Raw genomic sequence first — 56,549 nt, 5'->3', positions numbered from 1 at the left:
GAACGATGTGGCCGGCGAGGACTGCGCCGAGGTGGTCGTTGACCAGGGCGCCGGGCTGGTGACCTCCGGCGTGCCCCTGCCCGTCCAGCCCAAGCCTGCGAGCTTCCAGGACGAGGTGCTGCGCGCCTCGCGCATCGTGGCCCAGTCGCGCACGGCCATGCAGTCCATGTTCCAGGACGTGCGCCTGGGCAAGGCCGTCGATGCCGAGCACTGCCTGCCCCTGGTGGACGACATCACGCAGTCGGTCAGCCGCAACCCGGGCGCCATCGTCAGCCTGGCGCGCCTGAAAACCAGCGACGACTACACCTACATGCACTCGGTGGCCGTGTGCGCGCTGATGGTCAGCCTGGCACGCCAGCTCAAGCTCGACGACGCCGACACCCGCGAAGCCGGCCTGGCAGGCCTGGTGCACGACCTGGGCAAGGCCTTGATGCCGCCCGAGGTGCTCAACAAGCCGGGCGCCCTGACGCGCGAAGAGTTCGCCATCATGAAAAGCCACCCCGAAGCCGGCCACCGCATGCTGGTGGAAGGCCGGGGCGTGGGCCCCGTGCCGCTGGACGTCTGCCTGCACCACCACGAGAAGGTCAATGGCAAGGGCTACCCGCACGGCCTGGCAGGCGATGAGATCAGCCTGTTCGCCAAGATGGGCGCCGTCTGCGACGTCTATGACGCCATCACGTCCAACCGCCCGTACAAGGCGGGGTGGGACCCGTCCGAGTCGGTGCAGAAGATGGCGCAGTGGGCCAAGGACGGCCACTTCGACGAGCGCATCTTCCAGGCGTTTGTGAAAAGCGTGGGCATCTACCCGACGGGCTCGCTGGTCAAGCTCAAGTCGGGCCGGCTGGCCATCGTGGTGGAGCAGGGCGAAACCTCGCTGCTGCGGCCCGTGGTCAAGGTGTTTTACTCGACCAAGGCCAGCGAACCCCTGGTGCCCCAGCTGCTGGATTTGAGCCAGTCCAGCGACGACATCGTCAGCCGCGAACAGCCCGCCGCCTGGGGCTTCAAGAACCTCGACGAACTCTGGATGCCGCCTGAAGCCAAGTGAAGCCCGGGTGTGAGCATCTGCCTCACTGCGTGGAGAGGCTCAAGCCCGCGTGCTCCCGCAGCGGGTGGAAGTGCACCAGCGGGTGGCGCTCGGCGGTCAGGCGCAGGTCGTAGGCCGAGGTCATCATGTAGGCCAGGGTGTCGGCCGCGTCGAGCGCGAGCTTGGAGGCGTTCTCATCGGTGAACTTCTTCAAGGCCTCGGGCGTGTCGGCCGTGATCCAGCGCGCGCCCGTGAAGCGGCAGGGCATCAGGCGGATGTCCACGCTGTACTCGGCCATCAGGCGGTGCTGCACGACCTCGAACTGCAGTTGGCCGACGGCGCCCAGCAGCATCGCGCCCCCGGCCTCGGGTCGGAAGACCTGGATGGCGCCTTCTTCGCCCAATTGCAGCAAACCCGCCTGCAATTGCTTGCTTTTCATCGGGTTTTTCAGCTCGACCGCCTGGAACAGCTCGGGCGCGAAGAAGGGCAGGCCGGTGTACTGCAGGGTCACGCCATCGGTGATGGTGTCGCCCAGCTGCACGCCGCCGTGCGTGGTGAAGCCGATGATGTCGCCGGCGAAGGCCTCGTCCACCGCCTCGCGGCGCTGCGACAGGAAGGTCACCACGGACGTGGGGCGCAGCTCCTTGCCCGAACGCTGGACTTTCAGCTTCATGCCCGGCGTGTACTTGCCGGAACACACGCGCACGAAGGCGATGCGGTCGCGGTGAGACGGGTCCATGTTGGCCTGCACCTTGAAGACCACGCCGGAGAAGTTCTCCAGTTCGGGCGTGATTTCCTTCTTGCTGCCGTCTTTTTCGGTGCTGAAACGCGGGCGGGGCGAGGGCGCCAGGTCCACCAGCGCGTCGAGCACCTCCTGCACGCCGAAGTTGTTGACGGCCGAGCCGAAGAACACGGGCGTCTGCTTGGCGGCCAGGAAGGCGTCGATGTCGAAGGCCGGTGCGGCCTCGGCCATCAGCGCCATGTTCTGCTCGGCCAGCTCCCACTCGTGGCCAAAGCGCGCGGCCAGCTTGTCGCGCTCAGCCAGCGACACCACCTCGTCGTTGTCGCCGCGCTTGTCGGCACCCGCATCGAACAGGCGCATCGACTGCGTGCGCAGGTTGACGATGCCGCCGAACTGCTTGCCCTGGCCCACCGGCCACGTCATCGGCACGCATGGCATGCCGAGTTCCTGCTCGACTTCATCGAGCAACTCCAGCGGGTCGCGGCCCTCGCGGTCCATCTTGTTGACGAAGGTGATGATGGGCGTGTCGCGCTGGCGGCAGACCTCGATCAGGCGCTTGGTCTGCGCTTCCACGCCGTTGGCCGCGTCGATCACCATCAGGGCCGAGTCCACCGCGGTCAGCACGCGGTAGGTGTCTTCCGAGAAGTCCTTGTGGCCGGGCGTGTCGAGCAGGTTGACCACGTGCTCGCGGTAAAGCATCTGCATGACCGATGACGCCACCGAGATGCCGCGCTGCTTTTCGATCTCCATCCAGTCCGAGGTGGCGTGGCGCGAGGCCTTGCGGCCCTTGACCGCCCCGGCGATGTGGATGGCGCCCGAGAACAGCAGCAGCTTTTCCGTCAACGTCGTTTTACCGGCGTCGGGGTGGGAAATGATGGCGAAGGTGCGGCGGCGGCGCGTTTCGGCGCCAAAGGTCGAGTCGGTCACGGCGGGCTTGCCTTGCGGCGGAGTTCTTGCGGCGGGGTTCTGACGGCAGCGTGTCGCCAGAGGCAACGCCGTCCATCGCGCATTGTCTCAGGCTTGCTGCCCCCAAACGAACATGGCGCCCGAAGGCGCCATGGCGGCAACCCAGCCACTGGGGCCGGGGTTCAGGCGCTGCGCCAGGCTCAGGCGGCCTTGCGGCGGCGGGCCACCAGGCCAGCCACGGCCAGACCGGCCAGGGCGATGGCGCCGCTGGTGGGTTCGGGCACGGCGGTGATGGCCAGCGTGCCGGTGGGCAGCGCCGAAGCGGTGGACCAGTTGCCGGCCGTGCCGATGATGCTCAGCCATTCCGCACGGGTGTGCGTCTCACCCAGGAAGGATGCCCTCAGGGCGTGCGTACCAGCCACATTGCCACTGATCGACACGGCCGTGGTGCCATTGACCAAGCCGGGGGTGATGCCGCCGTCGCCCGTGCCGGTGGCGTTTTCAAAGCCGTTGGTGTCGTCGAAGGCGAACAGGTGGGTGCTGACGTTGATCAGCGGCAGGTTGGTGCCATTGGACTGGAAGGCGTAAATCTGGTCACCACCGGTGGCCAGTGCCAGCAAGGCGAAGCTGCCGCCACCGCCGACGTTGTTGGGAACGGCGCCAGAGGTCGTGAAGCCGCTGCTGGTGGCGGTGTTGATGATGGTGCCTGCGGCGATGGTGCTGCCAGCCGTCCACTTCAGCAGGTTCTCGTTGCCATCGCCGTCGTTGACGGTGTTGCGGAAAGCCGAGCCCGTCCAGCCGTTGTCGGTGAAGTAGATCACTTCGCCGGCGCTGATGGCGCTCAGGGCCACGAAGGAGAACGCATCGGGCGTGGTGTTGTTGGTGCGGCCAATGACGGCGATGTCACCAGCGGTCAAGGCAGCCTGGGCGGCGCCAGCGGTGCTCAAAGCCAGCACCAGGGCAGAAATCTTGTTGAACTTCATGGAAACTCCGGACGGGTTGTTCATTCAAATACGAAAAGGCCGGCTCTCCACGAACCGCATGCTTGCAATTTAGAAACAAGCCATGAAGTCCGCATGAACCCTGCTGGCAACATTCCCGCCGCTCGGACCATGCTCTGAAGACATTTTTGGCGACAAGGTGTCCAATGGGTGGGCTGTTGGGGCGTTCAAGTGGAGGCGCTTGCGTCCGATACCGACAAAGCCACATCAGGAGAGAGGCAGGCAGTGGCGTGAATTCGATGCTGCATTCCCGTGGGTCCGTGTCACCTCTGTCGCGCGCGTCGGAGGTGTTCCCGCGCCTGATGATGGCCATCTCGGTCATCGCCGGGCTGGCGCACCTGAGCTTCATCTTCCTGTTCGACGCCATCGGCGTGGGGGCGATGGCGCGGGCCAACATCGCCAGCGTGCTGGTCTATGCCCTGACCGCCCTGTTGACGCAGCAGGGGCGCACGCGCCTGGCGCTGCAGATCATGGCCGTCGAAATCCTCCTGCACGGCAGCGTGGCCACGGCCCTCATCGGCTGGGCCAGCGGTTTCCACTGCTACCTCATCCTCATCATCCCGGTGGCCATCGTCAGCACCTCCTACCAGCCGCGCACCAAGGCGGTGGTGGCGGTGCTCGTGGGCTTGTTCTACATGCTGATGGACATGAGCTTCCGCCAGGCGCAACCGGCCATCGAGGTGCCGCCACACCTGCTCGCCGGCCTGCACCACTTCAACCAGGCGGCCACCCTGCTCATCCTGGGCTTGCTGGCCACCCTGTACTACCGCATGGTGCACAGCGCCGAGGACAGCCTGCGCGAACTCGCCTGCACCGACCCGCTCACCCAGTTGCGCAACCGGCGCTTCGCGATGGAGGTCGCCCAGCACGAGGCGGCGGTGTTCCAGCGCGGGGGGCGGCCGTTGGCCGTCGTCATCGGTGACGTCGATCACTTCAAGCGCATCAACGACCACCACGGCCATGCCGTGGGCGACACGGCCTTGCGCGCCATCGCCCGCGTGCTGCGCGAGGGGGTGAGAGAGGTGGACCACGTGGCGCGCTGGGGCGGCGAGGAGTTCCTGCTGCTGCTGCCGGCCACCGAGGAGGAGGAGGCCATCCAGGTGTGCGAACGGCTGCGCCAGGGCGTGCAGGCGCTGGCGGCGCAGAACCTGGCCGGCGAGGCGCTGAGCGTGTCCATCACCCTGGGCGTGGCTTTGCTGCAGCGCGACGAATCCATCGAGCAGGCCCTGGTGCGCGCCGACCGTGCCTTGTACGAGGGCAAGCAAGCTGGCCGCAACCGTGTGGTTTTGGCAGGACAAGACGGCGCGCCCGTCCTATAATCCGCACTCTTCCGAGGAGCGTTGCAAGGCTCGGGCTGCCCCTGAATGCGTTCAGACAGCACCGTCCCCAGGCTCGGGAGCTTGTTTTTTGCAACGGCGCTCACCCGCATGTGTCCCGCTGGGTGAGTCATTCCCGCTTCACGTTCGCGCATCTTTTCATGGGCGCGTGAAGCCCCCTGCAGCACACGGCGGCGTTCGAACCCCACTTCGGAGCTGAGTCCATGAACGCTGTGTTGAAATCCCTCGAAACCTCCTACAAGAACGTCGACTGCGTGGTCGCCGACATGTCCCTGGCCGATTGGGGCCGCAAGGAGTTGACCATCGCCGAGCACGAAATGCCCGCGCTGATGGCCATCCGCAAGGAATACGCCGCCTCGCAACCGCTCAAGGGCGCGCGCGTGACCGGCTCCCTGCACATGACCATCCAGACCGGCGTGCTGGTGGAAACACTGCAGGCCCTGGGCGCAGAAGTCCGTTGGGCTTCGTGCAACATCTACTCCACGCAAGACCACGCCGCCGCCGCCCTGGTGGCCGCCGGCACGCCCGTGTTCGCCTACAAGGGCGAGTCGCTGGAAGATTACTGGGACTACACCCACCGCATCTTCGAATTCGGTGCCAAGGACACGAAGGGCGAAGGCCCCAACATGATCCTGGACGACGGCGGTGACGCCACCATGCTGATGCACCTGGGCAAGGCCGCCGAGAAGGACCTCTCCGTGCTGGCCAACCCCAGCAGCGAAGAAGAGCGCATCCTGTTCGCCGCCATCAAGGCCAAGCTGGCCGTCGATGCCACCTGGTACAGCCGCAAGGGCGCCGAGATCATCGGCGTGACCGAAGAGACCACGACCGGCGTGCACCGCCTCAACGAGATGTCCGCCAAGGGCACCTTGATGTTCCGCGCCATCAACGTCAACGACTCGGTCACCAAGTCCAAGTTCGACAACCTGTACGGCTGCCGCGAATCGCTGGTGGACGGCATCAAGCGCGCCACCGACGTCATGATCGCCGGCAAGATCGCCGTGGTCGCCGGCTACGGTGACGTGGGCAAGGGCTCGGCTCAGGCCCTGCGCGCCCTGTCGGCCCAGGTGTGGGTCACGGAAATCGACCCCATCAACGCACTGCAGGCCGCGATGGAAGGCTACCGCGTCGTCACCATGGACTACGCCGCCGACAAGGCCGACATCTTCGTGACCGCCACCGGCAACAAGAGCGTCATCACCTTCAAGCACATGGAAGCGATGAAGGAAAACGCCATCGTCTGCAACATCGGTCACTTCGACAACGAGATCGATGTCGCCGAAGCGGAAACCAAGTGCACCTGGGAAGAGATCAAGCCCCAGGTGGACCACGTGATCTTCCCGAGCGTGGATGGCAAGCCGGGCAAGCGCATCATCATGCTGGCCAAGGGCCGCCTGGTGAACCTGGGCTGCGGCACGGGTCACCCCAGCTACGTGATGTCGTCGAGCTTCGCGAACCAGACCATCGCTCAGATCGAGCTGTTCACGCGTCCTGACGCTTATGACAACGGCAAGGTCTATGTGCTGCCCAAGCACCTCGATGAGAAGGTGGCCCGCCTGCAACTGGTGACCCTCAACGCCCAGCTGACCGAGCTGAGCGACGAGCAAGCCGCTTACATCGGCGTGTCCAAGCAGGGCCCTTACAAGCCCGACGCTTATCGCTATTGACCCCCCCTACGGCCTTTGGCCGCCCCCCAGGGGGCTTCCTCCAGCGGCCCGGCGAAGCCGGTTCCGCGGAGGAAGCTTGATCGCATCGCGCGGCGGCTGGATGACGTCGCGCACACAAGGAATTGAATGCCAAGAGCCGATCAACTGCTCGTCGCCGGGGGCCACGCGCCCACCCGCTCCGCCGCCCACCGCCTGGTGGAAGCTGGCGCTGCCCAATGGCTCGGCCCCAAGGGCTGGACCACGCTGCGCAAGGCCGGTGAGGACCTGCCCGACGATGCGCAGCTGCGCGTCACGAACGACGACGAGTTGCGCTGGGTGTCCCGCGCGGGGTTGAAGCTCGAAGGCGCCCTGGCCCATGTGGGTCTGGACGTCGCCGGCATGGCCTGCCTCGATGTGGGCCAGAGCACCGGTGGCTTCACCGACGTGCTGCTCACGCAAGGCGCCAGCCGCGTGGTCGGTGTGGAAGTGGGCCATGGCCAGCTGCACGACAAGCTCAAGACCGACGAGCGCGTCGTCTGCCTGGAAAACGTCAACGCCCGCGAGCTCGAGGGCAGCCCGCTGCGCGAGCACGCGCCGGCCGAGGGCTTCGACCTGATCGTGGCCGACCTGTCCTTCATCGCCTTGTCGAAGATCGTGCCGCACCTGGGGCCCTGGCTCAAGCCGGGCGGCCAGGCCGTGCTGCTGATCAAGCCGCAGTTCGAGGTCGGCAAGGAGCACGTCGGCAAGGGCGGTGTGGTGAAAGACCCGGCCCAGCACGCCCGTGCCCGCGACATGGTGCGCCGCGCCTGCACCGACCTGGGTTGGAAGGTGCACAAAGGCTTTGCCAGCCCGATCGCCGGTGGCGACGGCAACCTCGAGTTCTTCATCTGGGCGCAGTCGCCCGTGGCCGCCTGAATTTCAGCCGACATCCCCATGACCACCCAGCATCGCTTGCCCATCAGCCTGGAGTTCTTCCCGCCCAAGACCCCCGAAGGCGCGGACAAGCTGGCCGCCGTGCGCCAGCAGCTCTACCCGCTCCAGCCCGAGTACTGCTCCGTGACCTACGGCGCGGGCGGCTCGACGCAGGACGGCACCATCCAGACCGTGCGGGCCATCCTGGCCGAAGGCTTCGATGCCGCGCCGCACTTCTCCTGCATCGGCGCCAGCAAGGCCAGCGTGCGCGAGCAGCTGGCGCAATTCCAGGCCGATGGCGTCAAGCGCATCGTCGCCTTGCGCGGTGACCTGCCCAGCGGCTATGGCGGTTTCGGCGAGTTCAAGTACGCCAGCGAGCTGGTGGCCTTCATCCGCGAGGAAACCGGCAGCCACTTCCACATCGAGGTGGGCGCCTACCCGGAAATGCACCCCCAGGCGCGCAACCCGCAGGCCGACCTGCAGGCCTACGTCACCAAGGTCAAGGCCGGTGCCGACGTGGCCATCACGCAGTACTTCTTCAATTCCGACGCCTACTTCCGCTTCGTCGATGAGGCCGAGAAGGCCGGTGCGACCATCCCCGTGGTGCCCGGCATCATGCCCATCACCAACGCCAGCCAGCTCATCCGTTTCTCGGACGCCTGCGGTGCCGAGGTGCCGCGCTGGATCCGCACCCGCCTGGAAGGCTTTGGCGACGACAAGGCCTCCATCCAGGCCTTTGGCCTCGACGTGGTCACCGACCTGTGCGACCAGCTGCGCTGCGCCGGCGTGCCCGGCCTGCACTTCTACACGATGAACCAGGCCACCACGGTCAAGGCCATCTGCGAGCGTTTGGGGTGGTGACAGCGTTGCCCAAACGCATCGGAATCGCGCCGCTCCGGGTGCCGAAACTGATGTGCGTCAAAAAGTAACCTCAATGTCCCTCTTCGCAGCAGGGCCGGCTTGAGCGACTTGCGCTGAGTCAAGCAGACCGCGGGTTCTCACTGATGCAATGGGTTCATGGCGAAACGCAGTCCGCGTCGCCGCGAACCCTCGCACAAGAAGGACCTCACCATGACCAAGACATCTGCTCTGACCCGCGTTGCCGCTGCCGCCCTGGCCCTGTCTGCCCTGAGCGCCCCCCTGATGGCCCAGACCGCCGAAGGCCCCTGGCTGGTGCGCGCCCGTGCGGTGCACCTGGGCCCCGAAAACGGTGGCAACGTCAACGGCCTGGCGATCAACGACAAGTCGCTGCCCGAAGTGGACATCACCTACTTCATCACGCGCAACATCGCGGCCGAGTTGATCCTGACCTACCCGCAAAAGCAGGACGTCACGCTGAACGGCGCTGACATCGGCAGCCTCAAGCACCTGCCGCCCACGCTGACCGTGCAGTACCACTTCAACCCCGAAGGCACGGTGCGTCCGTACGCCGGCGCCGGCATCAACTACACCCGCTTTTCCAGCGTGAAGATCCTGGACGGCGCCGGCAAGCTCGACAAGAGCAGCTTCGGCTTCGCCTACGGCCTGGGCATGGACATCAAGCTGGCCGACCGCTGGTTCCTGAACGTGGACGTCAAGAAGGTCAAAATCAGCACCGACGTGACCGCAGCCGGCAACAAGCTGGGCACCTTCAAGGTGGACCCGGTGCTGTTCGGCGTGGGCATCGGCTACCGCTTCTGAGCGCCACCGCGCACCCATGAAAAAAGCTCCCCGCGGGGAGCTTTTTTTGTGCCGAGGCGCAAGCTGTGATCAGCTGTTGGCGGCTTGGCGGCGGCGCGAGATGGCAGCGATGCCGACCAGGCCCAGGGCCATCAGGGCGTAGGTGCTGGGTTCGGGGATGGCCGCGGTGGGCTTGGTGTACACCACCACGTTCGTCACGGCTGAAGGCAGCCAGGCGAAGCGGGAGGCGAGGGTGCCGAGCTTGGTGTTCAGGTCGGACGCCATGGTGAAGTTGCTGAGCGTGTAGTTCAGGTCACGTGCCGTGGCCGACGAGGTCACGCTGTCCAGGCTGTTGCTGCCCAGGGTGCCCACTTCGTTGCCAGCCACCAGGATGGCCTGGTTCGCGTACGTGGCGTTGCCCAGCAGGGTGTTGACCACCAGGTTGCCGAACAGCGTGTTGCTGGCAGCGTCGTAGGAGAAACCCGTCATGTTGACGGTGACGCCCAGGCCCGACAGCGAACCGCTCAGGGCCACGCCCGAGGTGCTGTTGTAAGCGACGGTCAGCGCGCCAGGGCTGGTGGTGGTCGAGGCGGACGTCACCGCGTCGGTCAGCTTGCCGGTGCTGCTGTTGTAGGTCGAGCCGCCCAGCGCGGAGGCCGTGAACGAGTTCGCCGACAGGACGCTGGTGTTGAGCGTGACGTACGAGTCGGTGATGGTGTTCAGGGGCTGGATGGCGGCCGAGGCGACGCTGGCGACAGCGGCCAGAGACAACACGGCGAAATGCTTGATGAGTGTCATGTTCACGTCCTTGGTGTGTGGAATGTCGGGCGTTCTGCGTCGCCCTGGCGAGTCATGGGTGTCATCTTCCGTGCTGCCTGCCGGATAACGCTCAGGGTTCACACCCATCACCCCGCGTCTGAGGGGCATCAAACGCGCCACATCCAGCTCAGCTGTCGCCTTCCGTGATCACCCCGACCAAGGGTTGGTCATGGGCTTGGGGCTTCAGCTCGGCCTCGGTGAGCCGGCCGAGCGCCCAGCCCAGGCCCACCGCCGTGACCTCGGGGTGGGCCGCCAGGTAGCGGTCGAAGTAGCCGCCGCCGTATCCCAGCCGGAAGCCCTCGTCGGTGAAGCCCACGCAAGGCACCAGCACGACGTCGGGCACGATGGGTTCGCCCTGGGCGGTGAGGATGCCGCATTCGTCCTGGCGCGAAGGCGCCTCGCCATCCCAGGCCAGGAACTGCATCTCTCGGGGCGATTTGCGGGCAAAAGGCAAGGCCAGGCGGCATCCCCACAGGGCTTTGGCCTGGAGGGCGGCATCCCTTGGGTTAAATTCACCCGCAAGGGGCCAATACACGCCCAGGCAGTGGGGCTCCAGCTTCTCCAGCGCACGCATGAGCTGGGCCTGCACCTGCTGCTGCGCTGGCGCGAAGTGCGGGGTCTCGGCCCAGGCGCTGCGGGCCTGCAGCAGGCGCTGGCGCAAGGCGGCGCGGTCGTCACCCGCTGCTGGCGCGGCCGGTGCGGGGGAGGGGAGCGTTGCCGACGGCGGGGAAGATGGCTCAGACATCGAGAATGGAAGAACAGATTTTGAGAGACACGCACAAGTATGCGTCCCGCCGCGCCCGCGGCAGGGCGAGCGCATGGGTCGCCATGGGCGCTGCGCTGGTGGCCCTGGCCGCGCCGCTGGCGCCAGCCCAGGCCCAGTCACCTTTCCACGTGACCGCGACCGACGACCGTCTGGTGGGCGATGCCCGCGAGGCCCTGCGCCTGCGCGACCGGGCGCGCTTGCTGGCCGACCGCGACGCCCTCATCGCCGCCCAGCACCCGCTGGCCCCCTGGGCCGATTACTGGTATTTCCAGCTGCGCCTGGTGGACATCGGCCCGGCGGAGGTCGATGAGTTCCTTGCGCGCTGGTCCGACAGCTACGTGGCCGACCGCGCCCGCAACGACTGGTTGCTGGAGCTCGGCCGGCGCCAGAACTGGGCGACCTTCCTGCGCATCCAGCCCAGCTTTCGCATGAACGACGACCGCGAGGTCAGCTGCCTGGGCGTGCTGGCGCGTCACCAGACCCGCACGCCCATGGAGGGCCCGGGTGACTGGCGCGAGCAGGCCCGCCAAGCCTGGTGGAACCAGAAAGACGCCGACTTTGGTTGTGACGCCATGGCCAAGGTCTTGCTGGACGCTGGCGTGCTGAGCCAGGCCGACGTTTGGCGCAAACTGCGCCTGGCCATCGAGGCCGACAAGCCCCGCGCCGTGCAGCAAAGCGCCCGCTTGTTGGGTGACACCGTGGTGCAGGCCGTCAACCGCCTGATGGGCCAGCCGCAGGCCTTCCTGATGCCGCCGGCGTCCGCAGCGCGCCTGCCCTCGGGCGACAACGGGGCGCATGCGCCAGGCGCCAGCATCGGTCCGGACAGCGCCAGCCCCGGCAAGGGCAAGGCCGCCCACGCCAAGGGTGGCAAGAGCGCCAAAGCCGCGAAGAAGGCCAAGGTCAAGCCGACGCTGGCACCCGTCCCCGTCGGACTGCCGCCCGAGCTGGAAGGGCCGTTGAACTTGCTGGCGCTCATCCGCTGGGCGGGCATCGACCCCGCGGCCGCGGCGCAGGCCCTCGAAGGGCAGCCCCTGCGCGAGCGCTGGCACTGGCGCGCCGAAGAGGCCGCCTGGGCCTGGTCGCAGGTGGGGCGCTCGGCCGCCTGGCGGCTGCAGCCCGAGGCCCCGGCCTATTTCGAACGCGCCCTGGCCGACCGCGCCGTGGCCGCCAGCACCGGCGAGTGGCGTGGCGAGGCCTCGCGCCTGGCGGCGGCCTGGTCGCCCGAAACCTTGGCGTGGATGGTCCGCGCCGGTCTGCGCTCGGCCACCGGCGGCACCCCTGCGCGCTGGAACTTGGTGGAAGCCGGCATCGAGGCCATGGCGCCCGAACAGCAGCAAGACGCCGCCTGGCAGTACTGGAAGGCGCAAGCGCTGCTGGCCCGCGCCCGACCTGCCGTGGGCAACGCCTCGACGACGGCCAGCGCCCATGCCCACGAGCTGCTCGGCCGGGTGGCCAACCCGCTCACCTTCTACGGTCAGTTGGCCGCCGAAGCCCTGCACCGCAGCCCGGCGCGCGAACCCGCCCGCCCTGCGCCCTTGACCGAGGCCGAGATGGCCCAGGCCCGCGCCCTGCCCGGGGTGGACCGCGCCCTGCGCATGCTCGCCCTGGGCTGGCGCAGCGAGGCTGTGCGCGAGTGGAACTTCACCCTCACCTGGGGCAAGCCCGGCGGCCTCAGCGACCGCGAACTGCTGGCCGTGGCCGAGGAGGCCTGCCGCCGCGAGATCTGGGACCGCTGCATCAACTCCAGCGAACGCACCCGCCAGGAGATCGACCTGCGCCAGCGCTACCCCACGCCCTTCCGCGATGACGTCCTGGCCGCGGCCAGCGAAGTCGGCCTGGACCCGGCCTACATGTACGGCCTCATCCGCCAGGAATCGCGCTTCATCGTCGCGGCCAAATCCACCGTCGGCGCGGCCGGTCTGATGCAGGTGATGCCCGCCACCGCCGCCTGGACGGCGCGCAAGCTCAACATCGACTTCAAGCCGGAGCAGATCACCGACCGGCAGACCAACCTGCGCATCGGCGCCGGCTACCTCAAGCTGGTCCTGGACGACTTCCAGGGCGCCCAGGCCCTGGCCGCTGCGGCCTACAACGCCGGCCCATCGCGGCCACGCCGCTGGCGCGAGGGCAACCGCCTGGACGCCGCCGCCTGGGTCGAGAACATCCCGTTCAACGAAACGCGCGACTATGTCAAGAAAGTGTTGTCGAACGCGACCGTGTATGCGCATATCCTGCACGGCCGGGCGCTGTCGGTGAAAGCCCGGCTGGGCGCCACGGTGGGGCCGCGCGCTGGCAGCGCACCGCCGCCCGAGGGCGACCTGCCCTGAACGCCTGAACGTCTGAGCACCGGAGCACACGCACATGAAACGCATCTTGATCCTGGGCGGCACCGGCTTTGTGGGCCGCGCCCTGTGCGAGCAACTCAGCGCCCACCCCGCTTTCGGCGGCGCGCGCCTCGCCGTGCCCAGCCGCAAGCGCGAGCGCGGCAAGCACCTCTTTCCCCTGCCGCAGGTGGACGTGCTGCAAGCCGATGTGCACGACAACGCCACCCTGGCGCGCCTGCTCGATGGCGCCGACGCGGTGGTCAACCTGGTCGCCATCCTGCACGGCACGCCGCAAGCCTTCGAGGCCGCGCACGTGGGCCTGTGCCAGCGCCTGGGCGAGGCCTGCGCCAAGGCCGGCGTGAGCCGCGTGGTGCACGTCAGCGCCCTGGGCGTGCCCGACGATGCGGGGGCCGCGCCTTCGCACTACCTGCGCACCAAGGCCGAGGCCGAGCAGGCCCTGCGCATGCCGGGGCTGGCGCTCACCCTCCTGCGCCCCAGCGTGATCTTCGGCGCCCACGACAGCTTCCTCAACCTGTTCGCCAGCCTGCAGCGCCTGTTCCCGGTGATGCCGCTGGCCGGTGGCGACGCCCGCTTCCAGCCCGTGTGGGTGGAAGATGTGGCCACGGCCATCGTGCGCTGTTTGCTGGACGCCAGCACCGCGGGGCGCACCTACGAGCTGGGTGGCCCGGAGGTCTGCACCCTGGCCGATCTGGTGCGCCTGTCGGGCCGCTGGAGCGGGCATGTGCGCCCGGTGCTGCCTTTGCCGATGGCGGCCGGGCGCCTGCAAGCCAGACTGATGGCCTGTTTGCCGGGCGAGCCGCTGATGTCCACCGACAACCTGGACTCGATGCGCGTGCCCAATGTGCTGGGCGGGCAGTTGCCAGGGTTCGCCGAGCTGGGCATCACCCCCACGGCCATGGCCGCGGTGGTGCCGGGCTACCTCGGTCGCCAGCCGGGCTGGGCCGAGCAGCTCGATGCCTGGCGCTCGCGGGCTGGGCGCTGAAAACGAAGCGGCCCGCACGAAGCGGGCCTTGCCTTGTGGTGTGACCGTGTGGCGATGCCGCCTGTGTGATCAGGCCGCAACCAGCAGCGCCGAGGTGTCGAACACGCTGCTCATGGGCGGCAGGTTCATGACCATCGGGGCCGGGGTGTTCTTGGAGACCTTCGGGGGCTTCACGTTGGGGTCGTTTTGCGCCACTTCGGCCTTGTCCCAATTGCCTGCCGATTCCTTGCCCGACACCGAGATGGAATAAAACACGCGGAAGGGGATCTTGCGCTCGCCCCAGTAGTCGGCGGCGTCGCGGAAGGCGTCCAGCAACTGTTCGCGGGTTTCGCGGTCCACGTTGCCGCCGGGGATCAGCTCCAGCACGACGACGAAGCCCGGCTGCTGCCCGGACTTGTGCACCAGGTCGGTGATGCAGTCGTACAGGGCATCGAGGTTCTTGCCGAAGTGGTCCGGGAAGAGGAAGTCGCGCGCAATGATGTCCAGCACGTCCTGCTTGCCCTGAGCGCCGCTCAGATTGGTGTACAGGAAGTGGTGGCCCACCGCGTTGGCGGCCTGTTGCAAGTCTTCCGGACGGAAGGCCCGGATGGATTGAACGATGTTGGGTCGAACGGATTGCAACAACATGATTGCTTGGGGCCCAAGGTGCGTTGACGGGTGTCAGCGCCCTGGCGGGCAAGGTTAGGGGTCAGAAGAAAAAGAGCAACGGCGCTTTGGCACCGGACATCAAAGAGCGAAATCAGTGTCGGGGGTCGATGGTCTGGAAGCTGGCGTAGTGATCCCTGGTGTAGAAACAAGTTTCAGGTTGTCGAACTTCTTTACCTCCGCAGACGATGCGCCGCGCGCCGCGGTCACGTTCGCCCGGGGTGGGCACGGTGTACTCCCGATAAAAGCCGCGTGGCTGGCGAGGCAGCAGACGCTCTCGGTTGCCAAACACCGTACCGTCCTTCTCGTAGCGGAATGGCCCCCCAGCCAAAATGCGCTGGTGGACATCCTGCGCTTGGCGCGGCAGCGCGGTCAAGGCCACCACGGCCTGCGTGTGCTGGTGGCTTTGCCGTGCCCACGCACCCGACGACATCGCCGTCAGCAGCCCGAGGCAGAACAGCCCTGTCACTCCCCATACCGGCCATGTCGGGCGCATGCTTGTGGCGTGCGCACCGGTGGGCACCGTGATGCTGATGGGGTGACCAAGGCCGACCGTGCCATGGTTCGAGGCGCAGGCGCCGCGCCCCGGAAGCGGTCGTGCCAGCAGTCTGGTGAGGTCAGCCATGCAGCTCTTCATCAAAGCCGTTATGGTATAGAAACAGTCCCAAAAGCTCAAGGCCCCGACACCCCAGGACGGAGCGGGCGGGGCCTTCTGGCCGGCTTCAGCCCGGCTGTGCTATAAGCTGCACGGCCTCAGCGCACCGCGTTGGCGTCGGCCACCGTCATCGCCGTCATGTTGACGATGCGGCGCACCGTGGCCGACGGCGTCAGGATGCACACCGGCTTGGCCGCGCCCAGCAGCACCGGCCCCAGGGCGATGTTGTTGCCCGCTGCCACCTTCAGCAGGTTGTAGGCGATGTTGGCCGCGTCGATGTTCGGGCAGACCAGCAGGTTGGCCTCGCCCGTCAGCGTGCTGCGCGGCATCAGCTGGGCGCGGTAGCCGGCGTCCAGGGCGGTGTCGCCGTGCATCTCGCCGTCGATTTCCAGCCAGGGCGCGCGCTCCTGGATCAACGCCAGCGCATCGCGCATCTTCACGGCAGACGGCTGGTTGCTCGAGCCGAAGTTCGAGTGCGACAGCAGCGCGGCTTTGGGGCGCTGGCCGAAGCGCATCATTTCCTCGGCCGCCATCACCGTGATCTCGGCGAGCTGCTCGGCCGTGGGGTCGTAGTTGATGTGCGTGTCCAGCAGGTTGACCGTGCGGCCCGGCAGGATCAGGCCCGTCATGGCCGCGTAGGTCTGCACGCCCGGACGCTTGCCGATGACCTGGTCGATGTAATGCAGGTGCAGGGGCGTGTTGCCCCAGGTGCCGCAGATCAGGCCGTCCACCTCGCCCATGTGCAGCAGCATCGAGCCGATCAGCGTCAGGCGGCGGCGCATCTCGATCTTGGCCATCTGCTCGGTCACGCCCTTGCGCTCGGCCAGGCGGTGGTAGGCCTGCCAGTAGTCGCGGTGGCGCGGGTCGTTTTCGGTGCTGACCACGTCGTAGTCCACGCCGGGCTTGAGGCGCAGGCCGAAGCGCTCGATGCGCTCCTGGATGACGCCGGGGCGCCCGATCAGGGTCGGTCGGGCGATGTTCTCGTCCACCACGATCTGGGCGGCGCGCAGCACGCCTTCGTTCTCACCTTCGGCGTAGGCGATGCGCTTGTTCTTGGCGCGCTTGGCCACGCTGAAGATGGGCTTCATCGTGTGGCCGGAGGCATAGACGAAGCTCTGCAGCTTCTCGGCGTAGGCGGCGAAGTCGCTCACCGGGCGCTGGGCCACGCCAGACTCTTCGGCGGCTTTGGCCACGGCCGGCGCGATCTTCATCATCAGGCGCGGGTCGAAGGGCTTGGGGATCAGGTACTCGGGGCCGAAGCTCAGGCTTTCACCCGAGTAGGCCGCGGCCACCACGTCGCTTTGCTCGGCCTGGGCCAGCTCGGCGATCGCGTGAACGGCGGCAATCTCCATCTCATCGGTGATGGTGGTCGCGCCCGAATCCAGGGCCCCGCGGAAGATGTAGGGGAAACACAGGACGTTGTTGACCTGGTTGGGGAAGTCGCTGCGGCCGGTGGCCATGATGGCGTCGTCGCGCACGGCCTTGACCTCGTCGGGCAGGATCTCGGGCGTGGGGTTGGCCAGGGCGAAGATGATGGGCTTGGCCGCCATTTTCGCGACCATCTCGGGCTTGAGCACGCCACCGGCGGACAGGCCCAGGAAGATGTCGGCGCCTTCGATGACCTCGGCCAGCTTGCGCTGCTCGGTCTTCTGGGCGAACTGGTCTTTGTCCGGGTCCATCAGCTCGACGCGGCCTTCATAGACCACGCCGGCCAGGTCGGTCACCCAGATGTTTTCGCGCGGCACGCCCAGCTTGACCAGCAAGCCCAGGCAGGCCAGGGCGGCCGCACCGGCGCCCGAGGTGACCAGCTTGGCCGTCTTGATGTCCTTGCCGACCACCTTGAGCGCGTTGAGGATGGCCGCGCCCACGACGATGGCGGTGCCGTGCTGGTCGTCGTGGAACACGGGGATCTTCATGCGCTCGCGCAGCTTGCGCTCCACGTAGAAGCAGTCCGGGGCCTTGATGTCTTCGAGGTTGATGCCGCCGAACGTCGGCTCCAGGCTGGCGATGATCTCGACGAGCTTGTCGGGGTCTTTCTCGTTGATCTCGATGTCGAACACGTCGATGTCGGAGAACTTCTTGAACAGGACGGCCTTGCCTTCCATCACCGGCTTGGCAGCCAGCGGGCCGATGTCGCCCAGGCCCAGCACGGCCGTGCCGTTGGTGATGACGGCCACGAGGTTGCCGCGGCTGGTGTACTTGAAGGCCGCCGCGGGGTTCTCGACGATTTCTTCGCAGGGCGCGGCCACGCCGGGCGAGTAGGCCAGGGCCAGGTCGCGTTGGTTGGTCAGCTGCTTGGTGGCGCTGATGGCGAGCTTGCCCGGTTTGGGATGCTCGTGGTACTCCAGCGCCGCCTTTTTGAGTTCGGCGCGTTGTTGTTCGGGCGTGGTCATGCGGTGATTGCCTTTGATTGCCTGTGTGTGCTTGGAGGCTGGCGGGCCGGGGTGGCCGGCTGTGCCAGACCCCCGATTCTAGGAACTTCGCGGCACCTGGGTGTGTGGATGGCCACATCTCGTGCGCAAACCGCCGCGCAGGCGACAATCCAGCCCATGAGCCTGGGTGAATTTGACCTCATCGCCAAGTATTTCGTGCGCCCTGCCGGCCAGGGGCCGCGCCGCGCCGTGGTCGGCAATGGCGACGATTGCGCCGTGCTGGCCCCGGCGGCGGGCATGCAGCTGGCGGTTTCCACCGACGCGCTGGTGGAGGGGCGGCATTTCCTGTCCACGGTGGACCCGGCTCGGCTGGGACACAAGGCCCTGGCCGTGAATTTGTCCGACCTGGCCGCGTGCGGCGCCCGGCCCCTGGGCTTCACCCTGGCCCTGACCCTGCCCCGGGTGGACGAGGCCTGGTTGGCCGGCTTTGCGCGGGGCTTGCTGGATTTGGCCGACGAACACGACTGCGAACTGGTGGGCGGCGACACCACGGCCGGGCCGCTGGCCATCGGCGTCACGGTGCTCGGCGAGGTGCCGGTGGGCGGCGTCCTGCTGCGCAGCGGGGCCCGACCCGGCGACGAGCTCTGGGTGAGCGGCCACCCTGGCGAGGCCCGCCTGGCGCTGGAGGCCTTCCGCGGCACCCTGCACCCCAGCCTGCCCGCCGAGGCCTTCGACGCCACCCGCCTGGCCATGGAGTGCCCCCAGCCCCGCGTGGCCTTGGGCCTGGGCCTGCGCGGCCTGGCCACGGCGGCCATCGATGTCTCGGACGGCCTCCTGGGCGACCTGGGGCACATCCTGCGGCGCAGCGGCGTCTCGGCCGATGTGTTCGCCGACGCGCTGCCACTGAGCCGCTGGCTGGCCGCGCGCCCCCGCCACGAACAGCTGGATTGCATCCTGGCCGGTGGCGACGACTACGAGCTGGTCTTCACCGCTCCCCCCGAGCGCCACGCGGAGGTGCTGGCTTTGGGCGCCCAGTTGGGCCTGGTGCTCAGCCGCATCGGCAGCGTGGGCCACCGCGATGGCTCAGCACCGCGCCTGCGCTTGTGGGAAGGCGCCGCCCCGCTGGCCAACCGCTGGGTGTCTTTCGATCACTTCCGCCAACCCTCACCCTCAACCCCCGCCCCCAACCCCGGTGAGGCCCCATGACCGTGCCCGACCCGCAGCCACAGAGCTTGCCCCGCCGCGCCACCGCCGCCCTGATGTGGCGCCACCCGGCCCACCTCCTGGCCTTTGGCCTGGGCAGCGGCCTCAGCCCCGTGGCGCCTGGCACGGTGGGCACGCTGTGGGCTTGGGCCAGCTTCCTGGCGCTGCAGCAAGGCATTGGCACCGGCCCGCAGGCCGATGGGGTCTGGGCGGTCGTGTTGCTGGTGGGCTGGTTCGTGGGCTGCTGGGCCTGCACCCGCACGGCGCGCAGCCTGGGGGTGGCCGACCCGGGCTCGGTGGTCTGGGATGAAATCTGGGCCTTCTGGCTGATTTTGTGGATGATGTCGCCGGTGGACTGGCGCGGCCAGTTGCTCGCCTTCGTGGCCTTCCGCTATTTCGACGCGGCCAAGCCGGGCCCGGTGGCCTGGGCCGATGGCCTGTTCAAGCTGCGTGCGGGCGGCCGCATCGGCTGGCGCCAGGGTTTGGGCATCATGCTCGACGACCTGGTCGCGGCACTGTGCACCCTCCTCGTGCTGGCGCTGGCCGTGGCCTTGCGCCAGGGCGGCGTGGGCGCCGGTTTGTTGAGCTGACCCCACTTCTGCCAGCACCCCTGAGCACACACGAGGACACCATGGCCGACACCCCCACCCGCGCTGACACAGGCGCCAACACTGGCGCCAACACCGACCCCGGCGTGACCGCCCTGGCCGAGCTGTTGCTGGCGCGCGGCTGGCGCCTGGCCACGGCCGAATCCTGCACGGGGGGCTTGATCGCGGCGAACTGCACCGCCCTGGCGGGCTCCAGCGCCTGGTTCGAGCGGGGCTTCGTCACCTACAGCAACGAGGCCAAGACCGAGCTGCTGGGGGTGCCGGCCGAGCTGATCGCCCGGCATGGCGCGGTCAGCGAGCCGGTGGCCCTGGCCATGGCCGAGGGCGCTTTGCGCCATGCGCGCGCCGAGGTGGCCGTCGCCGTCACGGGCATCGCCGGCCCCACGGGGGGCTCGCCCGACAAGCCGGTGGGCACGGTGTGGATCGCCTGGGCGGTGCAGGGCGCGCCAGCCCATGCGGCCTGCCACCATTTTGGTGGCGACCGTGCCCAGGTGCGCGCGGCCACCGTGCGCGATGCCCTGGCGGGCGTGCGCCGGCGCCTGACGCCTTTGTGAGGGCGGGGCGCTCGGGCTGGCTCCGGGCGTTGGCTCAGATGAGTGGCAAACCGCCGCGCGGGCCGAAGGAACGTTCCAGCGCGGCGTCGATGACGATGCTGCACAGGCTGTAGAGCACCGATCCGAGCAGCGCTTGCCAGAAGCCGTGCACCTGGAAGCCCGCCAGCAGGCTGGACGCCATCTGGAAGGTCAGGGCGTTGATGACGAACAGGAACAGGCCCAGGGTGAGCACCGTCACCGGCAGCGTCAGCAGGATCAGCAAAGGCCGCACGAAGGCGTTGAGCAGCCCGATGACCGCCGCGGCCAGCATGGCCGAGCCATAGTTGCGCACCTCGATGCCGCTGTCCCACTGGGTCAGCAGCATCAGGGCGGCAGAGAGCAACAGCCAGCGTGCAATCATCTTCATGCAACAAGCATAGCCCAGCGCGGTGGCAGCTTCGTGTGCGCCCCTGGCGTGCGTTCAACTTTGTGGACGGCGGGCCGATAACGGGCCAAGATGGTTCCATCGTGGAACGGTGTGGTGCCGCCTGGTCGGCACCGTTGTCGAGGTTCGCAACAGGTTGTGCATGCGTGGTTTGACGGAGCGCGTTTTTGATCAGCTGACACCCGCCACGCGGGTGCTGGTGGCCATCGCGTCATCGACGCCCTTCTTCGTCCTCATCCTGCTCGGCCACGGCTGGGTGATCGCCGAACCGAGCACCCGCGGCGCCGTGCACACCGAGGTGATGCTGGCGCTGCAAGGCCTGCTGGTGGTGGCCACGCTGCTGAGCATCGGCATCGGCGTGCACGTGTGGCCGCTGCGCCGCGAGCCCGAACCGGTGGAGGGCACCACCTTGCTGGCCTGCCTGACCATCGGCGTGACCTACACCGTGATCGCCGTGCTGGCGGGCACCTTCACCGCGCCCACGGGCCTGGTGCTGCTGGGCGTGCTGGCCATCGGCCTGCTCTTGTTCACCTTGCGGCCCATGGTCATCGCCTATGTGGTGTGCACGGTCGTGCTGGTCGGGCACGACATCGGGGTGCAGCTGGGCTGGTGGTCGTACGCACCGGCCGTGACCGAGCGCATTTTCGAGGGCCGCAAGCCGCTGTGGGGCTACGCGGTCTGGCGCAACACGGTGCTGCTGTCGGCGGCGGCCGTGCTGTTGCCGCTGATCATGCTGCTGTTCGGTCGGCTCGACCGCATGCACGCCCGCCTGATGCGCCTGTCGCAGACCGACGGCCTGACGGGTCTGGCCAACCGCCGCCGCTTCATGGAGGTGCTGCAGGCCGAGGTGGCCCGGCGGCACCGCACGGGCCGGCCGCTGTGCGTGGTGCTGATCGACATCGACCATTTCAAGCGCGTCAACGATGCGCATGGCCACCTCGCTGGCGACGCGGTCTTGCGCGAGCTGGCCGCGCTGCTGATCGCTTCGGTGCGTGCGCCCTCTGACTTGCCGGCGCGACTGGGCGGCGAGGAGTTCGCCCTGATCCTGCCCGACACCCCCGAGGACGAGGCCCTGCGCGTGTGCGAACGCCTGCGCGAGCGCGTGGCCGCGCAGACCTTCCAGGGCGACGGCACACCGCTGCGCATCGGCATCAGCCTGGGCCTGGGCGCAGTGCACGACGACGATGTCGCCAGCATCCTGAGCGATGCCGATCGGGCTTTGTACTGCGCCAAGGCGGCGGGCCGCAACCGCGTGTGCCTGGCCTCGTGTTGCGAACGGGGGACGGCATGAGCGGGTTCGCTGTTCGCTTCGAGGCCTGGCTGCCGCGCTGGCTGGGTTGGTTGGAAGGGCGCATCGTCGAGCGGCGCGATGCCACCAGTTGCGCGGGTTTCGTGGTGGGCGTCTGGCCCTTGCTGCTGGTGCTGTGGTGCCTGCAATGCGCCCCCTTGCTGGACGACGCCGTGGCTGTGCATTACCGCCCTGGCTGGGCCGGGCGCGCGCTGTGGGCCCTGTCCCTGCTGCTGGTGTGGCTGGCCGGCATGGGCCTGCTGGGCTGGCGCCGCCGCCATGATGCCAGCCCCCAGCCCTGGTTGGTGCAACTGACCGTGGTGCCTGGCACGCTGGGCCTGCTGTGGCTGGTCATGGGCCATGGCTTCAAGGACAACCCCAGCCCCATGCTGCTGCTTTACGTGGTGGTGGTTTCGCGCGCCTTGTTCGTGCCGCGCGCCTTGCGCTGGGCCTGGGGGCTGTCGGTGGTCAGCATCGTGGCCGCCGAAGCTTTGGCCCAGTGGGAGGTCTGGACCGATGCCCCGCTGCTGGTCCAGCCCATGTTCACCGGCCAGGCCTTGGCGACGTGGTGGGCCGTGTGGGTGCGGGTGGTCTTCCTGACGGGCGTGTTGCCCTTGTCGGGCGTGTTGTTCGTGCTGGCGATCGCCCTGGGGCGCCGGCGCCGCGAGCTGGAGGCGCTGGCGCGCACCGACGCCCTCACGGGGCTGGCCAACCGGCGCGAGTTCATGGCGCAGCTGGAGCGCGAATCGCGCCGCCACGTGCGCAGCGGCCAGGCCTTGTCGCTGGTGCTCTTTGACGTGGACCACTTCAAGCACATCAACGACAGCTGGGGCCATCCGGTGGGCGACCAGGTGCTGGCGCGCATCGGCACTTTGCTGCGCCAGCACACGCGCGAGCAGGTGGACACCGCGGCGCGGTATGGCGGCGAGGAGTTCGTGCTGCTGCTGCCCGACACCGACCTGGCCGGGGCGCAGCGGGTGGCCGAGAAGATCTCGCAGCGGCTGCGCGCCGAGCCCTTCGAGGCCCAAGGCCAGTGTTTTTCGGTCACGCAAAGTGTGGGCGTGGCCGAGGTGGTCCAGGGCGATGGCGGCTGGGCCTTGCGCGTGGCCGACCGCAACCTCTACCAGGCCAAGCAGGCAGGGCGAGACCGGATGGTGGCCAGCGTGGCTTTCGCGGAAGATGCGGCATCTGGCTCAAACACGGAAAGGCGCCTGCGGCCATGAAGCTCAGGACGGTGTCGCGGTGGTTCTTCGTGCTGGTGATGGCGGCCTTGCTGGCGAACTTCGCCTTCCTGCTGCTCATCCGCACGGCCTACCTGTCGGCCGAGCAGGCGGCGCAGCGGCGCTCTGACACGCTGCGCCTGGTGTCCGAATTGCAGAACGAAGCCGTGATGCTGCGCCGCCTGGTCAGCGCCTACACGAGCTCGGGCGCGCCGCGCTACCTGCTGTATTACTACGACATGCTGGCCATCCGCGAGGGCCGCAAGGCACCGCCGCCGGGCACCGACCCGGTCCTGTACTGGAACGAGGTCATCGCCGGCCTGCGGGTGCATGCCTTGCCGCTGGGCGCGCCGAAGCTGTCGCTGCAGGCGCGCATGAAAGAGCTCGACTTCCGCGGCGAGGAGCGCGATGCCGTGACCGTGGTGCTGCAGGCCACCGAGCAGCTCAAGAAAACCGAGCAAGTCGCCTTCGCCGCCACCCAGGGCCTCTACGACCCCAAGCGCAAGGCCTATGTGTCCGACGGCCAGCCCGACCTGGCCTACGCCACCCAGCTGGTGCACTCGGCGGCCTACGAGGCGCAATCGGCCCAGCTGGCGCGGGCCTTGTCCACGCTCAGCCGCATCACCGACGCGCGCACCGCGGCCGAACGCGGCCACGCCTCGGCGCAGCTGGACCGCTACATCGTCATCACCATCTGCCTGGACCTGGCCGCGCTGCCTGGCCTGCTGCTGGCGCTGTACATCGTGCGCACCCGCGTGCTCAGCCCCATCGACCGGCTGGGCCATGTGGCACGGCGGCTGGCCCGCGGCGATTACGCCACCCGCTCGGGCGGGCGCCACAAGTGGGTCGAGGAGCTCGACACCCTGGGCGTGACGCTCAACGTGATGGCGCACGCGGTGCAAGACGACGTCAACCAGCGCGCCCGCGCCCAGCAGGAGCTGCGCGAGGCCCGCGACCAGGCCGAGGCGGCCACCCGTGCCAAGTCCATGTTCCTGGCCAACATGAGCCACGAAATCCGCACGCCCATGAACGCCATCGTGGGCATGACCCACCTGGCCCTGCAAACGCCCCTGACCGAGCAGCAGCGCGACTACCTGGGCAAGGTGCAGTCGGCCTCGGCCATGCTGCTGGGCGTCATCAACGACATCCTGGACTTCTCCAAGATCGAGGCCGGCAAGCTCACGCTGGAGTCGGCACCCATGCGCATCGACAGCGTGGTGAACGACGCGATGATGATGGTGCGCCAGCGCGCGCAGGACAAGGGCATCGCGCTGCGCTGCGAGTTCGTCTCGCCCGAGCTGCTCGGCGAGCGCGGCCTGATCCACGGCGATGCGCTGCGCCTGGGCCAGGTGCTGGCCAATTTGCTGTCCAACGCGGTGAAGTTCACCGAGCACGGCCACGTCACGCTGCGCGTGCGCCTGAGCGACTGGACGCCCACCGAGGCCAAGCTGCACGTCGAGGTCGAAGACACCGGCATCGGCATGAACGAGGACCAGCTGCAGAACCTCTTCAGCGAGTTCACCCAGGCCGATGGCTCCACCACCCGGCGCTACGGCGGCACGGGCCTGGGCCTGAGCATCACCCGGCGCCTGGTGGGGCTGATGGGCGGTCACATCGCCGTGCACAGCGAGCCGGCGCAGGGCAGCGCCTTCCGCATCCAGATGCCGGTGGTGCCGGCGCGCATCCTGGGCACCTCGCCCGGTGCCTCGGCCACGCACCCGGCGGTGCGGGACGAGCGCCTGCGCCTGGACGGCCTGCGCGTGCTGCTGGTCGAAGACAACGCGCTCAACCAGCAGCTCGCCAACGAGCTGCTGACGCGCCGCGGTGCGCAGGTCACGGTGGCCCAGCACGGACAGGAGGCGCTGGACCTGCTGCGCCAGCCTGGCGCCCACCACGACGTCGTCCTGATGGACCTGCAGATGCCGGTGATGGACGGCTACCAGGCCACCCAGGCCATCCGCCAGGACCCGGCTTTGCGCGACACCCCGGTGCTGGCCATGACCGCCCACGCCATGGTCGAGGAGCGCGAGCGCTGCCTCGCCCTGGGCATGCAAGGCCACCTGTCCAAGCCGCTGGACCCGCTCACGCTGTACGCCACCCTGAGCCCCTACGTGCCCGCGGCGGGCGCATCGGCCGCAGGGCCAGTGCGGGCCGCAGCCGGATCCGCGGTCGAGCCAGGTGCCGTGCCGGGCGTGCCCCGTTCGGGTGGGCTGCGCCAAGCCGATGCGCAGGACTGGCCCGAGGTGCCCGGCCTGGACCGCCCCGCCTCCGAGGCCTATTTCGCGGGCGACGTCAGCCTCTACCGCCAGACCTTGCACGCCTTCGTCAACCACGTGCGCGAGCTGCTGCCGCGCCTGCCGCAGGCCCTGCAGGTGCTCGACCGGCCCACGCTGGTGCGCGAGGGCCACACCCTCAAAGGCCTGGCCCGCACGGTGGGCCACGGCACCCTGGCCGAGCGCGCCCAGGCCCTGGAACGCCTCGGCGACAGCGGCAGCCAGGCCGAGGTCGAGCGCACCGTGGCCTTGCTCGTCGATGCGGTCGTGCCCCTGGTCGATGCCCTGGAGCGCGTGCTGGTGCCTGCCGCGTTGCCGCAACCTGCGCTGGTGCCCGCCGCACCCGACGCCGCCCTGGTGCAGCGGCTCTCCCGCCTCGCAGCCGATTCGGACGGTGAGGCCTTGTCTTTGTGGCAACGCCACCGCATTGCCTTCGCAGGGTGGCTGCCGCCGTCCACTTTTGCGCGACTTGACGACGCTTTGGCACGCTGCGATTTCGACGCCGCCACCCGACACCTGCAAGAATTGCAGCCCATGACGCCTGCCGCACAGACCGCCAGCACCAGCGCCCCGGTGCAGACAGAGCCCACCCCCTCATGAGCCTTGCCGACAAACCCCTGCCGACCGTGCTCGTCGTGGACGACGCCCCGGCCAACCTCAGCCTGCTGGCCGGTCTGCTGCAGGCCGACCACCGCGTCAAACTGGCCGCCTCGGGTGCCAAGGCCCTGGAGCTGGTGCGGCGCGCCCGCCCCGACCTCGTCCTGCTCGACATCATGATGCCGGAGATGGACGGCTACGAGGTCTGCCAGCGCCTGAAAGCCGACCCGGCCACCCGCGCCATCCCCGTGCTCTTTCTGACGGCCATGACGCAGACCGAGGACGAGGCCCGCGGCTTCCAGGTCGGTGCCGCCGACTTCATCCAAAAGCCCATCAACCCCATCGTGCTGCAGGCCCGCGTGCGCACCCACCTGCAGGTCAAGGCCTACGAAGACGAGCTGCGCGACCGCAACGCCTGGCTGCAAACCGAACTGGCGCAGCGCCTGGAACAGGTGGACCTGCTGCGCGAAGCCACCCTGCACGTCATGATCTCGTTCGCCGAGTTCCGCGACGAGGCCACCGGCCACCACGTGCGCCGCACCCAGGAGTACGTGCGCACCCTGGCGCAGTGGTTGTTCGACCAGGGCCGCCACCTCGACGTGCTCAACCCCGAGGCCATCGACCACATCGCGCGCTCGGCACCGCTGCACGACATCGGCAAGGTCGCCACGCCCGACCACATCCTGCTCAAGCCGGGACGCCACACCCCCGAGGAACAGGCCATCATGCGCCAGCACGCCATGCAGGGCTGGGAGATGCTGCGCCGCGCGTCCGACCGCATGGCCGGCGACGCCCACTACCTGCGCCACGCCATGGACATCGCCCGCTGGCACCACGAGAAATGGGACGGCAGCGGCTACCCCGAAGGCCTGGCGGGCGAGCAGATTCCCCTGTCGGCGCGGCTCATGGCCGTGGCCGATGTCTATGACGCGCTCATCAGCGCGCGGCCCTACAAGCCGCCGATGCCGCACGACCAGGCCCTCAAAATCCTCCGGGATGGCGCCGGTGCCCACTTCGACCCGGGCGTGGTCGAAGCCCTGGAAGCCTGCCTGCCGCAGTTCGTGCAGATCGCCCAGACCTGGCGCGACCATTGAGAAAGCCCGGAGGATGACCCAGCCGTACCGCGTCGCCCTGAGCGCCTTGACCGCCTTGACCGCCCTGACTTTCTGGGCGGGCCATGTGGCCGCCCAGGCACAAACGTCCCAGCCCCAGCCCCAGCCCCAAGCCGTGCAGCCCGCCGTGCGCGCGGCGGGTTTGGACGTGCGGGTCTCCGGCTTCGCCACGCTCGGCTACGCCATCTCCGACCAACCATGGCGCTGGCAGCGCTTCACCGACAAGCATGGCACCCTCTGGCGCGACAGCATCGTGGGCGGGCAGCTGGACGCGCGCTTCTCGCCCAACTGGTCGGCCACGGCACAGCTGACGCTGGCGCCGTCCACCCGCCACGAGCGCCAATGGGCCGTCGAGGCGGCCTGGGCCTTCGTGTCCTGGCGGCCCGACAACGACTGGTTGCTGCGCGCTGGCAAGCAGCGCGTGCCCATCTTCCTGAACGCCGAGAACCGCGATGTGGGCCAGACCTACGCCTTCGCGCGCCTGCCCGCCGAGGCCTATGCGGTCTCGCCCACCACCGACTACACCGGCCTGTCGGTCTCGCGCACCTGGCAGCGCGACAGCGGCGAGCTCAGCGCCGATGCCTACGGGGGCCGCGCCCAGATCTCCGACCGCATCCACAGCCGCGAGCTCGGACCCCAGTACGTGCCCGTGCACACCGACATCTTTGGCGCGGCGCTGACCTGGCGCAGCGAGGCCCTGAACTGGCGCGTGGGCCTGATCCGCGCCGTGACGCAGCGCAGCGATGGCCAGCTCCTGCCGCGCAGCTACCCCTTCGTCAGCCCCTTCCCCGGTTTTGGCTATTTCCAGGTGTCCAACGACATCCCGGGGGGGCCAGGCATCCGCAGCACCGACGCGATCACCAACCACATCGTCAACCTGAGCCTGGACGCCCGCGTCGCCCCGAACTGGCGCGTGGTGACCGAAGTCGCCCGCAACATCCAGAGCCGCACCGACCTCGGCGCCAACACCGTGGGTGGCTATGTGGCCGTGCTGCACACGCTGGGCCACCTCACGCCCTACGTCAGCCTGGCGCGGTTGCAGACCCTGGGCGCACCGCGCAAGGTGTCCGAGGCGCTGATGGCCTCGGCCGGGCAGGGCAGCGATGCCCTGTCGGTGGCGCAGCGGGCGGCTGCCGATGGCATCCCGGTGTACGACCAGACCTCGGCGGGCGTGGGCGCGGCCTACGCCCTCAGCCCGCGCAGTCAGATCAAGGGCGAGTGGATGCACACCCGCATCGGCCGGCGCTCGGCCATGGCCGACGACCCGCCCGAAGGCACCCTCAGCCAGACCGGCGTCAACGTGCTGTCGCTGAGCTACAGCGTCGTCTTCTGAGCAGGCCCGGACGATGCGCTCCCCCCCTTCTTTCCTGCGCACCTGGCTGATGCTGGGTTGCTGCCTCATCGCGCCTGGCCTGGCCTCGGCCGCGGTGGTCATCGTGGCCCACGGCAACGTGCGCAAGCTCGACGCCACCCAGGTGCAACGCATCTACACCGGCCGCCTGGTCGAGCTGGCGGGGCAGGCGCTGCTGCCCGTCAACCAGGCGCCTGGCAGCCTGATGCGGCAACGCTTCCTCAACGACTACCTCCAGCAGGACGAAGACCGCTACACCGCCTACTGGACGGTGCGCCGCTACGTGGGCAAGGGCGTGCCCCCGCGCGAGCTGGCCTCGGTGGCGGAGGTCATCGCCTACATCGCCAACACGCCAGGGGCCATCGCCTACCTGGACGACAGCGAGGTGCCCGCGGGCATGAACGTGGTGGCCACGAGGCCCACTGCCGCGTCAGGGCCCCGATGAGTGGGGGTGCGGCCTCGCGCCGCATTGGTTACGATGTGCCGGTGCCGGCCCGGATGTTCCGGGGGCCCCTGGTGTTTGGCCGAGTGCTGCGATGTTCCTGAGTCCGAATCGGTGGTTTGCCGCCCTGGTGGTGCTGGTCTGCGTGGCCTTGCTGGTGCGCATGTGCCTGCCCGTGCGCCACCGTGCCGCGCTGGACGCCGCCTTGCGGCGCATGGCCGGATGGTTGCGCGTGCGTGCCACGGCCGTGTGGCACTGGCGGCAATGGCGCAGTCGCCGTGACGATGCCGCCCGCCTGGCCGAAGAAGCCATCCAGCGCGCCCGCCGCACCCGTGCCGACAAAGATGGCAACGTCATCCGCCCCGAGGCCTTCAAAGGCCCGCGCAAGCCGCACTGACGCCAACCGGCGGCTGGGCCTGATTACACTGGCGCCTCATGCGCATCGAACACATCCGCCAGCGCCTGCGCGCCCTCGGCGCCAAGCCCCTCCACGAGCAGCGTGTGCTCCGTCTGTGGGCCCAGGCCTTGCCGCAAGGCAGCGGCAAGCGCCGCCCCGAAGATTTCCTGCCCCAGCCTGTGCGCGAGGGCCTGGACGCGCTGATGGCCGAGGTCATGGGCTTGGCCACGCTGCGCTCGGCCCACCCCGGCAGCGACGGTTCCGAGCGCCTGCTGGTGGGCCTGCACGATGGCCAGACCGCCGAGAGCGTGCTGCTGCCGCGCGATGGCCTGTGCGTGTCCTCCCAGGTGGGGTGCGCCGTGGGCTGCGTGTTCTGCATGACCGGGCGTGACGGCCTGCTGCGCCAGCTGGGCAGCGCCGAAATCGTCGCGCAGGTGGCCCTGGCGCGCACGCGGCGGGCGGTCAAGAAGGTCGTCTTCATGGGCATGGGCGAGCCCTCGCACAACATGGACAACGTGCTCGAAGCCATCGACTTGCTGGGCACGCTGGGCAACATCGGCCACAAGAACCTGGTGTTCTCCACCGTGGGCGACCCGCGCGTGTTCGAGCGCCTGGTGCGGGAGCGCGTCAAGCCGGCGCTGGCCCTGTCCCTGCATTCGACGAAGCCGGCGCTGCGCGCGCAACTGCTGCCCCGCGCCACGCCCATGTCGCCCGAGGAACTGGTGGACGCCGGCGAGCGCTACGCCCGTGCCACCGGCTACCCCATCCAGTACCAGTGGACGCTGCTGGCCGGCATCAACGACGGCGAGGACGAGCTCGAAGGCATCGTGCGCCTGCTGCACGGCAAGTACGCCCTGATGAACCTGATCCCCTACAACGAGGTCGAGTCCCTCGACTTCCAGCGGCCCAGCTGGGAGCGCGCCGCCGAGATGGCCCGCTGGCTGCACCGCCGCGGCGTGCTGACCAAGCTGCGCCACTCCGCCGGGCAGGACGTCGATGGGGGTTGCGGCCAGCTGCGCGCCCGCGACAGCGTGCTGCCCGCGCACCGCCAACCCGTGGCCGTGCCGGTGCGGCTGGTCTTGCCGGGCGCCTGAGGCGCGGGCCCTCAGTCCGGTGACTGGGCCAGGGCGTTGGCAAAGGCCTGCGCGAAGGCCTCGCCGAAGGCCGGCGTGCCGCTGAGCGACAGGCTCACGGTGTGCCACTGTCCGTGCGGGCTGTCGGCGCCGTCGGAACTGCCGGGGCCGTCGCGCTGGTCCTGCACGTCATGGCACCAGCTGCAGCCCTCGTCGAGCGGGCCAGGGCCGTCGGGGAAATGCGCCGAGGCCCAGGCCAGCACCTGCTGGACTTCGGCCCGGATCTGGGCCAGCATGGCATCAGAGCCCACGGCGGCCACTGCGCCGACCGCGGCCGCGGCTTGGGCGTCGAAGGTGTGGACGCCGTCGGTGTCCAGGCTGAGGTCGAAGCTCAGGCAGTGCAGGGTGGGCATGCCGCGAGTGTGCCGCAAGCGTGCAGCAAGGCAAGCGCGGCGCCGGCCTCAATTTCAGGCCGCTGCGGCCGAAAACCTCCGCATGGTCCCCACACGCAGGGACGCTCAGGACTCGCCGAATGGCCACTGGTCACCCCACCCCCATGCCCGCCGCCTCTCCCACCGCAAAAGACGCCGCAGAGGACGTCGCAGCCGCGCCGAAAGCGGCCTGGTTCACGCCCGGACGCGTCACCCTGGTGGCCATGCTGGTGCTGTGTGGGTTGGTGCTCACTTCGCGTCTGAATGAGGCCATCAGCCAGGCGGAGGCCCACGGCGCCATGGCCATGGCGCTCATCGAGCAGGGCCCCGCCGACGCCTTCAAGGCGCTTGCCGAGACCGGGATGCCGCCGTCTTTGCCGGCCTCTGCGCAGCCCACCACCCTGTCCGCGGCCCCTGCCAACGCAGCCGCCTCCGCCCCATGGGCCAAGAAGCCGGGGCGCCGCAAGGCCACCCAGGCTGCCTCAGCCGCTGCCTCAACCTCAACCTCAACCGCCGTTGCCACCACCGGCGCTGACGCGCGGCAAGCCACCGCGGACGCCGTCCCCGCCACGCCCGGCGAGGCGCCGCCGTCCGACGCGGCCTACCCAGCCACCTCGCCCCTGGTGCGGGCCATGGCGCAGGCCCTGGACCCCCAGACCGAGGTGCTCGCCGTGGCGCATTGCCGCGAGCAGCGTTGCCGCGCGGTCTATGCCCGTGCGGCCCAGCCTGCCATGGCCGATGCCAGCGCGTTGCTCGCCGCAGGCCGCTGCACGGCGACCCTGGGCTGGCCCGCCGGCTGCGCGACCGTGTCCTCGCAGCGCGTGCGCGATGACCTCGTGAGCGTGCGCTTCGACCTGCGCCCGGCGCTGGTCTCGGCCGCGTGCGACCTGGGCGCCGGCCTGCTGCTGCTGGGCGGCGTGGCCTGGGTCTGGCGCCGTGCGCGCGGTGCGCAGGCGGCGCTGAACATGGTGCCCGAGCCCCAGTTGCGCCAGGTCGCCCAGAACGACGCGCTCACCGGCTTGCTCAACCGCGTGGCCTTCGAGTCCGCGCTCAAGCGCCACAACGAGGCGGAGTCCATCGGCCGCATGGAGACCGATGGCTGCCTGATGTACTTCGACCTCGACCGCTTCAAGTTCATCAACGACACCCACGGCCACATCGCCGGTGACCTGGTCCTCAAGACCGTGGCCCAGCGCCTGCGCTACACCCTGGGCGGTGGCGTGATGATCGGCCGCCTCGGCGGGGACGAGTTCGCCGCGCTGCTGACCGACGTGTCCTCGCGCGCCACCATCGAAACCATCTGCCGCGTGCTCATCGAGCAGGTCTCCAAGCCCATCATGATCGGCGAGGTCAAGGAGTGGGTGGGCCTGAGCATCGGCGCCTACATGCTCAAGCGCGGCGAGCTCAACCTCGGCGAAATGCTGCACCGCGCCGACCTGGCCATGTACGAAGCCAAGCGCACCGGTCGCGGCCGCCTGGTGTTCTACGACGGCTCGATGGACGCCGCTGCGCGCGGTCGCGCCCAGGTCCAGGCCGACCTGCGCAACGCCATCGACGAGCGCCAGTTCTTCATGGTCTATCAGCCCCAGTTCGACGCCTTCGACCGCGTGCGCGGCGTGGAGGCCATGGTGCGCTGGCGCCACCCGGCGCGTGGCATGGTGCCGCCCGAAGAATTCATCCCGGTCGCGGAGCAAAGCGGCCTCATCGTGCCGCTGGGCAAGATCGTCATCGACATGGTCTGTGCCGACCTCGTGGCCCTGCGCGAACAGCAGCTGGCCTTGCCCTACGTGAGCATGGACGTGTCGCTGCGCCAGCTGACCGACGCGGCCATGGTCGAGGACGTGCAGGAAGCGCTGCAACGCCACGGCCTGAGCACCTCCGACATCGAATTCGAGGTCAGCGAGAGCACCGCCATGGTCGGTCAGGCCGGCAAGGAAACCGCCACGCTCAAGAAGCTGTCGGCGCTGGCCTTCCGCATCGCCATCGACGATTTCGGCTCGGGCACCTCGTCCATGGGCCGCTTGCTCGACCTCAAGGTGGACAAGCTCAAGATCGATGGCATGTTCGTGCAGGCCATCGGTCAACCGAACTTCAACCCGGCCCTGCTGGAGCTGATGATCGACCTGGCCAACCGCCTGGGCGTCAAGAGCGTGGCCGAGGGCGTGGACACGCTGGAGCAGGTGGCCTGGCTGCGCAAAGCCGGCTGCCAGATGCTGCAGGGCAACTTCTTCGCCAAGCCGATGACACACGGGCAGTTGCTCAACTGGCTGCTCATGCAGTCCAGTGACACCTCGTTCGCGTCGGGCATCTGGAAGGCCACACAACCCAGTGACGCGCTGGCCTGAGCTGCCCCGCCCTCAGGCCTGCAGCTGGATGGGCAAGGCGCTCGGCTGAGCGCTGGGTTGGGTGCTGGCTTGGGTGCTCGGTTGCGCGAACTGGTAGCGGTTCTTGCCCGAGGCCTTGACCGCGTACATCGCCCGGTCGGCGACCCGCTTGAGCGCATCCAGGTCCTCGGCATGGTCCGGGAAAATCGCGATGCCGATGCTGGCGCCCACGCTGAGCGCATGCCCGTCGTAAGCGATGGGCGCGCCGATGGCCCGCAAGATCTTCTCAGCCACATCGCCCGCGAAATGCGCGTGGCTCAGGTCGCTGAGGATGACGACGAACTCGTCGCCACCGATGCGCGCGGCGGTGTCGGCCGAGCGCACGGCCGACTTCAGGCGCTCGGCCACGGTCTGCAGCACGCGGTCGCCGGCCTCGTGGCCGTGGCGGTCGTTGACCTCTTTGAAGCCATCGAGGTCGAGGAACATGAACGCGATCTTCTGACCGCTGTGCCGCGCGTGGGCCATGGCCTGGTGGCTGCGGTCCACCGCCAGCCGCATGATGGGCAGGCCCGTCAGGTTGTCGTGGGTGGCCAGGTGGCGGATCTGGTCGCGCTGCGCCTTGATCTCGGTTTGCTGACGGTGCACGTCCTCCAGCAGGCTCTGCATGGCGCGCATGAACGAGCCCATGGCCGTGGCGATGGCCCCAGCCGACAGCGCCAGCGTCAGCATCAGGTTGACCCAGACCACGGGTTGCATCGCCACCGCGTTGAGGTTGATGGGCACGGTGTGCAGGCCCGAGAGCGCGGCAAACGCCGCACAGGCGATCACCAGCGCCGTGCCACCGATCAGCATGAACACGGTGTGGCGCGCAAACAGAACGGCCGAGACAAAAAAGCCCATGGCGAAGAAATTGCCCGTGGGCGCGGCCTGCCCGAAGGACACCAGCCCTCCCGTTGCGGTCAGGAACAACACGCACAACAGCCCCGTTGCTTTGAAGCGGTAAGACAGGTGCTTGCGCCGCAAGAAGAGCGTGCACAGCGAGGCCGTGCTCACCGCCACCATGGCGAAGGCGGCCGGCCAGCGCAGGCTGGATGGGCCCAGGAAATTGCGCCAGAACGACACCGCCAGGATGCACAGCGCCAGCCACACGAGGCCGCGCAGCACGTCATCGACGAAGGTTTCGCGGATCTGCTGCAAGCGGATGTCGGGGTCGATGCCGGGGTCCGGCTCACCGTGTGCGTGCCACTCGGTCATGCTCGGGCTCCCCGGGCTGTGGGCGCGTGGACGGGGCAAAATCGAAGCAACATGGCGGGACTGCGTGGGATGTTCGGCGGTGTCGGGTGGGCGACGTGGGCGTGAGGCATGCGCGTCGGGCCTGCTCGTTGAACAGGACACCCATGCCCTCTGGCCGATGGTAATCCCTCGTGCGCCGGGGCCTTTGTGTGGAAAAAGACCGATTGCGCACCCCGTTTCTGGCCCTGCCACGCCCTTGCCACCCCTTTTGACCGGGCCATGCCCGCACCACCATGAGCATCGTTGTTTACTGGCTGACGCCCGACGGGCCCCAAGTGCAGCCCTTCGCCGACGCCGAGCTGATGGCCGCCCTGGCCTTCGCCGAGGCGCGCCGCAAGGCACGTGACGCACACGGCCAGCCCTGCAACCGCCACGTCGTCATCAACACCGAACTGGGCGACAGCGTGGGCCAGGCTGGCGTGAGCGACGCCCCGCCGGACTACCACTGGACCAAATCCCACCGCGGCGGCCCGCCCGAGTCCGGCAACCCGCCCAAAACCCTGGCCTGAGCGGCGCAGGGCAAGGCGCCCTGGTTGCGTTCCCTGGTGTCCCCTACACTGGCGCCCTTGCCGGCAACGGCACCCCCTTTGCCCACCCCCGCAGCACCGCGTGCCGCACCTACCGCCAGCCACACCATGAGCCAGACCGACGAGCGCCCAGCCCTGCCCGACCACCTCTCCATCGACCCGCGCAGCCCGCACCACAACGCGGCCGTGTTCCAGCACGACATCGGCATCCGCTTCAACGACAAGGAGCGCTTCGACGTCGAGGAATACTGCGTCAGCGAAGGCTGGGTTCGCGTGCCCGTGGGCAAAACCGTGGACCGCAAAGGCCGCAGCCTGACCATCAAGCTCAAGGGCAAGGTCGAGGCGTTTTACCGCTGAATGAGCGCTTGGCCCATCCGGGCCGCACCGTCACATTTGGATGCCACTCCCGGCGCCAGCGGTTGCTTGTGAGCCACTAACATGGGCGACAAACGAACACATCGCAGGGATATCACGATGGCGAACCAATGGATGGCATGTGGCCTGTTGACCTTGGGGGCGGTGACGGCTTCAGGGTGCGCCAAAGCGGTTGCGACCGCGGATGCCATGCCTGCCGAAGCTCGGCCGGCGAGCTCAGTGGCGGCAATGGCATTTTTGTCCAAAGCCGAGGCGCCCACGCTGGCCAGCGTGAAGCCACCGGGCAACCCGAAGCGCAACCACTTCCACATCAAGCCAGAAGACCTGGCCAAGCTGCCGGTTCCTCAGCAACCCACGGAGCTGGCCCAGGCCTTGGCAGCCATGCAAGTTGGCAGCATCGACGCTCGCAAAGAGGTGCTCAAGGCCAAGGTGTTCAAGGACATGGTCTATGTGCGCGGAGGCAGCTTCATGCGTGGCGACTTCGCCAGCCTCATGGGCATTGAGGGCGTGTCGCGCATGACCTCCAAGTCAGACGACAAGGTGGTTAAGGAGATATCCTTGAGCGACTTCTGGATCAGCAAATACAAGGTCACGTATGCTGAGTTCGATGTGTTCACGGATGCGACGGGCCGGCCGAGGACGGGGGCGACGTATGGAGGGGATGTCCGCCAGCCCCCGACTCTCGCCGCGCGGGCTTACTGGCAGGAGGCCAAGAACTACTGTCAATGGCTCGGGCAGTTGACGGGGTTACCGATGGACTTGCCCACCGAAGCACAGTGGGAATACGCAGCACGCAGCCGGGGGCAGTTCTTCATGGTGGCCACCGCTGACGGCAACGCGGAGTTTGGGAAGGGTGTGCCTTATGACGCGCAGGTCGAGATCGTTTCACCCATGCGGAGGCTGAGTACCTATCCGGTCGGATTGTTCCCATCAAATCCTTTGGGGTTGCATGACATGAGCACCAACGGAAAGGAGTGGGTCGACGATTGGTACGCCGAGGATGCGTACAGCATGGCTTCCACTCTTGAACCGCGAGGGCCTGCAACCGGGAACTTGAAGGTGATTCGGGGTGGTGGCGCGGACAGCCCCTTGATCGGGTCGACCGTGCATCGTTACAAGGCAGATCCTTACCCTCTGGAGAAGGACGATGACACCGGCAAACTGGTTGCTGTACCTTCTTCTTTCATGCCTGCTTTGCGCTGCGCCGTCACGCCACACTGAGCGTCACACAACGCTGTTGTAGAAGCCATTGCCGCTGGATGCGAACAGCGGGTGGTCACCCCGACCATCGCGGGCCAGGGCATAGGCAAAGTCCGAGTTGTCCATGGCGGGGTAGCCGCGCGGGGCTTCGTCCATCAGCGCCGCATGGGTCTGGTCGTACCACGCACCAAAGTCGCCATTGAGTGCCACGAAGTCAGCGTGGCCGCGTTGACGCATCAATCCCTGGAACCCGTCTTGATGTTGTGTGCGGGTGCCAGGAAAGTCCAGCCCGCTGGGGCCTTCGGCTGCAAAGAACCGTTTGAGATCACCCAGCCGCTGATCAAAGGCCACCTTGTCACCCGTTGGGTGAATGTGCTGGATGACGTTCTCGATGTCGCGCTTGGTTTGGGTTTGGTGCAGCACGGCCAACACAGCTTGGCGCTGGGTGGGCAGGTAGTTGCTGCCCAGGCCTCCGCCGTCAAGTGCCCAACTGACGGCACCAAAGCGGGTGAGCATGTAGATGAGCATGCCTTTGCTCTCAGGTGGGGTGTGTCGAAGCGCGCTGCAATTGGCCAGAATGCGCTTGGCCAATTGCAGCGTCTCTGCTTCTTTGCGGTACTTCACCTCTAGTCGGACAATGGCCTTCTCCAATGTTTCCGCCGCATCCCCGGCCAGTTCTTTCCCGAAGTACTCTGCCAACTCCCTGCCTTCGGCCACCACCAAGTACCCCAGGTACTTGGCTGCATCGAATCCGGACTTCCGAATGATCGCCACGTTCCTGAACCCCAAGTTCAGCAGGTTGTAATAGAACCAGTACATGAAGCTGGCGAGTTGTTTTGCCCCGACGGCCAGCGTCACCGTGCCTTCTGCGCCCAGGCCGAAGCACAAGCCCGCGTGAGCTGTGATGCGGAAGATGCCGTCCACATACTCGACGGCCAGCTTTGCTTCACCAGCGAGGCCCGCCATGCCTTGCAGTTCAGGCGCAATGCTGGCAAACGGCTCGAACTTCTTCTCAGCGCTGTGCGGGTTGCGCCACTCGATGGCGCCACTCAGCCCCAAACCGCCTTTGGCGCCCGCAAAGAAGTTCACGCTGGCCGCCGCGCCTGCGGTGTTCTTCCAGTCATTGCCTTGGCCGCTGATGTTGGCCGCGCTTTTGCGCTTGACCTTCTTGTTCGTGCCCTGGATGTGCGGCAACTTGCCCGATTTGGTCTTGCCATCGACGTCTTGGGTGTCGATGTCTTTCATGGCCACGCCAATCGAGACCTCGCCCGCCAGGCTCACGCCGATCACACCCTTGAGCTCGGCTGCGCAAGCCAGGCGCACGGCCCCCAGGTCGTACTTGCCCGTGTCCACGGCTTGGCCTTTGGCCATGGCCACAGCCTGCTCAAGGTCCAGCCAGTACAGCATCAAGCCTTCTTTGCTGGGCAGATAGAGGTTGCCAGCCACCTTGCCTTCGGCAAAGGCCACCTCCAGCCCACCCTCGGCCTTGATGTTCACGTTGCCTTGTAGCGGTGCGAGCTCGCCACTCAGGCTGCCACCGGCGTAGTAGCGCATGGCCGCTGCCTCGGCGCTGAAGTTCACGTCGCCCAGTTCGGTGTTTCCCCACACCACTTTGCCTTCGCCGCTGGCGCGCATGTTGGCGTTCCATTTCTCCAGCGCCTCAGGTCCGAGGGTGCCCACGTTGCTGACTTCCAGCTTGACGAAGTCCTTGCTGGACACCTTGGCGGCCATCACCTGTTCGCCCAAGTACTGCTTCAGCCTCGTGCGGTCGATCTTGCGCTTGCCGGTCGGGTCCTGCTTATAAACCTCGGCCCACTTCATGGACTTTGCGTCTTTGAACTTGGGCCAGCCCTTTTTCTCCAAGGTCGCCGAGTTCACGTATCGCAAGGGGCCGAGTCCTTGGTAGCGGGCTTCTTGTTCAAATTTTTGCTTGATGCCCAAGGCACCTTTGACATGCCACTTCTGGCTGAGGTCAAGGCCCTTTCGTTTCCATTCGCCATTGGCTTTGTCTGGTGTGACGGTGTAGGGCTTGTCGCCAGCCTTGTCCATCAAGGGCACCATCTCGACCAACTGTTTGCCCGAGCCGCCCAGCTTGTCGAGGGCTTGCATTTCCTTGCGAACGGCTTCCGTGGCCTGCTCCCGCCATTGGACGGCCAAGCCTTGCGCTGCTCGCGCATCGTCTTCGATGTCCTTGCTGATGCTGGCCGGGTTTTGGCCTTTGGCTGTGGCGATGAGCAGCAGGCGTTCATCGGCCAGGGCCAGCACCTCATTGGCCAGCAGTTGCGCATGCATGAGCCGATTCCACCGGTCGAACTCGTTGTGCAAGGCCGGTACATCGGGGGCGGGAATGGCATAGACCTCGCCTGTGTCCAGCCGGAGGTAGGTCATGGGCTCGGCCTTGACCTGGACCTGGACTTGGCTGCCCGCGGTGGTGTTGGCGGTGCCTTGACCCAAGTGGGTTGAGCGTTCGGTAGCGACAGGGGTGTTCATGGTCTTGATCAGTGAGTTGTCGCCTGAAGGTCAATGTCCCCAGAACACCTTCAGTGTTTCTGCCCTGGACGAGGTGATCCGGCTGGTGCGTCCTTTGACATCGGTGATGCCGGTGCCCACAACCTCGCCCTTGCCGTTTTCGATCCTGTAGGGGGCGCCAGCTAGCGCCATGCCGGTGTCTTGGTCTTGCAGCACGAACTGCTCATCGAACAAGTCTTGTGCCTTGTTCAACGAAGGCCCCTGCCCCGAAGCGCTGCTCCCTCCCGCCAACTCCTTGGCCGCCGCCTTGAACAGAGCCGGCCCGCTCGTGCCCAGTTCGATGTTGCCGCCGTCGATCAGCAAATAGCTGCCGGCGCCATTGAGCACGATGCGCTGGGGCGCGCTGATGTGCACGCTGGCCTGGGTGCTTTGCAGGTCCACGGCCTGCTTGGCGGTGAGGTTCAGCGTGGCGCTTTGGGCTTGCACGCTGACGTTGCCGCTGGCGGCGTGCAGGCGGATGCCGGTGTCGGTCACGGGGTGTTGGCCGGATGCTTGGGTGTCGGTGGCTTGGCCGTGTGTGAACAGGCCGATGCCGCCTTTGACGGCCCAGGCCTGGTGGCGCTGTGCGAGCAGATGGGTGTCTTGCTCGGTGGTGACGGTGAGGTGCTGGCCTGCGGCGATCACGGTGTGGGCGGGCGTGGCGCTGTGGACGTCGGCGGCGGCGCTCAGCACGATGTCGGGGCGCCCGGTGGTGGGGATGTTGCCGTGCTCGGAGCTGGCGGTGGCGCCCAGGCTGGCCAGGGTGGCTTGCAAGGCTTGCTGTGCCGGCAGTTGCGCAGGCGCGGCTTCGCGCGGCAGTTGGGCGCGTTGGGCCTGGGCGTTGGTGTGCAGGGCTTGCAGCAGCTCCGCGTGCGCTTGCAGCTGTGTGCGTGCTTCACGGGTGTCTGTCGGCTGGGCCTGCGCGGTGGTGCCGCCCGGGCGCGCGTGGGTGCTCAGGTGCAGGCCGCTGCCGGCGCGCAATGCCGCCTGCGCCTGCGTGTGCAGCTCCAGGCCGATGCCGCGCGGCGCCAAGCGCTGGTTGCCATCTTGTTGCAGCAGGTGGCCCATCTGCAGCCAGCTCTGTGCCTGGGTGGTGTGCAGCATCACGCGGCCTTGGGCGGCGGTGTCGTCCATCACCAGCTGGTTGTGGGCGCCGCCGCCAGATTGGGACGCGTCCAGGCTTTGCGTGCGCAGGCCACTCAGGGTGGCGGTGTGGGCATGGCCTTCCAACTCGCCTTGGCGTGCGGTACCCGGGAACCAGGCCGGGGCGTTGCCCGTGGCCGTGGCGGCGCCGGCAGACACGCTGTTGCCCTGGGCGTCGGCCTGACCTTGGCCGTTGTAGGCCGCGCCGAGCACCACGGGGCGGTCGATGTCGCCGTCGAGGAAGGCCACGACCACCTCCTGGCCGAGGCGGGGGATGAACACGCCGCCCCAGTTGGCGCCGGCCCAGGCCTGGGCCACGCGCACCCAGGTGCCAGATGCTTCGGAGGCCGGCGCGTTGCAGTTGTCGGCCGTTGGGGTGGGGTGGTCGAGGCGGTGGCTGCTGCGCGTGCCGCGCTGCCAATGGAATTGCACCTGGATGCGGCCGTCGCGGTCGGTGTGGACGGGGCCGTTCAGGCCGACGACGATGGCCGTCTGGCTGCCCTGAACGCGCGGTTTCGCGGGGGCGTGTCGCAGGCGCACGGGCACCTGGCGGCGTTGCGCCAGCACGTGGCCCTGGTAGAGCGGCTCGGTGCTGTCGTTGGCCAGGCGGTCCGTGCCTGCGCTCAGGCTTGCGGCCTGGGTCGGCGATGCGGTGGCATCGGCCGCGAGGTTGTTGCGCGCGGTGTGGGTCACGCGCAGCACGGTGAAATCGTCGTCGCCATCGATGCCGCTGTGGTCGGGGTGGTCGCGCAGCGAGAAGGTGGTGCCCGGCGCCAGGGTGCGCACCGTGCCCGTGCCTTCGAACTGCTTGCGCTCGGCCTCCAGCGCTTCGAGCCGCAGGCGGGCGTGACGCTGTGCGTGGACGGGCGAGGCATGGGCGTAGGCCCCGGGGTGGTCCGTGAAGGTGAGGGTGTGCGCCTGGCCATGGGCCGCGTCCACTTGGGCGCTGGCGCTGTGCGTGCGCACCTGGCGGTGGTCCCAGCTGGCGGTGTGCAGCGCCGTGAGGCCGAGGCGTCGCACGCCGCCCCAGTGCATGAGGCTGTCTTCTTTGAGCGTGGCGCTGGCCTGGGTGTAGCGCACCTGGGGCTGCGCGTTGGGGGCGAAGGCCTGCGCGTGGTCGGCGATGACGAGGGTGTGGCTGCCGCCGGCCTCGCCGCTGTGCTCGAACCAGGCGAACAGGCCTTCTTCGGCCCACAGGCGCGAGAGGAAGGCGAGGTCGGTTTCGTGGAACTGCGTGCACAGCGAGCGCCGCGGCAAGGCGCTGCGGTCGGCCACGTCGATGCGCCAGGCGGGTTGCTGGGCTGGGTGGTCGGCGAACACGGCCTCGGTGATGTCGAGCACGTCCATGTCCTGGAAGACCCAGGCGTCGCTGCGGTGGCCGAGCCAGTGCAGCCAGGGGGCGATGTGCAGGCGCCAGCGCGTGAAGCCGCCATCGGCGCCCAGGCAGGCGACGTGGCTGATGTGGCCGTGGAAGGGGCGCCAGTCTCGCGTGGTTTGCAGCTCCAGCAGCGCGGCCTGGCCCAGCAGCTCGGTGGGGGCGAGGTCGTGGCGGGTGCTGAGGGCCAGCACCTCGATGTGGCAGGCGGCTTGCAGGTGCGCGTCGGCGTTGGGCACCATGCCTTCATGGATGGTGGCGCGCTCGGCCAGCAAGACGTTGGGGCCCAGCGCGGTGTGCAGGCGCAGCAGGCGGGTGTGCTGGCTGAGGCCGCCCAGCCCCTGGCCGGCCCGATCTGCCAGTTCGGCGAGGCTGTGCGAGGCATCGTCCAGCGCGTGCTGGATGCCGGAAAGATCGGTCATGCGTCCGTCCCAGGGTGTGTGCTCGGCCGGGGTCAGGCGCCACCGGCCGTAGAACCCCGGAAATTAGCGCAAAAGCAGGCCTGCGGGCGCGCAGTTCCCCCGCATGGGGGTCTCGATCGCCCCACCAAAGTGCAAGCATTTGTGAGCCAGGCGAATGGGCCTTCTTTGCGTCCGTCGGTTGACAGGGGGGGAGGCTTTGGCACACTCGTTGCATAGCGAGGTGCCATGGGTTCTCAATCTGCTCAGTTTGTTCAAGCACCGTTGGTGCTGGTGCCCTCTTGCCAGAGGGTTTTGGGTCGTCACCCCTTCCACGTGGTGGGGCAGAAGTACGTCGATGCCATCCGGCTGGCGGGTGCGGTGCCCTTGATGGTGCCGGGCGCGTCGGAGGCGGAGTTGTCGGCGCTGCTGTCCGTGGTGGATGGGGTCTTGCTGACGGGGTCGCCGTCGAATGTCCACCCCCGCCACTTTGACGAGGACGTGCTCGATGAGCGCTTGCCCCTCGACCCGGTGCGCGACGCCTGGACGCTGCCGCTGATCCGGGCGGTCGTCGAACGTGGCATCCCGCTGCTGGGCATCTGCCGGGGGCTGCAGGAGGTCAATGTGGCGCTGGGCGGTTCGCTGCACCAGGCGGTGCAGGGGCAGCCGGGGCACATGGACCACCGCGCCGACGAGGCCTTGCCCGTCGAGCAGGAGTACGGCTTGGCGCACGCGGTGGCGATCCAGCCCGGCGGGGTGCTCGACCCCATCTTGCGTGGCCTGGACGTGCGCCAGGGCGACGAGGTGATGGTCAACAGCCTGCATGGGCAGGGCGTCAAGCGCCTGGCGCCGGGCCTGCACGTCGAGGCACGTGCGCCGGATGGCGTGGTCGAGGCTTTCAGCAAGCCGGGTGGAGGCTTCAACCTCTGCCTGCAGTGGCACCCGGAATGGCTGGCGGCGTCCAACCCGGTGTCCTTGCGCATCTTCGAGGCCTTTGGCCAGGCGTGTCGCGCGCACCAGGCCATCCGTTTGGGACTGGCCGCGCCAGCTTGAGCGGGATCGCGGGCGGCGACTGGCCCTGCAAACGCCTCAGGCGTTCATCCAGTCCAGCACCGGTTGCCACTGACCGAGGTCTTTCTCGACGCGGTTGGCGGGCACGTCCCACAGGCTCAGGCCGTGGGCGGCGAGGTGGGCGTAGTTCTGGGTGTCGCGCAGCAGGGTGAGCAGGGGGATGTCCAGCGTCTGCAGGAATTCCTTCAAGTGCTCGGTGGCCTTGGTGTGGTCCTTGATGCGGTTGCCGACCACGGCCAGCTGGGTGCCTTCGCTGCGCTTTTTCTTGGCGAGTGCGCGCACGAAATCCTGCGTGGCGTAGATGTCGAAGACGCTGGCTTGCAGCGGCACGATGACCTTGTCGGCCAGCTTCATGACCGCGTCCAGGCCCTTGCCGTGCAGGCCGGCGGGCGTGTCCAGCACGACGTGCGTGGTGCCCTTTGGGGGCCGGGCGATCTGGTCTTCGGTGATGTCCCAGCTCTGGATGCGCGGCAGGCTGGCGTCACGCAGCTGCAGCCAAAGGCGCGAGGACTGCTGGCGGTCCACGTCGCCGAGCATGACGGCGTGGCCCTGGCGGGCGAAGTAGCCTGCGATGTTGCTGGACAGCGTGGATTTGCCCACGCCGCCTTTGGGATTGGCGACCACGATGACCGGCATGGCGTGCTCCTGTTAGCGTCTTGTTGCGCCACAGGGCGCTGTCGGGGCGCTATTGTGGGGCATGCCCGGCGTTCAGCGTGCGTGTGCCGCGGCCACTTCGGCTTGGGTGGCTTGCGCGGCAGGCAGCATCGCAGGTTCGGCCGCGCTGGCGCGCAGCACGGCCTGGCGCGCGGCCTGGCGTGCGCCGGGCAGGTCGCCGGTGCGCAGGCGCAGGCTGGCCAGGTTGTTCCAGGCGGCGGCATTGTCGGTGGCCTCGGCCAACTGCGCGAAAGTGCGCAGCGCGGCAGGGGCGTCGCCGGCGGCCACCTGGCTGTTGCCCAGGCCCATGCCGATGACGACGTCGTTGGGCCAGCGTTGCCAGGCGCTTTGCCAGGCCGCCACGGCGCGGGCCGGGGGCGCCGCGCGTTCGAAGCCGATGCGGCCCTCGCGCACGGTCGCCAGGCTGGCGGTGGCGGGCACGGCCTCGGGCGGCAGGGCCACGAAGGCCCAGTGCTGGGAGCGCGCCCAGGTGCGCTCGAAGGTGCGCAGGGGCAGGTGCAATTCGCGGGTCTCGCCGGAGCGCAACAGCAGCTCTTCGCGGTCGAGGTCGAAGCCCACGAGCACGGCGAAGTGCCACAGCGGCACCACCGACAGGCCGAGGTTGAGCATCACGCCGACCGGGTGGCCGGCCGCGACCTCCTGCAGCAGCGCGTCCAGGCGCGGGGGCAGCACGGTGCTGACGGCGTCGTGGCGGCGCGCGGCGCCCAGCATCTCGATCTGCAGGCTGCCGCCGCGTCCGGGCACGAAGACCTCGGGCGTCAGCGCCTCAGGCGTGACGGGGCGCCCTGCCGCGCCCAGCAGCGTGGCCAGGGCCGCTGGGCCGCATTGCAGCTCGGTTTGTGGGTGGAAGGGCGTGGCGTCCAGCAACACGCGCCTGGGCAAGCCGGCCGGCGGTGCGGCCAGCAACTGCTGGGTTTGCGCCGTGCCGGCGTCCAACCAGGTGGCGCAGCCGCTCAGGCCCGTGCCCATGCCGGCGAGGGCCAGGACGGCGGCCAGCGTGGCCCCCCGACTGGCCTTCCACCTGGCCTCCCACCTGGCCCACCGGCGTGGGCCCAGGCTGGCCACGCCGCTCAGCGGATGGAACGGGTGAAGGGGAAGACCTTGGTGAAGCCGAGGATGTCGGTCAGCAAGAGCAGCAGGAAGATGAACACGACGACGCCGATGAAATCGGAGGCACCGGCGGGGGCGCGGTCGATCTGGTCGGCCAGGGCCACGACTTCGGTGTCGGACAGGGCGTCCACGCGGGCGCGGGCGGCGTCCATGTCCACGCCCTTGGCGCGCAGGGCCTCGGCCACGTCGGCGCGGCTCAGGGTGGCCAGCACGGAAGCGCGGCTCACCGAGGCGTCGGCGCGGTCCTGGGCCTGGGCTTCGGACACCAGGGCCTGGGCGGCGACGGCATCGGTTGCGACCATGCCGGCGTGGGCGGCTTGCAGGCCGGCGGTGTGGCTCAGGGCGATGGCGGTCAGCCAGATGGTGGCTTGGCGGTTCAGGCGCATGGGTACTTCCTTGGGATGAGGGGGTGTCGTCAAAGGATACTGGCACAGCGCGGTCGGCAGGGCAATGGCGGCGATGCAGCCGTAACGAATGGTGACGCGCTAGGTGAGGCGAACGGCGAGACACAGCCGACACGGCGTTTCGCGCAAAATGGCGCCATGCCGGACACCGACGACCTGCCTTCCAGCGCACCTGCTGCCGCACTTCCTGCCGTCCCCGCGCCTGTGGTCGAGCCCGTGCTCGACATCGTCTGCCTGTGCGCCGCCTGGTGTGGCACCTGCCGCGACTACGAGGCCACGTTCGCGGCGCTGCAAAGCGCGCTGCCCGGTCACCGCTACCGCTGGATCGACATCGAAGACGAGGCCGACCTGGCCGGTGACATCGACGTCGAGACCTTCCCCACGCTGGTGCTGGCCCACCGCGGGCGCGTGTTGTTCGCCGGCCCGGTGCTGCCGCGCCTGGGCGACGCGCAGCGCCTGGTGGAGGTGCTGGAGGCGCAATTGCAGGCCGTGGCCGCAGCGCCCGGCCGGACCATGCCCGCGGGCCCCGCGAACTTGCCGGCCGACCAGGCCCAGGCTTACGCCGAACTGGCGGCGAGGTTGGCAGGCTGAGGCGGTTGCCAGGCCATCACCCAGGCCGCGAACTGGCGGGCGGGCATGGGTTTGGCGATCAGGTGGCCCTGGGCCTCGTCGCAGCCCAGCACCTGCAGCAACTCCCAGGTGGCGAGGTTTTCCACGCCCTCGGCCACGACCGACAGGCCCAGGCTGTGCGCGAGCTCGACGGTGGACTGGACGATCTTGGCATCGTGCTCGTCGGCGGCCATGGACATCACGAAGGAGCGGTCCATCTTCAGCTCCTGCACGGGCAGGCTCTTGAGGTAGCTCAGCGAGGAGTAGCCGGTGCCGAAGTCGTCGATGGACAGGCGCACGCCCATGGTGCGCAGGCGCTGCAGGGTGTGCAGGGCGCGCTCGGGGTCGTCCATGATGGCGCTCTCGGTGATCTCCAGCACCAGGCTGTCCGGCGCCAGCTGGTGGCGCGCGATGGCGTCGGCCAGGCGTGGCGGCAGCTCGGGGTCGAGCAGGTCGCGGGTGGACAGGTTGACGGCCAGCTTCATGGCCAGGCCTTGTTGCGACAGCGCCTGGGCGGTGCGCGCGACCTCGTCGATCATCCAGCGCGTGAGCAGGCGCACGAAGCCGGTTTGCTCGGCGAAGGGCACGAAGCCGATGGGCGAGAGCACGCCGCGCTCGGGGTGTTGCCAGCGCACCAGGGCTTCGGCACCGACGACCTGACCGGTGGCCAGCGTCACCTTGGGTTGCAGGAAGAGGCGCAGCTGGCTGTCGTCCACGGCGGTGCGCAGCTCGCCCAGCAGGGTCAGCGAGGCCGAGGCGGTGGCGTCCAGGCCCGGGTGGTAGCTCACGGCACCGGCCTGCCGCTGCTTGGCAGCGTTCATGGCCAGCTCGGCGCGGCTGAGCACGGTGTCGGCATCGAGCCCATGCGCGGGGCTGGCGGCGATGCCGATGCCGGCGCCGAGGTCCACGGTGTGGCCGTCGAGGACGAGCGGGCGTTCGAAGTCGGCCAGGATGCGCTGTGCCACAGGCCAGGCCGCGGCCGCATCGGCACCGGGCAGCAAGATGCCGAACTCGTCGCCGCTCAGGCGGGCCAGCACGGGAGTTTGGCTGCCGTGGGCGCCGTCGTGCAGGCCGTCGTGCAGGCGCTGGGCCACGGCGCGCAGCAGGCGGTCGCCGAAGCGGTGGCCGAGCTGGTCGTTGACTTGCTTGAAGCGGTCCATGTCGAGCAGCAGCACCGCACAGGGCACGCCGTGCTGGCTGGCGCGGCCTACGGCCTGGCGCAGGTCGCGGCGGAACTGCTCCAGGTTGGGCAGCTCGGTGAGGGGGTCTTGCCAGGCCAGGCGGCGCAGCTCGCCCTCGCGGGCCTGGATGGTCTGGCGCATGGTTTCGAAGGATTGGGCCAGTTCGCCGATTTCGCCGTCGAAGTCGCTGGAGACCTCGGAGTCGTACTCGCCGCGGCCGAGCTGGCGCGCCGAGCTGGAGAGCTCGCGCAGCGGGGCCGTGATGCGCCGGGCGCTGAGCATGCCGACCACGCCAAAGGCCAGCACGCCCAGGGCCGACAGGCCCAGCAGGGTCAGCTTGAGCTCGCGGTAGGGCGCGATGGCCTGGTCCACCGAGCGCATCAGCACGGCGCGCAGCACGTCGTGGCCTTGCAGGTCGGGCAGGACGAGGGCGCGGGCGCTGAACTCGTCGCCTCCGACATGGAAGGTGGGTTGGGAGAGGGTGCCACGGCGGGGGCCGTTTTCCCAGGCCTGGGCCAGGCGCGGCCAGCTGTCGGCGGGCAAGGTGGCGTCCAGCACCTGCCAGCGGCTGCCGGCCTCAGGCGGTGTCAGCAGGGCCAGGTCGAGGCCGGAGAGGCTGTGCAGCTCCTGCAGCAGCCGGGTGTCGATGCGGGTGGCCATGAGCACCCACGCTGCGGGTGCGGTGGTGTTGGGCGGGACGGTTGTCGGGGCGGCCATCGCGGCCATCGCGGCCACTTGGTAGATCTGCCCGTTGATGCGCACCACCCGCAGCGCGGTCGCCTGACGCGGCTGTGCGGCCGGCGTCTGGGCAGGGGCCTGAGGCTGCAGCAGCGCCGGCATCAGGGCAGCCATCGCCAGGGCGGTGCCTGGGCTGTCTTCGGTCTGGCTCAAGGGCACGAAGGCCGGGGTGGTCAGCAAGGTCACGCTGGCGCGCACGGCTTCGCGGTGGCTGCGCAAGGCCGTGAGCATGCCTTCCGGCTGGGCCAGCGTCAGGGCGGTGTGCAGGCTGTCGTCTTCGGCCAGGGCGCGGGTGGCCTGTTGCAGCGCGTCTTGCTGCTGGTGCAGCAGGCGCAGCAGCAAGGCCTCGCCGCTGCCCAGGGACTCGGCCACGGACTGGCGCGCGTTGCGGTCGATGGCTTGGTGGATGACCCAGTAGGTCGTGCCTTGCACCACCAGCAACAGGCCGAGATAGACCGCCAGGATGCGTGTCTGCAGGCGGCGGGTGTGGAAGAAGGCAGACGGCATGGCGAGGGTCGGGCGGGGGCCTCGCAGTATCCGTGGGGGCTGCCTCAGTGACCATCCCCCATCCGTGCGAACGCCACGGGTGCATCGTCTTCCAGCCAATGTGCCATGGCGCAGCGCAGCCAGTCGTCGTGGGCCATGGGCGCGGGCAGCTGTGCGCCGGCTTGGGCCTCGGCCAGGCCCTGCGCAGAGGGGCTCAGGGCGTCTTCACGGAGGGGCGCGGCGCCCATCGGCGGGACGGGTGTGCTGGCCGTGTGGGGGCGGTGTTGGGGGCGGGGCATGGTGGCGACGGGTGGGTGTCCTGACTGCTGACACCGTTCCTATCGGCTTGTGCGCCGCAACATGAAGCGCCTTGTGGCGCGCTGAGTGGCGGGCCGGGCCAAGTTTCAGGCGCTGGCGTGCACCTTGTCACGCGGGGCCGGGGCGGCGGCCTGGGTGGCCGAGGCCTCGTGCGCCTGGGCCATCAGTGCGCGCAGTTGGGCGTCGAGCGTGGCCAGGAACCGGTCCACCGAGGCCGCAGGGATTTCGGCATTCTGGTGAATGACAGTGAAGAACTGCTTGCCGTTGAGGCTCAAGGCGCCCAGCAGGAAGGCCGTGCTGATGGTGGCCGGCCAGAGCTCGGCCAGCCGCACCGTGGCGCCCTTGGGGTTGATGAACTCGGCGCTGCCCAGGTTGCTCAGGTGGCAGGACAGCTCGGGCAGGCTGCGCTTGGCCCGGCTTTGCACGATGAGGTGGCTGTAGAGCGTGCGGCCCACCCAGGGCAGGATTTCGTAGAAGCTCAGGGGCAGGGCGAAGTCGCGGCGCTCGAAGCGGGCCAGGGCAGCCTTGGCCTGGGATTCGAGCGAGCTGATCTGCGCGGCGAGCGTGGCTTGCCGGCGCGCACGCACGGTGAAGACCGACACGAAGTTGCCGAACTCCGGGCCCTTGCCGTCGGGGAAATAGCGGCGCAGGTCCACCGAGGTGCGCAGCGCCGCCACCGAGTTCAGGCCGCCGGGCTGGTCAGGGCCGTCGCGGTGACCGATCTCCAGGAAGGTGTTGGCCACCAGCGCCATCAGCAGGGTGTTGACCGTCGTGCCATGGGCCTTGGCCAGGGTGCGCATGGCGGCGGCCGGGCAGGGCAGCTCGTGGTAGCGCACGGTGCTGATGGTGTAGCGGTCCGAGCTGCCTTGCTCCAGCATGATCACGCGCTCGCCGCGGGCGGCTTGTTGCTCGGCGCGGGTGTCGCGCCACCAGCGGGCGATGCTGCCGGGCCATTGCCACCACTTCTGCGGCGTCACGGCCGGGATCATCGAGGGCGATTCGAGCTTGCACGGCACGATGGGCTGGCCGTTGAGGCGGCCCAGGATGGCGCACAGCATCTGCACCATCGAGCGGCCATCGCCAATGATGTGGTGCACCGAGAACATCAGCGCTGGCTGCGTGGGGTGCGGGAAGAAGCGTGCGCGCCAGGGCAGGCCGCGTTCCAGCGAGATCGGCTCGTTCATGAAGCGGCCGTGGAAGGCTTCGAGCGCGTCGCGCGAGGCCGGATCGACGCCCGCCTCGACCCGGTAGCAGTCGTCGAAGAGCTGCGCGACGCCGTCGTCGTCGTCCAGGATGCGCATCTTGTAGGTCGTGGCCGTGGGCACGATGGCGCTGCGCATGCGCGGGAAGGCGCTGGTGAGTTCGCGCAGGGTCTGGCGCACGAGGGCTTCGTCCAAGGGCTGGTCGAAGCGCAGGATGTAGGGCTGGTTGATCGGCCCGAGGTAGCCCTCGCCGGCCCAGTACATGTGTTCGGAGCGGTTCAGCGGGATGAGGTGGGGGATGGGGTTGGCGGTACTCACAACGGGATCCCGGCAGCGCCTGGCTGCATCGCGTCAAACGGACCTCGCTTGACTGTGCGTGGACTATAGCCAGAGGGGTGAAGTCCTGCCTGCGGGCTTTCCAGCGGACGCAGGCACCCAGTCAGGGGGTGGCGGCCTGCTCGCAGAGTTGCGTGGCCAGGCGGCGCAGCGCGTCCCAGGGGGCGCTGGGCCACTGCGGGTGGGGCAGGCCCTTGACGATGCCGTCCACCGTGCTGGCCGAGGCCACCAGGCGGGCCAGCGCGGCGGGCTTGAGGCGCGGCAGCAGGCGCTCGAAGTGGCGCTCTTTGGGGCCCCAGATGCGTTGCTCGCGCAGCACCATGGGCAGCGGCTTGCCGCCTTCGAGTGCCTGGCGGCAGCGCCACAGGCCCTGGATGTCGTCGGCCACGGCCCACAGCACCAGGTTGGGCGCCTCGCCTTCGGCTTCCAGGCCGTCGATCATGCGCAGGGTGCGCGCCATGTTGCCCGACAGCAGCGCTTCGCTGAGCTTGAAGACGTTGAAGCGGGCCACGTCCACCACGGCGTCTTCGATGTGCGCCTGGGTCAGCGTGCCCGGCGGGTGCAGCAGGCCCAGCTTGACGATTTCCTGGTGGGCGGCCAGCAGGTTGCCCTCCACCCGGTCGGCGAAAAAGGCCAAGGTGCGCTGGCCGGCCTCACCGGGCTCGACCTCCTGGCCTTGCGCCTTGAGGCGCTGCGCGATCCACAGCGGCAGGGCCTGGCGCTCGATGGGGTCGCAGCGCACCGAGGTGCCCAGGCCGTCCAGGGCGGTGAACCAGGCGCTGCTCAGTTGGGTCTTGTCCAGCCGCGGCAGCGTGATCAGGGTGAGGATGCCGTCGTTGCCTGCCGCTTGCTCGCAGTAGCGCTGCAGCGCCTGGGAGCCGTCCTTGCCCGGCTTGCCCGAGGGGATGCGGATCTCGATGAGCTGCTTGTCGCCGAACAGGGACATCTCGCTGGCCGCGCCCAGCAGGCTGGACCAGTCGAAGTGCGCGCCCATGACGGTGTGCACCTGGCGCTCGGTGTGGCCGGCCGCGCGCGCGGCCTGGCGGATGGCATCGCCGGCTTCCTGGGCCAGCAAGGCCTCGTCGCCATGCACCGTGTAGATGGGCTTGAGCCCACCCTTGGCGAGCTGGCCTGGCAGTTGTTCAGCCCGGACTTGCATGGCGGCGCGGCCGATGTGCGTGACGCAGCGCGCGGCGCACTCAGCGCGTGGCGCCGGAGGCTGCGCTGACCGACGACCGCGGCGGTGCGGGCTCGGCCGGCGCGACCAGCTGGTCCGGGCGGATGGCGGCCAGGCGGCGCATCACCTGCCCGACGATGTCGTTTTGCAGGGCGCGGTTGAGCGCGGCGGACTCGTCCTGCTTGGCCAGGGCGTCGCGCTCGTTGTAGCTGAGGTCGCGGGCCAACACCACGTCGGACGCCGGGATCAGGATGCTGCCGTCCGAGCGCTTGACCTGGAAGCGCAGCGTGGTGCGCGCGGTGATGGTGCGCACCTGACCGAAGGCGGTTTTGGCCGACACCAGCGTTTCGCGCTTGTCGGTCAGGGCGTTGAGCTCGATGTGGCTGGGCGGCACCATGACCGACGAAGCCGCTCGCACGGCCTGCAGCGTGCTTTCCGTGACTTGAACGCCGCTGGCTTCCAGCGCGCGGGCCAGTTCGGTGGCCAGTGGCGAGTTCGCCGTGAAGCCCGTGAGCTGGATGGTGCGGAAGGCCATGGCGTAGCCCTGGCGCAGCTCGAAGCCGCAGCCGCCCAGGGTGGCGAGGGCCGCGGCGCCGGCGGGCGCGCCCAGCAGGCTCAGGAAGTGACGACGTTGCATGGGCATGACCATATCACCAGTGAACACCTGGCCTCAGACGACGATGTTGACCAGGCGGCCCGGCACGATGACGACCTTCTTGGGCGCCTTGCCCTCGGCGAACTTGAGGAAGTCCTCGCTGGCCAGGGCCGCGGCCTCGATGGCGGCCTTGTCGGCCGAGGGGCTGACCTTGATCGAACCGCGCAGCTTGCCGTTGACCTGCAGCACCAGCTCGATTTCGTCTTGCACCAGCGCTTCTTCGACCACCTGCGGCCAGGGGGCGTCGAGCAGGTCGCCGCCATCGCGCGCAGCAAAACCCAGGTCTTCCCAGAGCACGTGGGTGAGGTGCGGGCAGGCGGGGTAGAGCGCACGCAGCAGCACGCCAAAGCCTTCGCGCAGCACCGCCGCATCGGCCGGCGTCGTGCCCTTGTGGCCTTCCAGCGCATTGAGCAGCTTCATGGCGCCAGACGCCACGGTGTTGTACTGCATGCGCTCGTAGTCGTAGCTGATCTGCTTGAGGATGACGAAGACCTCGCGGCGCAGGGCCTTGGCCTCGGCGCTGAGCTCGGCCTGCACCACGGCGCCTGCCGCCTTGAGGGCGTCGGTGTGCTTGGCACCGAAGTTCCACACGCGCTTCACAAACCGGTGCGCGCCTTCCACGCCTGCGTCGTTCCATTCCAGCGTCTGCTCGGGCGGCGAGGCGAACATGGTGAACAGGCGGGCCGTGTCGGCGCCGAAGGTGTCGATCAGCTGCTGTGGGTCGATGCCGTTGTTCTTCGACTTCGACATCGTGCCCACGCCTTCGTAGTCGATGGCGGTGCCCACGGGCAGGGTGCCATCGGCGCTCTCGGCCGCGTTGATGAGCTTCGCGCCCACGACCTTGCCGGCGGCATCCAGCACGTGCTCGACGTCGTGCGGCCAGAAGTACTCCTTGCCACCCTTGGCCGTGCGACGGCTGTAGATGTGGTTGAGCACCATGCCCTGGGTGAGCAGCTTCTTGAAGGGCTCATCGACCTGGATGAGGCCCAGGTCGCGCATGACCTTGGTCCAGAAGCGCGCGTACAGCAGGTGCAGGATGGCGTGTTCGATGCCACCGATGTACTGGTCCATGCCGCGGTGGCCGGGGGCGTTGGCTGCGCCCATCCAGTAGCTGGTGCGCTCATCGACCATCTGGTTCGCATCGGAGGCGCAGGCTGAGCCGTCGCTTTGCGACTGCGTGCAGGTATAGCGCAGGAAGTACCACGACGAGTCCACGAAGGTGTCCATCGTGTCGGTTTCGCGCTGGGCGGGCTTGCCGCACTTGGGGCAGCCGACGTGGAGGAAGTCCAGGCGCGTCTTCAGCGGGTTGCCGCTGCCATCGGGCACCACGTCTTCGGGCAGGCGCACGGGCAGGTCCTTCTCGGGCACGGGCACGGGGCCGCAATCACCGCAGTGGATGATGGGGATGGGCGTGCCCCAGTAACGCTGGCGGCTGATGCCCCAGTCGCGCAGGCGCCAGGTGGTTTTCTTCTCGCCGATGCCCTTGGCGGTCAGCAGCTCGGCCACGCGGTTGACGGCGTCTTTGTAGGACAGGCCATTGAGATCGCCGGAGTTGACGGTCACGCCCTTCTGCTTGTCACCGTACCACTCTTGCCAGGCATCGGTAGAGAAGGTCTGGCCTGCCACGCCGATGACCTGCTGGATCGCGATGCCGTACTTCTTGGCAAAGGCAAAGTCGCGCTCGTCGTGCGCGGGCACGCCCATCACGGCGCCGTCGCCGTACGACATCAGCACGTAGTTGCCGACCCAGACCTCGACTTGGGCGCCGGTGAGCGGGTGGGTGACGAACAGGCCGGTGGGCACGCCCTTCTTCTCTTGCGTGGCCAGTTCGGCTTCGGTGGTGCCGCCGGTCTTGCACTCTTCGATGAAGGCTTGCAGCTTGGCATTGCCGCCCTTGTGAACCTGGGCCGCATGCACAGCCAGCGGGTGCTCCGGCGCCACGGCGCAGAAGGTCACGCCCATGACGGTGTCGGCACGGGTGGTGAAGACCCACAGCTGGCCGTTGTTGATCTTGTGACCATCGGCACCGACGATGTCGTGCGCGAACGCAAAGCGCACGCCTTCCGATTTGCCGATCCAGTTCTCCTGCATCAGGCGCACGCGCTCTGGCCAGCCGCTGAGGTAGTTCGGGTCTTCCGGGTTGGCCACGGCGCCCAGCAGCTCGTCGGCGTACTTCGTGATGTTCAGGTAGTAGCCGGGGATCTCGCGCTTTTCCACGGGCGCGCCCGAGCGCCAGCCCTTGCCGTCGATGACCTGTTCGTTGGCCAGCACGGTCTGGTCCACCGGGTCCCAGTTCACCGTTTGCGTGCGGCGCTCGCAGATGCCGGCTTCCAGCATCTTCAGGAACAGCCACTGGTTCCACTGGTAGTACTCGGGCTGGCAGGTGGCGATTTCGCGCGACCAGTCGATCGCCAGGCCCATCGCCTTCATCTGCTTCTTCATGTAAGCGATGTTGTCGCAGGTCCAGGCGGCGGGCGGCACCTTGTTTTTCAGCGCGGCGTTCTCGGCGGGCAGGCCGAAGGCGTCCCAGCCCATGGGCATCAGCACGTTGTGACCGTTCATGCGCAGGTAGCGCGTGAGCATGTCGTTGATCGTGTAGTTGCGCACGTGGCCCATGTGCAGCTTGCCCGAGGGGTAGGGCAGCATGGAGCAGGCATAAAACGCCTGCTTGCCAGCCTCTTCGGTGACGCGGTAGGCGTCGTGGCCGTTCCAGTGCGGCTGCGACCAGTGTTGCTGTGCACGGGCCTCGACGGCGCGTGGGTCATAGGTCTGGTGTTCGGTAGGGGCGCTCATAGGACGATGGGGGTCACCGCAAAGACGGGCGCAGGCCAACACCGCCAGGGCATTGGCCTGCAAAACAGGGAATCTGTGGATTATAGGAAGGCCGCTCACCCATGGCAGGGCAAGCCATCCAGATCGGCAAGATCCACGAAGCGCCAGCCTTGCTCAATCGGGTCGTACAAACCGCATTGGGCAATCTCGTCGTGTTTGGGCTGAGGGTTATTGATTCTTTGCACGGCTGTTTGGGCTTGTGCAAGGGCCTCGGATGCGGGGGATTCCTCTTGTTCTTGCCTGATTTGGGCCAGGTCAAGCAGCCCAGCTTTGACATGCAGGCGATCCAGCCAACGCAATACACCAGGGCCGAACCGCAGCTGTATGTGTTCGGTGCTGTCCGCATCGATCTGAAAACTGACCCCTTGTGCGAGCGGGGCTAACCCCCCCGACTCGTCGCACATCAGTCGCTTGTTGCTGGCCGCGTAGCCATAGACCAAGTACACAGTCAGCCAGCCACCGTTGGCTTGAATGAGCGAGATCGGGTTGATGCTCTCGAAAGGGCGTACCTCGAACTGCCCACCATGGCGATTGCGGTCTTGACGGTCGATCATCGCGTCAACGGGAGAGAGGTAGGCCATCACGCCTTCTGCGTCGTTTTGCCGAAGGCAGCCTATTTCGGCCCAGTCTGGGTTGCCTGGGCGCGGGCGCTTCTCGGCGAGGATGTACAGGGGCAGCGTGCTGCACATCATGTGGTTCGGCGCTTCGTGGATTTGGGCGCGCATGTCCGCGAATGATTGAGCGGAGTTCATGACTGATGACGATTGAGACGGTTCAAGGGCGCTCCTGCGATGGAGGAGTTTTGGCAGGGCAGACAATGATAAAAATCAATGGTCATACAGAGCGCCCGCTCACTCAATGGTTTCCTCATACGCATTGAGCTTGCGCATGACATCCCGCTTCTTCGCATAACGGTGCTTTAATTGTGAAAGCTTGGCGTCAGTGCCTTTGCAGTATTTTTCGAGGTTTTCATTCACCTCTTTGACTCGCTCTGGATCTGGCGGATCAGGAAACTCGCCACGGAAATGATCGCACACATCACGTCTGGCGACGAAAGCCCTCACATCCTTTGGTAGCGTGCTGCCCGCATGAGCGTTCGCTGCAATCGAAAAGACGACGGCCGCAAGTGTTGTAGCGCGCTTCATATCAGTTGCCCGTGTCCGACCAATGGGGCTTGTCAACTCCCCCTGCGTTGTATTTGATGACACAGTACGTGGCACCGACAGCATGGAGTTCCTTGTTCATGCCATCCGTTGGTTGCGTGTTGATGATGATCGACTTGTTATTCGCGTCCTTGATTGTGAGCGCACCATCCCAGGTGACATTCATGTCCACGGCCAATCCACGGATGTGCTTTGAGTCCAGCGCTGGCGCTGTGCCGAGTTTTTGCATTCCAAACCCAATCAACATTTCTTTGGCTGCGACAATCGACTTTTCCTTTGAATACTTGCCGTCGACTTCGTGATCCCATTTGATGGGTACGCCGTTCATTGATGGGACTTTTTTAGGATCGGCTTTGCCCTTGGCAATCAGCCAACACCAGTGCATCATGTAGGCCCGTTCAGGCGGGCGCAGTGTCGCGGAAATTTTGACCATCACCCCTGCGTCTTTGAGTGCAGATACGAAAGACGTGAGGTTGCTTCTGAACGGTTCCGCGCACTCACTGATTGATCTGCTGCCCGGAAAACGGGATACCCAGTGCGCACCACTTGGCTCGTTGGCCGAGATGCTAAGGAAGGTCTGCACAAATGAGCGCCGACCATGGTTGGGTGTGCTGAGATGACCGCAATGGCGGCTGGACGCACCTTTGGCAGGCGTTTTGGGCGCG

The 56,549-nt window shown here is 68.1% G+C and carries 48 protein-coding genes, 1 pseudogene and 1 riboswitch (1 of these 50 running past the window's edge); of the genes and pseudogenes, 25 read left to right on the top strand and 24 right to left on the bottom strand.

What is annotated here, in order from left to right:
- Positions 1 to 1,045 carry the 3' portion of a cyclic di-GMP phosphodiesterase gene (locus tag EV672_RS10010; RefSeq protein ID WP_133608787.1) on the top strand. 227 nt of this gene lie to the left of the window's left edge, so the window shows 1,045 of its 1,272 coding nt (coding positions 228-1,272); its start codon lies off the left edge, out of view; its stop codon occupies positions 1,043 to 1,045.
- A 22-nt stretch (positions 1,046 to 1,067) separates the two neighbouring features.
- Here the strand turns inward: EV672_RS10010 and EV672_RS10005 are convergent, their stop codons facing one another.
- Positions 1,068 to 2,693, bottom strand: coding sequence for a peptide chain release factor 3 (locus EV672_RS10005; RefSeq protein WP_133608785.1), 1,626 nt, complete (start codon positions 2,691 to 2,693; stop codon positions 1,068 to 1,070).
- A gap of 179 nt (positions 2,694 to 2,872) precedes the next feature.
- Positions 2,873 to 3,655, bottom strand: coding sequence for a PEP-CTERM sorting domain-containing protein (locus EV672_RS19245; protein WP_166643527.1), 783 nt, complete (start codon positions 3,653 to 3,655; stop codon positions 2,873 to 2,875).
- Positions 3,656 to 3,933: 278 nt separating this feature from the next.
- On the opposite strand from EV672_RS19245, the gene EV672_RS09995 reads away from it, so the two are divergent.
- The 5 genes from EV672_RS09995 to EV672_RS09975 all read left to right on the top strand — a co-directional run bounded on the left by EV672_RS09995 (position 3,934) and on the right by EV672_RS09975 (position 9,248).
- Positions 3,934 to 4,992 carry a GGDEF domain-containing protein gene (locus EV672_RS09995; RefSeq protein WP_166643526.1) on the top strand — a complete coding sequence of 353 codons (1,059 nt, stop codon included), beginning with the start codon at positions 3,934 to 3,936 and terminating at the stop codon, positions 4,990 to 4,992.
- A gap of 7 nt (positions 4,993 to 4,999) precedes the next feature.
- Positions 5,000 to 5,101, top strand: a riboswitch (S-adenosyl-L-homocysteine riboswitch).
- A 112-nt stretch (positions 5,102 to 5,213) separates the two neighbouring features.
- On the top strand, positions 5,214 to 6,677 hold the full coding sequence (gene ahcY / locus EV672_RS09990; protein WP_133608779.1) for an adenosylhomocysteinase: 1,464 nt from the start codon (positions 5,214 to 5,216) through the stop codon (positions 6,675 to 6,677).
- Between the two features lie 126 nt (positions 6,678 to 6,803).
- On the top strand, positions 6,804 to 7,571 hold the full coding sequence (locus EV672_RS09985; protein WP_133608777.1) for a TlyA family RNA methyltransferase: 768 nt from the start codon (positions 6,804 to 6,806) through the stop codon (positions 7,569 to 7,571).
- Positions 7,572 to 7,589: 18 nt separating this feature from the next.
- Positions 7,590 to 8,429: a methylenetetrahydrofolate reductase [NAD(P)H] gene (metF, locus tag EV672_RS09980; protein ID WP_133608775.1), complete on the top strand. Its 840-nt coding sequence runs from the start codon at positions 7,590 to 7,592 to the stop codon at positions 8,427 to 8,429.
- A gap of 210 nt (positions 8,430 to 8,639) precedes the next feature.
- Complete coding sequence (locus EV672_RS09975; RefSeq protein ID WP_133608773.1) at positions 8,640 to 9,248, top strand: OmpW/AlkL family protein; 609 nt, start codon at positions 8,640 to 8,642, stop codon at positions 9,246 to 9,248.
- 69 nt (positions 9,249 to 9,317) lie between these two features.
- Here EV672_RS09975 and EV672_RS09970 read toward each other — a convergent pair whose 3' ends face one another.
- Both EV672_RS09970 and EV672_RS09965 read right to left on the bottom strand, forming a co-directional pair.
- The gene (locus EV672_RS09970; protein ID WP_166643525.1) at positions 9,318 to 10,025 is read right to left on the bottom strand and encodes a PEP-CTERM sorting domain-containing protein; all 708 of its coding nucleotides are present in this window, start codon (positions 10,023 to 10,025) and stop codon (positions 9,318 to 9,320) included.
- A gap of 148 nt (positions 10,026 to 10,173) precedes the next feature.
- Positions 10,174 to 10,791: a 5-formyltetrahydrofolate cyclo-ligase gene (locus EV672_RS09965; protein ID WP_166643524.1), complete on the bottom strand. Its 618-nt coding sequence runs from the start codon at positions 10,789 to 10,791 to the stop codon at positions 10,174 to 10,176.
- 83 nt (positions 10,792 to 10,874) lie between these two features.
- On the opposite strand from EV672_RS09965, the gene EV672_RS09960 reads away from it, so the two are divergent.
- Entirely contained in the window at positions 10,875 to 13,139 is a 2,265-nt protein-coding gene (locus EV672_RS09960; protein ID WP_133608767.1) for a lytic transglycosylase domain-containing protein, read from the top strand.
- Positions 13,140 to 13,173: 34 nt separating this feature from the next.
- Positions 13,174 to 14,139 carry a complex I NDUFA9 subunit family protein gene (locus EV672_RS09955; RefSeq protein ID WP_133608765.1) on the top strand — a complete coding sequence of 322 codons (966 nt, stop codon included), beginning with the start codon at positions 13,174 to 13,176 and terminating at the stop codon, positions 14,137 to 14,139.
- A 243-nt stretch (positions 14,140 to 14,382) separates the two neighbouring features.
- Here EV672_RS09955 and EV672_RS09950 read toward each other — a convergent pair.
- The 3 genes and pseudogenes from EV672_RS09950 to EV672_RS09940 form a co-directional block, all read right to left on the bottom strand.
- Positions 14,383 to 14,766: pseudogene (locus tag EV672_RS09950) on the bottom strand (barstar family protein); the annotation flags it as partial.
- Positions 14,767 to 14,878: 112 nt separating this feature from the next.
- Positions 14,879 to 15,217: a guanyl-specific ribonuclease gene (locus tag EV672_RS09945; RefSeq protein WP_243738631.1), complete on the bottom strand. Its 339-nt coding sequence runs from the start codon at positions 15,215 to 15,217 to the stop codon at positions 14,879 to 14,881.
- Positions 15,218 to 15,537: 320 nt separating this feature from the next.
- On the bottom strand, positions 15,538 to 17,832 hold the full coding sequence (locus EV672_RS09940) for an NADP-dependent malic enzyme (protein WP_133608761.1): 2,295 nt from the start codon (positions 17,830 to 17,832) through the stop codon (positions 15,538 to 15,540).
- Positions 17,833 to 17,940: 108 nt separating this feature from the next.
- Between EV672_RS09940 and thiL the strand changes: the two genes are divergently transcribed.
- Genes thiL through EV672_RS09925 form a run of 3 tightly spaced genes read left to right on the top strand, consistent with a single transcriptional unit; the run spans position 17,941 to position 20,176 of the window.
- Positions 17,941 to 19,017, top strand: a complete 1,077-nt coding sequence (gene thiL / locus EV672_RS09935; RefSeq protein ID WP_424923140.1) for a thiamine-phosphate kinase — start codon at positions 17,941 to 17,943, stop codon at positions 19,015 to 19,017.
- Positions 19,014 to 19,604 carry a phosphatidylglycerophosphatase A family protein gene (locus EV672_RS09930; protein WP_133608759.1) on the top strand — a complete coding sequence of 197 codons (591 nt, stop codon included), beginning with the start codon at positions 19,014 to 19,016 and terminating at the stop codon, positions 19,602 to 19,604. Before thiL ends, EV672_RS09930 begins: the two co-directional genes overlap by 4 nt.
- Positions 19,605 to 19,645: 41 nt before the next feature.
- The gene (locus tag EV672_RS09925) at positions 19,646 to 20,176 is read left to right on the top strand and encodes a CinA family protein (protein WP_133608757.1); all 531 of its coding nucleotides are present in this window, start codon (positions 19,646 to 19,648) and stop codon (positions 20,174 to 20,176) included.
- Between the two features lie 34 nt (positions 20,177 to 20,210).
- Here the strand turns inward: EV672_RS09925 and EV672_RS09920 are convergent, their stop codons facing one another.
- Positions 20,211 to 20,582, bottom strand: a complete 372-nt coding sequence (locus EV672_RS09920; RefSeq protein WP_133608755.1) for a phage holin family protein — start codon at positions 20,580 to 20,582, stop codon at positions 20,211 to 20,213.
- A 160-nt stretch (positions 20,583 to 20,742) separates the two neighbouring features.
- Here EV672_RS09920 and EV672_RS09915 point away from each other — a divergent pair, with 160 nt between their 5' ends.
- From EV672_RS09915 to EV672_RS09880, 8 genes are all read left to right on the top strand, one after another.
- Positions 20,743 to 21,891 carry a GGDEF domain-containing protein gene (locus EV672_RS09915; protein ID WP_133608753.1) on the top strand — a complete coding sequence of 383 codons (1,149 nt, stop codon included), beginning with the start codon at positions 20,743 to 20,745 and terminating at the stop codon, positions 21,889 to 21,891.
- On the top strand, positions 21,888 to 23,111 hold the full coding sequence (locus EV672_RS09910) for a GGDEF domain-containing protein (RefSeq protein WP_133608751.1): 1,224 nt from the start codon (positions 21,888 to 21,890) through the stop codon (positions 23,109 to 23,111). Before EV672_RS09915 ends, EV672_RS09910 begins: the two co-directional genes overlap by 4 nt.
- Positions 23,108 to 25,981: an ATP-binding protein gene (locus EV672_RS09905; protein WP_133608749.1), complete on the top strand. Its 2,874-nt coding sequence runs from the start codon at positions 23,108 to 23,110 to the stop codon at positions 25,979 to 25,981. The genes EV672_RS09910 and EV672_RS09905 overlap by 4 nt, the downstream gene beginning before the upstream one ends.
- Positions 25,978 to 27,072 (top strand): response regulator, encoded by a 1,095-nt coding sequence (locus EV672_RS09900; protein WP_133608747.1) that lies wholly within the window; start codon positions 25,978 to 25,980, stop codon positions 27,070 to 27,072. Before EV672_RS09905 ends, EV672_RS09900 begins: the two co-directional genes overlap by 4 nt.
- Before the next feature lie 13 nt (positions 27,073 to 27,085).
- Positions 27,086 to 28,423, top strand: a complete 1,338-nt coding sequence (locus tag EV672_RS09895; RefSeq protein WP_133608745.1) for a porin family protein — start codon at positions 27,086 to 27,088, stop codon at positions 28,421 to 28,423.
- A 13-nt stretch (positions 28,424 to 28,436) separates the two neighbouring features.
- Positions 28,437 to 28,886, top strand: a complete 450-nt coding sequence (locus tag EV672_RS09890; protein WP_133608743.1) for a hypothetical protein — start codon at positions 28,437 to 28,439, stop codon at positions 28,884 to 28,886.
- A gap of 91 nt (positions 28,887 to 28,977) precedes the next feature.
- Positions 28,978 to 29,280 (top strand): hypothetical protein, encoded by a 303-nt coding sequence (locus EV672_RS09885; protein ID WP_133608741.1) that lies wholly within the window; start codon positions 28,978 to 28,980, stop codon positions 29,278 to 29,280.
- Between the two features lie 38 nt (positions 29,281 to 29,318).
- A complete protein-coding gene (locus tag EV672_RS09880) occupies positions 29,319 to 30,374 on the top strand; it encodes an RNA methyltransferase (RefSeq protein ID WP_133608739.1) in 1,056 nt (351 codons plus the stop codon).
- Positions 30,375 to 30,385: 11 nt separating this feature from the next.
- Here the strand turns inward: EV672_RS09880 and EV672_RS09875 are convergent, their stop codons facing one another.
- Positions 30,386 to 30,766: a hypothetical protein gene (locus tag EV672_RS09875; protein ID WP_208110752.1), complete on the bottom strand. Its 381-nt coding sequence runs from the start codon at positions 30,764 to 30,766 to the stop codon at positions 30,386 to 30,388.
- A gap of 143 nt (positions 30,767 to 30,909) precedes the next feature.
- On the opposite strand from EV672_RS09875, the gene EV672_RS09870 reads away from it, so the two are divergent.
- Positions 30,910 to 33,129 carry a putative bifunctional diguanylate cyclase/phosphodiesterase gene (locus tag EV672_RS09870; protein ID WP_133608737.1) on the top strand — a complete coding sequence of 740 codons (2,220 nt, stop codon included), beginning with the start codon at positions 30,910 to 30,912 and terminating at the stop codon, positions 33,127 to 33,129.
- 12 nt (positions 33,130 to 33,141) lie between these two features.
- Here the strand turns inward: EV672_RS09870 and EV672_RS09865 are convergent, their stop codons facing one another.
- A complete protein-coding gene (locus tag EV672_RS09865) occupies positions 33,142 to 34,362 on the bottom strand; it encodes a GGDEF domain-containing protein (RefSeq protein WP_133608735.1) in 1,221 nt (406 codons plus the stop codon).
- Positions 34,363 to 34,634: 272 nt separating this feature from the next.
- Between EV672_RS09865 and EV672_RS09860 the strand changes: the two genes are divergently transcribed.
- From EV672_RS09860 to EV672_RS09850, 3 genes are all read left to right on the top strand, one after another.
- Positions 34,635 to 34,910: a hypothetical protein gene (locus EV672_RS09860; protein ID WP_133608733.1), complete on the top strand. Its 276-nt coding sequence runs from the start codon at positions 34,635 to 34,637 to the stop codon at positions 34,908 to 34,910.
- A gap of 126 nt (positions 34,911 to 35,036) precedes the next feature.
- The gene (locus tag EV672_RS09855; RefSeq protein WP_133608731.1) at positions 35,037 to 35,285 is read left to right on the top strand and encodes a DUF3297 family protein; all 249 of its coding nucleotides are present in this window, start codon (positions 35,037 to 35,039) and stop codon (positions 35,283 to 35,285) included.
- An 81-nt stretch (positions 35,286 to 35,366) separates the two neighbouring features.
- The gene (locus tag EV672_RS09850) at positions 35,367 to 36,524 is read left to right on the top strand and encodes a formylglycine-generating enzyme family protein (RefSeq protein ID WP_133608729.1); all 1,158 of its coding nucleotides are present in this window, start codon (positions 35,367 to 35,369) and stop codon (positions 36,522 to 36,524) included.
- 3 nt (positions 36,525 to 36,527) lie between these two features.
- Here the strand turns inward: EV672_RS09850 and EV672_RS09845 are convergent, their stop codons facing one another.
- On the bottom strand, positions 36,528 to 38,993 hold the full coding sequence (locus EV672_RS09845; RefSeq protein ID WP_133608728.1) for a hypothetical protein: 2,466 nt from the start codon (positions 38,991 to 38,993) through the stop codon (positions 36,528 to 36,530).
- A 30-nt stretch (positions 38,994 to 39,023) separates the two neighbouring features.
- Positions 39,024 to 41,951: a type VI secretion system Vgr family protein gene (locus EV672_RS09840; protein ID WP_133608727.1), complete on the bottom strand. Its 2,928-nt coding sequence runs from the start codon at positions 41,949 to 41,951 to the stop codon at positions 39,024 to 39,026.
- Between the two features lie 225 nt (positions 41,952 to 42,176).
- On the opposite strand from EV672_RS09840, the gene EV672_RS09835 reads away from it, so the two are divergent.
- Positions 42,177 to 42,980, top strand: coding sequence for a gamma-glutamyl-gamma-aminobutyrate hydrolase family protein (locus tag EV672_RS09835; protein ID WP_133608726.1), 804 nt, complete (start codon positions 42,177 to 42,179; stop codon positions 42,978 to 42,980).
- 36 nt (positions 42,981 to 43,016) lie between these two features.
- Here the strand turns inward: EV672_RS09835 and EV672_RS09830 are convergent, their stop codons facing one another.
- The 3 genes from EV672_RS09830 to EV672_RS09820 all read right to left on the bottom strand — a co-directional run bounded on the left by EV672_RS09830 (position 43,017) and on the right by EV672_RS09820 (position 45,169).
- On the bottom strand, positions 43,017 to 43,634 hold the full coding sequence (locus EV672_RS09830; RefSeq protein ID WP_133608725.1) for a ParA family protein: 618 nt from the start codon (positions 43,632 to 43,634) through the stop codon (positions 43,017 to 43,019).
- Positions 43,635 to 43,706: 72 nt separating this feature from the next.
- Positions 43,707 to 44,642, bottom strand: coding sequence for a PA2778 family cysteine peptidase (locus EV672_RS09825; RefSeq protein ID WP_133608724.1), 936 nt, complete (start codon positions 44,640 to 44,642; stop codon positions 43,707 to 43,709).
- Between the two features lie 101 nt (positions 44,643 to 44,743).
- Positions 44,744 to 45,169, bottom strand: coding sequence for a PA2779 family protein (locus EV672_RS09820; RefSeq protein ID WP_133608723.1), 426 nt, complete (start codon positions 45,167 to 45,169; stop codon positions 44,744 to 44,746).
- A 156-nt stretch (positions 45,170 to 45,325) separates the two neighbouring features.
- Here EV672_RS09820 and EV672_RS09815 point away from each other — a divergent pair, with 156 nt between their 5' ends.
- Positions 45,326 to 45,778, top strand: a complete 453-nt coding sequence (locus tag EV672_RS09815; RefSeq protein ID WP_133608722.1) for a thioredoxin family protein — start codon at positions 45,326 to 45,328, stop codon at positions 45,776 to 45,778.
- Here EV672_RS09815 and EV672_RS09810 read toward each other — a convergent pair.
- From EV672_RS09810 to EV672_RS09770, 9 genes are all read right to left on the bottom strand, one after another.
- Positions 45,745 to 48,222: a putative bifunctional diguanylate cyclase/phosphodiesterase gene (locus EV672_RS09810; protein WP_133608721.1), complete on the bottom strand. Its 2,478-nt coding sequence runs from the start codon at positions 48,220 to 48,222 to the stop codon at positions 45,745 to 45,747. The genes EV672_RS09815 and EV672_RS09810 overlap by 34 nt on opposite strands.
- Before the next feature lie 44 nt (positions 48,223 to 48,266).
- Positions 48,267 to 48,500 carry a hypothetical protein gene (locus EV672_RS09805; protein WP_133608719.1) on the bottom strand — a complete coding sequence of 78 codons (234 nt, stop codon included), beginning with the start codon at positions 48,498 to 48,500 and terminating at the stop codon, positions 48,267 to 48,269.
- A gap of 105 nt (positions 48,501 to 48,605) precedes the next feature.
- Complete coding sequence (locus EV672_RS09800; RefSeq protein ID WP_133608717.1) at positions 48,606 to 50,039, bottom strand: condensation domain-containing protein; 1,434 nt, start codon at positions 50,037 to 50,039, stop codon at positions 48,606 to 48,608.
- Positions 50,040 to 50,160: 121 nt separating this feature from the next.
- Entirely contained in the window at positions 50,161 to 51,216 is a 1,056-nt protein-coding gene (holA, locus tag EV672_RS09795; protein WP_133608715.1) for a DNA polymerase III subunit delta, read from the bottom strand.
- 40 nt (positions 51,217 to 51,256) lie between these two features.
- Entirely contained in the window at positions 51,257 to 51,871 is a 615-nt protein-coding gene (locus EV672_RS09790; RefSeq protein WP_133608714.1) for an LPS-assembly lipoprotein LptE, read from the bottom strand.
- 33 nt (positions 51,872 to 51,904) lie between these two features.
- Complete coding sequence (gene leuS, locus EV672_RS09785) at positions 51,905 to 54,682, bottom strand: leucine--tRNA ligase (protein WP_133608712.1); 2,778 nt, start codon at positions 54,680 to 54,682, stop codon at positions 51,905 to 51,907.
- 95 nt (positions 54,683 to 54,777) lie between these two features.
- The gene (locus tag EV672_RS09780) at positions 54,778 to 55,473 is read right to left on the bottom strand and encodes a hypothetical protein (RefSeq protein WP_133608710.1); all 696 of its coding nucleotides are present in this window, start codon (positions 55,471 to 55,473) and stop codon (positions 54,778 to 54,780) included.
- A 99-nt stretch (positions 55,474 to 55,572) separates the two neighbouring features.
- Positions 55,573 to 55,866 (bottom strand): hypothetical protein, encoded by a 294-nt coding sequence (locus tag EV672_RS09775; protein ID WP_133608708.1) that lies wholly within the window; start codon positions 55,864 to 55,866, stop codon positions 55,573 to 55,575.
- 1 nt (position 55,867) lies between these two features.
- Positions 55,868 to 56,549, bottom strand: a 682-nt coding sequence (locus tag EV672_RS09770; protein WP_208110751.1) for a hypothetical protein, incomplete at its 5' end; no start/stop codon positions are given.

The organism is Aquabacterium commune (assembly GCF_004362855.1).
In the GTDB taxonomy this organism is placed as follows: Bacteria; Pseudomonadota; Gammaproteobacteria; order Burkholderiales; family Burkholderiaceae_C; genus Aquabacterium; species Aquabacterium commune.
Note: the sequence above shows the minus strand (reverse complement) of the source record. Positions and strands in the feature narration are given on the sequence as shown.

Coding starts and splice junctions, on each gene's coding strand:
- metF (WP_133608775.1), top strand. CDS start 7,590: ATGACCACCCAGCATCGCTTGCCCATCAGCCTGGAGTTCTTCCCGCCC.
- EV672_RS09850 (WP_133608729.1), top strand. CDS start 35,367: ATGGGCGACAAACGAACACATCGCAGGGATATCACGATGGCGAACCAA.
- EV672_RS09830 (WP_133608725.1), bottom strand. CDS start 43,634: ATGCCGGTCATCGTGGTCGCCAATCCCAAAGGCGGCGTGGGCAAATCC.
- EV672_RS09930 (WP_133608759.1), top strand. CDS start 19,014: ATGACCGTGCCCGACCCGCAGCCACAGAGCTTGCCCCGCCGCGCCACC.
- EV672_RS09910 (WP_133608751.1), top strand. CDS start 21,888: ATGAGCGGGTTCGCTGTTCGCTTCGAGGCCTGGCTGCCGCGCTGGCTG.
- EV672_RS09815 (WP_133608722.1), top strand. CDS start 45,326: ATGCCGGACACCGACGACCTGCCTTCCAGCGCACCTGCTGCCGCACTT.
- EV672_RS09875 (WP_208110752.1), bottom strand. CDS start 30,766: ATGCCCACCCTGCACTGCCTGAGCTTCGACCTCAGCCTGGACACCGAC.
- EV672_RS09985 (WP_133608777.1), top strand. CDS start 6,804: ATGCCAAGAGCCGATCAACTGCTCGTCGCCGGGGGCCACGCGCCCACC.
- EV672_RS09975 (WP_133608773.1), top strand. CDS start 8,640: ATGACCAAGACATCTGCTCTGACCCGCGTTGCCGCTGCCGCCCTGGCC.
- EV672_RS09885 (WP_133608741.1), top strand. CDS start 28,978: ATGTTCCTGAGTCCGAATCGGTGGTTTGCCGCCCTGGTGGTGCTGGTC.
- EV672_RS09790 (WP_133608714.1), bottom strand. CDS start 51,871: ATGCAACGTCGTCACTTCCTGAGCCTGCTGGGCGCGCCCGCCGGCGCC.
- EV672_RS09805 (WP_133608719.1), bottom strand. CDS start 48,500: ATGCCCCGCCCCCAACACCGCCCCCACACGGCCAGCACACCCGTCCCG.
- EV672_RS09925 (WP_133608757.1), top strand. CDS start 19,646: ATGGCCGACACCCCCACCCGCGCTGACACAGGCGCCAACACTGGCGCC.
- EV672_RS09855 (WP_133608731.1), top strand. CDS start 35,037: ATGAGCCAGACCGACGAGCGCCCAGCCCTGCCCGACCACCTCTCCATC.
- holA (WP_133608715.1), bottom strand. CDS start 51,216: ATGCAAGTCCGGGCTGAACAACTGCCAGGCCAGCTCGCCAAGGGTGGG.
- EV672_RS09970 (WP_166643525.1), bottom strand. CDS start 10,025: ATGACACTCATCAAGCATTTCGCCGTGTTGTCTCTGGCCGCTGTCGCC.
- EV672_RS09890 (WP_133608743.1), top strand. CDS start 28,437: ATGCGCTCCCCCCCTTCTTTCCTGCGCACCTGGCTGATGCTGGGTTGC.
- EV672_RS09860 (WP_133608733.1), top strand. CDS start 34,635: ATGAGCATCGTTGTTTACTGGCTGACGCCCGACGGGCCCCAAGTGCAG.
- EV672_RS09840 (WP_133608727.1), bottom strand. CDS start 41,951: ATGACCGATCTTTCCGGCATCCAGCACGCGCTGGACGATGCCTCGCAC.
- EV672_RS09955 (WP_133608765.1), top strand. CDS start 13,174: ATGAAACGCATCTTGATCCTGGGCGGCACCGGCTTTGTGGGCCGCGCC.
- EV672_RS09810 (WP_133608721.1), bottom strand. CDS start 48,222: ATGCCGTCTGCCTTCTTCCACACCCGCCGCCTGCAGACACGCATCCTG.
- EV672_RS09940 (WP_133608761.1), bottom strand. CDS start 17,832: ATGACCACGCCCGAACAACAACGCGCCGAACTCAAAAAGGCGGCGCTG.
- EV672_RS09835 (WP_133608726.1), top strand. CDS start 42,177: ATGGGTTCTCAATCTGCTCAGTTTGTTCAAGCACCGTTGGTGCTGGTG.
- EV672_RS09920 (WP_133608755.1), bottom strand. CDS start 20,582: ATGAAGATGATTGCACGCTGGCTGTTGCTCTCTGCCGCCCTGATGCTG.
- EV672_RS09865 (WP_133608735.1), bottom strand. CDS start 34,362: ATGACCGAGTGGCACGCACACGGTGAGCCGGACCCCGGCATCGACCCC.
- EV672_RS09820 (WP_133608723.1), bottom strand. CDS start 45,169: ATGCGCCTGAACCGCCAAGCCACCATCTGGCTGACCGCCATCGCCCTG.
- EV672_RS09900 (WP_133608747.1), top strand. CDS start 25,978: ATGAGCCTTGCCGACAAACCCCTGCCGACCGTGCTCGTCGTGGACGAC.
- EV672_RS09960 (WP_133608767.1), top strand. CDS start 10,875: ATGGGCGCTGCGCTGGTGGCCCTGGCCGCGCCGCTGGCGCCAGCCCAG.
- EV672_RS09945 (WP_243738631.1), bottom strand. CDS start 15,217: ATGTCGTCGGGTGCGTGGGCACGGCAAAGCCACCAGCACACGCAGGCC.
- leuS (WP_133608712.1), bottom strand. CDS start 54,682: ATGAGCGCCCCTACCGAACACCAGACCTATGACCCACGCGCCGTCGAG.
- EV672_RS09880 (WP_133608739.1), top strand. CDS start 29,319: ATGCGCATCGAACACATCCGCCAGCGCCTGCGCGCCCTCGGCGCCAAG.
- EV672_RS09775 (WP_133608708.1), bottom strand. CDS start 55,866: ATGAAGCGCGCTACAACACTTGCGGCCGTCGTCTTTTCGATTGCAGCG.
- EV672_RS09825 (WP_133608724.1), bottom strand. CDS start 44,642: ATGGGCACGGGCCTGAGCGGCTGCGCCACCTGGTTGGACGCCGGCACG.
- EV672_RS09870 (WP_133608737.1), top strand. CDS start 30,910: ATGCCCGCCGCCTCTCCCACCGCAAAAGACGCCGCAGAGGACGTCGCA.
- EV672_RS09905 (WP_133608749.1), top strand. CDS start 23,108: ATGAAGCTCAGGACGGTGTCGCGGTGGTTCTTCGTGCTGGTGATGGCG.
- ahcY (WP_133608779.1), top strand. CDS start 5,214: ATGAACGCTGTGTTGAAATCCCTCGAAACCTCCTACAAGAACGTCGAC.
- EV672_RS09965 (WP_166643524.1), bottom strand. CDS start 10,791: ATGTCTGAGCCATCTTCCCCGCCGTCGGCAACGCTCCCCTCCCCCGCA.
- EV672_RS09780 (WP_133608710.1), bottom strand. CDS start 55,473: ATGAACTCCGCTCAATCATTCGCGGACATGCGCGCCCAAATCCACGAA.
- EV672_RS09915 (WP_133608753.1), top strand. CDS start 20,743: ATGCGTGGTTTGACGGAGCGCGTTTTTGATCAGCTGACACCCGCCACG.
- thiL (WP_424923140.1), top strand. CDS start 17,941: ATGGCCACATCTCGTGCGCAAACCGCCGCGCAGGCGACAATCCAGCCC.
- EV672_RS09845 (WP_133608728.1), bottom strand. CDS start 38,993: ATGAACACCCCTGTCGCTACCGAACGCTCAACCCACTTGGGTCAAGGC.
- EV672_RS19245 (WP_166643527.1), bottom strand. CDS start 3,655: ATGAAGTTCAACAAGATTTCTGCCCTGGTGCTGGCTTTGAGCACCGCT.
- EV672_RS09895 (WP_133608745.1), top strand. CDS start 27,086: ATGACCCAGCCGTACCGCGTCGCCCTGAGCGCCTTGACCGCCTTGACC.